Source organism: Macrococcus brunensis (assembly GCF_022343725.1).
In the GTDB taxonomy this organism is placed as follows: Bacteria; Bacillota; Bacilli; order Staphylococcales; family Staphylococcaceae; genus Macrococcus; species Macrococcus brunensis.
Window position 1 is genome coordinate 401,403 of record NZ_CP092179.1, and the last position, 57,264, is coordinate 458,666.

At 42.2% G+C, this 57,264-nt stretch carries 55 protein-coding genes, 7 tRNA genes, 3 rRNA genes and 1 riboswitch (1 of these 66 cut by a window edge); of the genes, 47 read left to right on the forward strand and 18 right to left on the reverse strand.

Annotated elements, in window-relative coordinates; genetic code table 11:
- Nucleotides 1-106: 106 nt before the first annotated feature.
- From chrA to MGG13_RS02180, 3 genes are all read left to right on the forward strand, one after another.
- Nucleotides 107-1,252 (forward strand): chromate efflux transporter, encoded by a 1,146-nt coding sequence (gene chrA / locus MGG13_RS02170; protein WP_239035213.1) that lies wholly within the window; start codon nt 107-109, stop codon nt 1,250-1,252.
- Nucleotides 1,253-1,338: 86 nt separating this feature from the next.
- Entirely contained in the window at nt 1,339-2,373 is a 1,035-nt protein-coding gene (locus MGG13_RS02175) for a S66 family peptidase (RefSeq protein WP_239035214.1), read from the forward strand.
- 22 nt (nt 2,374-2,395) lie between these two features.
- Nucleotides 2,396-3,145, forward strand: a complete 750-nt coding sequence (locus tag MGG13_RS02180) for a class I SAM-dependent methyltransferase (protein WP_133431727.1) — start codon at nt 2,396-2,398, stop codon at nt 3,143-3,145.
- 27 nt (nt 3,146-3,172) lie between these two features.
- Here the strand turns inward: MGG13_RS02180 and MGG13_RS02185 are convergent, their stop codons facing one another.
- Nucleotides 3,173-4,300 carry an MFS transporter gene (locus tag MGG13_RS02185; protein ID WP_239035215.1) on the reverse strand — a complete coding sequence of 376 codons (1,128 nt, stop codon included), beginning with the start codon at nt 4,298-4,300 and terminating at the stop codon, nt 3,173-3,175.
- Nucleotides 4,301-4,397: 97 nt separating this feature from the next.
- Between MGG13_RS02185 and MGG13_RS02190 the strand changes: the two genes are divergently transcribed.
- From MGG13_RS02190 to MGG13_RS02200, 3 genes are all read left to right on the forward strand, one after another.
- Nucleotides 4,398-5,009 carry a tetratricopeptide repeat protein gene (locus MGG13_RS02190; RefSeq protein WP_133431725.1) on the forward strand — a complete coding sequence of 204 codons (612 nt, stop codon included), beginning with the start codon at nt 4,398-4,400 and terminating at the stop codon, nt 5,007-5,009.
- 83 nt (nt 5,010-5,092) lie between these two features.
- Complete coding sequence (locus tag MGG13_RS02195; RefSeq protein WP_133431724.1) at nt 5,093-6,568, forward strand: BCCT family transporter; 1,476 nt, start codon at nt 5,093-5,095, stop codon at nt 6,566-6,568.
- A gap of 115 nt (nt 6,569-6,683) precedes the next feature.
- Nucleotides 6,684-8,030: a YjiH family protein gene (locus MGG13_RS02200; protein WP_133431723.1), complete on the forward strand. Its 1,347-nt coding sequence runs from the start codon at nt 6,684-6,686 to the stop codon at nt 8,028-8,030.
- A gap of 36 nt (nt 8,031-8,066) precedes the next feature.
- Here MGG13_RS02200 and MGG13_RS02205 read toward each other — a convergent pair whose 3' ends face one another.
- The 3 genes from MGG13_RS02205 to MGG13_RS02215 are packed head-to-tail and all read right to left on the reverse strand — an operon-like array spanning nt 8,067 to nt 9,417.
- Nucleotides 8,067-8,384 (reverse strand): heme oxygenase, encoded by a 318-nt coding sequence (locus tag MGG13_RS02205; RefSeq protein ID WP_133431722.1) that lies wholly within the window; start codon nt 8,382-8,384, stop codon nt 8,067-8,069.
- Between the two features lie 12 nt (nt 8,385-8,396).
- Nucleotides 8,397-9,104 (reverse strand): SDR family NAD(P)-dependent oxidoreductase, encoded by a 708-nt coding sequence (locus MGG13_RS02210; RefSeq protein WP_133431721.1) that lies wholly within the window; start codon nt 9,102-9,104, stop codon nt 8,397-8,399.
- 52 nt (nt 9,105-9,156) lie between these two features.
- Entirely contained in the window at nt 9,157-9,417 is a 261-nt protein-coding gene (locus MGG13_RS02215) for a SunI/YnzG family protein (RefSeq protein ID WP_133431720.1), read from the reverse strand.
- A 165-nt stretch (nt 9,418-9,582) separates the two neighbouring features.
- On the opposite strand from MGG13_RS02215, the gene MGG13_RS02220 reads away from it, so the two are divergent.
- The 9 genes from MGG13_RS02220 (at nt 9,583) to MGG13_RS02260 (ending at nt 16,969) form a co-directional block, all read left to right on the forward strand.
- Nucleotides 9,583-10,176, forward strand: a complete 594-nt coding sequence (locus MGG13_RS02220; protein ID WP_239035216.1) for a hypothetical protein — start codon at nt 9,583-9,585, stop codon at nt 10,174-10,176.
- Nucleotides 10,173-10,859, forward strand: coding sequence for a DNA alkylation repair protein (locus MGG13_RS02225; protein ID WP_239035217.1), 687 nt, complete (start codon nt 10,173-10,175; stop codon nt 10,857-10,859). Before MGG13_RS02220 ends, MGG13_RS02225 begins: the two co-directional genes overlap by 4 nt.
- The gene (locus MGG13_RS02230; protein WP_133431717.1) at nt 10,856-11,359 is read left to right on the forward strand and encodes a metal-dependent hydrolase; all 504 of its coding nucleotides are present in this window, start codon (nt 10,856-10,858) and stop codon (nt 11,357-11,359) included. The genes MGG13_RS02225 and MGG13_RS02230 overlap by 4 nt, the downstream gene beginning before the upstream one ends.
- Before the next feature lie 31 nt (nt 11,360-11,390).
- Nucleotides 11,391-12,578, forward strand: coding sequence for a UTP--glucose-1-phosphate uridylyltransferase (locus MGG13_RS02235; protein WP_239035218.1), 1,188 nt, complete (start codon nt 11,391-11,393; stop codon nt 12,576-12,578).
- An 8-nt stretch (nt 12,579-12,586) separates the two neighbouring features.
- Entirely contained in the window at nt 12,587-12,817 is a 231-nt protein-coding gene (locus MGG13_RS02240; protein WP_239035219.1) for a hypothetical protein, read from the forward strand.
- 41 nt (nt 12,818-12,858) lie between these two features.
- The gene (locus tag MGG13_RS02245; RefSeq protein WP_239035220.1) at nt 12,859-13,920 is read left to right on the forward strand and encodes an efflux RND transporter periplasmic adaptor subunit; all 1,062 of its coding nucleotides are present in this window, start codon (nt 12,859-12,861) and stop codon (nt 13,918-13,920) included.
- Between the two features lie 95 nt (nt 13,921-14,015).
- Nucleotides 14,016-14,891, forward strand: coding sequence for a KPN_02809 family neutral zinc metallopeptidase (gene ypfJ, locus MGG13_RS02250; protein WP_239035221.1), 876 nt, complete (start codon nt 14,016-14,018; stop codon nt 14,889-14,891).
- Between the two features lie 65 nt (nt 14,892-14,956).
- A complete protein-coding gene (locus MGG13_RS02255) occupies nt 14,957-16,486 on the forward strand; it encodes an amidohydrolase (RefSeq protein ID WP_239035222.1) in 1,530 nt (509 codons plus the stop codon).
- 12 nt (nt 16,487-16,498) lie between these two features.
- On the forward strand, nt 16,499-16,969 hold the full coding sequence (locus MGG13_RS02260) for a SepA family multidrug efflux transporter (protein WP_133431711.1): 471 nt from the start codon (nt 16,499-16,501) through the stop codon (nt 16,967-16,969).
- A 78-nt stretch (nt 16,970-17,047) separates the two neighbouring features.
- Here MGG13_RS02260 and MGG13_RS02265 read toward each other — a convergent pair whose 3' ends face one another.
- A complete protein-coding gene (locus tag MGG13_RS02265) occupies nt 17,048-18,508 on the reverse strand; it encodes an alpha-amylase (protein ID WP_239035223.1) in 1,461 nt (486 codons plus the stop codon).
- A 163-nt stretch (nt 18,509-18,671) separates the two neighbouring features.
- Between MGG13_RS02265 and MGG13_RS02270 the strand changes: the two genes are divergently transcribed.
- The 12 genes from MGG13_RS02270 to rocF all read left to right on the forward strand — a co-directional run bounded on the left by MGG13_RS02270 (nt 18,672) and on the right by rocF (nt 27,310).
- The gene (locus MGG13_RS02270) at nt 18,672-19,700 is read left to right on the forward strand and encodes a P-loop NTPase (protein WP_420827914.1); all 1,029 of its coding nucleotides are present in this window, start codon (nt 18,672-18,674) and stop codon (nt 19,698-19,700) included.
- Between the two features lie 12 nt (nt 19,701-19,712).
- Nucleotides 19,713-20,378, forward strand: a complete 666-nt coding sequence (locus tag MGG13_RS02275; protein ID WP_239035225.1) for a KinB-signaling pathway activation protein — start codon at nt 19,713-19,715, stop codon at nt 20,376-20,378.
- A 439-nt stretch (nt 20,379-20,817) separates the two neighbouring features.
- A 16S ribosomal RNA gene (locus MGG13_RS02280) occupies nt 20,818-22,370 on the forward strand.
- A 237-nt stretch (nt 22,371-22,607) separates the two neighbouring features.
- A 23S ribosomal RNA gene (locus MGG13_RS02285) occupies nt 22,608-25,530 on the forward strand.
- 84 nt (nt 25,531-25,614) lie between these two features.
- Nucleotides 25,615-25,729, forward strand: a 5S ribosomal RNA gene (gene rrf / locus MGG13_RS02290).
- Together the 16S, 23S and 5S rRNA genes with 6 tRNA genes alongside form the textbook arrangement of a ribosomal RNA operon.
- A gap of 14 nt (nt 25,730-25,743) precedes the next feature.
- Nucleotides 25,744-25,818 (forward strand) — tRNA-Asn (locus MGG13_RS02295).
- A tRNA-Glu gene (locus MGG13_RS02300) sits at nt 25,819-25,890 on the forward strand.
- A gap of 3 nt (nt 25,891-25,893) precedes the next feature.
- Nucleotides 25,894-25,969, forward strand: a tRNA-Val gene (locus MGG13_RS02305).
- A 30-nt stretch (nt 25,970-25,999) separates the two neighbouring features.
- Nucleotides 26,000-26,083, forward strand: a tRNA-Tyr gene (locus MGG13_RS02310).
- 4 nt (nt 26,084-26,087) lie between these two features.
- Nucleotides 26,088-26,162: transfer RNA gene (locus tag MGG13_RS02315), tRNA-Gln, on the forward strand.
- Between the two features lie 3 nt (nt 26,163-26,165).
- Nucleotides 26,166-26,238, forward strand: a tRNA-Lys gene (locus MGG13_RS02320).
- Between the two features lie 166 nt (nt 26,239-26,404).
- Nucleotides 26,405-27,310, forward strand: a complete 906-nt coding sequence (rocF, locus tag MGG13_RS02325) for an arginase (protein WP_239035226.1) — start codon at nt 26,405-26,407, stop codon at nt 27,308-27,310.
- Between the two features lie 132 nt (nt 27,311-27,442).
- On the opposite strand, the gene MGG13_RS02330 is transcribed toward rocF, so the two are convergent.
- On the reverse strand, nt 27,443-28,891 hold the full coding sequence (locus MGG13_RS02330) for an IS1182 family transposase (RefSeq protein ID WP_239035227.1): 1,449 nt from the start codon (nt 28,889-28,891) through the stop codon (nt 27,443-27,445).
- 171 nt (nt 28,892-29,062) lie between these two features.
- Complete coding sequence (locus tag MGG13_RS02335) at nt 29,063-29,524, reverse strand: ArsR/SmtB family transcription factor (RefSeq protein WP_133432723.1); 462 nt, start codon at nt 29,522-29,524, stop codon at nt 29,063-29,065.
- Between the two features lie 186 nt (nt 29,525-29,710).
- Between MGG13_RS02335 and MGG13_RS02340 the strand changes: the two genes are divergently transcribed.
- Genes MGG13_RS02340 through glmM form a run of 4 tightly spaced genes read left to right on the forward strand, consistent with a single transcriptional unit; the run spans nt 29,711 to nt 34,121 of the window.
- Nucleotides 29,711-30,979, forward strand: coding sequence for a helix-turn-helix domain-containing protein (locus MGG13_RS02340; RefSeq protein ID WP_239035228.1), 1,269 nt, complete (start codon nt 29,711-29,713; stop codon nt 30,977-30,979).
- A gap of 31 nt (nt 30,980-31,010) precedes the next feature.
- Complete coding sequence (gene cdaA, locus MGG13_RS02345; RefSeq protein WP_133432725.1) at nt 31,011-31,829, forward strand: diadenylate cyclase CdaA; 819 nt, start codon at nt 31,011-31,013, stop codon at nt 31,827-31,829.
- A complete protein-coding gene (locus MGG13_RS02350) occupies nt 31,816-32,760 on the forward strand; it encodes a CdaR family protein (protein WP_239035229.1) in 945 nt (314 codons plus the stop codon). Before cdaA ends, MGG13_RS02350 begins: the two co-directional genes overlap by 14 nt.
- 14 nt (nt 32,761-32,774) lie before the next feature.
- Entirely contained in the window at nt 32,775-34,121 is a 1,347-nt protein-coding gene (gene glmM, locus MGG13_RS02355; protein ID WP_239035230.1) for a phosphoglucosamine mutase, read from the forward strand.
- A gap of 44 nt (nt 34,122-34,165) precedes the next feature.
- On the opposite strand, the gene MGG13_RS02360 is transcribed toward glmM, so the two are convergent.
- From MGG13_RS02360 to MGG13_RS02380, 5 genes are all read right to left on the reverse strand, one after another.
- Complete coding sequence (locus MGG13_RS02360) at nt 34,166-35,089, reverse strand: ABC transporter substrate-binding protein (protein WP_239035231.1); 924 nt, start codon at nt 35,087-35,089, stop codon at nt 34,166-34,168.
- A 125-nt stretch (nt 35,090-35,214) separates the two neighbouring features.
- A complete protein-coding gene (locus MGG13_RS02365; RefSeq protein WP_239035232.1) occupies nt 35,215-36,324 on the reverse strand; it encodes a mannitol-1-phosphate 5-dehydrogenase in 1,110 nt (369 codons plus the stop codon).
- Nucleotides 36,324-36,758: a PTS mannitol transporter subunit IIA gene (locus MGG13_RS02370; RefSeq protein ID WP_133432729.1), complete on the reverse strand. Its 435-nt coding sequence runs from the start codon at nt 36,756-36,758 to the stop codon at nt 36,324-36,326. The genes MGG13_RS02365 and MGG13_RS02370 overlap by 1 nt, the downstream gene beginning before the upstream one ends.
- 16 nt (nt 36,759-36,774) lie before the next feature.
- Entirely contained in the window at nt 36,775-38,739 is a 1,965-nt protein-coding gene (locus MGG13_RS02375; protein WP_239035233.1) for a BglG family transcription antiterminator, read from the reverse strand.
- Nucleotides 38,740-38,815: 76 nt separating this feature from the next.
- On the reverse strand, nt 38,816-40,342 hold the full coding sequence (locus MGG13_RS02380) for a PTS mannitol transporter subunit IIBC (RefSeq protein ID WP_239035234.1): 1,527 nt from the start codon (nt 40,340-40,342) through the stop codon (nt 38,816-38,818).
- A 398-nt stretch (nt 40,343-40,740) separates the two neighbouring features.
- Here MGG13_RS02380 and glmS point away from each other — a divergent pair, with 398 nt between their 5' ends.
- The 7 genes from glmS to trhA all read left to right on the forward strand — a co-directional run bounded on the left by glmS (nt 40,741) and on the right by trhA (nt 46,162).
- Entirely contained in the window at nt 40,741-42,543 is a 1,803-nt protein-coding gene (glmS, locus tag MGG13_RS02385; protein WP_239035235.1) for a glutamine--fructose-6-phosphate transaminase (isomerizing), read from the forward strand.
- Between the two features lie 159 nt (nt 42,544-42,702).
- Nucleotides 42,703-43,206 (forward strand): immunodominant staphylococcal antigen IsaB family protein, encoded by a 504-nt coding sequence (gene isaB, locus MGG13_RS02390; protein WP_133432735.1) that lies wholly within the window; start codon nt 42,703-42,705, stop codon nt 43,204-43,206.
- 228 nt (nt 43,207-43,434) lie between these two features.
- Nucleotides 43,435-43,932, forward strand: coding sequence for an NUDIX hydrolase (locus tag MGG13_RS02395; RefSeq protein WP_133432736.1), 498 nt, complete (start codon nt 43,435-43,437; stop codon nt 43,930-43,932).
- A complete protein-coding gene (locus tag MGG13_RS02400) occupies nt 43,929-44,432 on the forward strand; it encodes a DNA topology modulation protein (protein WP_133432737.1) in 504 nt (167 codons plus the stop codon). Before MGG13_RS02395 ends, MGG13_RS02400 begins: the two co-directional genes overlap by 4 nt.
- A gap of 55 nt (nt 44,433-44,487) precedes the next feature.
- The gene (locus MGG13_RS11310; RefSeq protein ID WP_275416148.1) at nt 44,488-44,613 is read left to right on the forward strand and encodes a hypothetical protein; all 126 of its coding nucleotides are present in this window, start codon (nt 44,488-44,490) and stop codon (nt 44,611-44,613) included.
- Nucleotides 44,610-45,437, forward strand: coding sequence for an MBL fold metallo-hydrolase (locus MGG13_RS02405; RefSeq protein WP_239035236.1), 828 nt, complete (start codon nt 44,610-44,612; stop codon nt 45,435-45,437). The genes MGG13_RS11310 and MGG13_RS02405 overlap by 4 nt, the downstream gene beginning before the upstream one ends.
- A 59-nt stretch (nt 45,438-45,496) precedes the next feature.
- Nucleotides 45,497-46,162, forward strand: a complete 666-nt coding sequence (gene trhA, locus MGG13_RS02410; protein ID WP_239035237.1) for a PAQR family membrane homeostasis protein TrhA — start codon at nt 45,497-45,499, stop codon at nt 46,160-46,162.
- Nucleotides 46,163-46,269: 107 nt separating this feature from the next.
- Here the strand turns inward: trhA and MGG13_RS02415 are convergent, their stop codons facing one another.
- Nucleotides 46,270-46,656: a hypothetical protein gene (locus MGG13_RS02415; RefSeq protein ID WP_133432740.1), complete on the reverse strand. Its 387-nt coding sequence runs from the start codon at nt 46,654-46,656 to the stop codon at nt 46,270-46,272.
- 117 nt (nt 46,657-46,773) lie between these two features.
- Between MGG13_RS02415 and MGG13_RS02420 the strand changes: the two genes are divergently transcribed.
- Both MGG13_RS02420 and MGG13_RS02425 read left to right on the forward strand, forming a co-directional pair.
- Nucleotides 46,774-46,845, forward strand: a tRNA-Val gene (locus MGG13_RS02420).
- Nucleotides 46,846-46,972: 127 nt separating this feature from the next.
- Nucleotides 46,973-47,629: a DUF805 domain-containing protein gene (locus MGG13_RS02425; protein WP_239035238.1), complete on the forward strand. Its 657-nt coding sequence runs from the start codon at nt 46,973-46,975 to the stop codon at nt 47,627-47,629.
- A gap of 56 nt (nt 47,630-47,685) precedes the next feature.
- Here the strand turns inward: MGG13_RS02425 and MGG13_RS02430 are convergent, their stop codons facing one another.
- Complete coding sequence (locus MGG13_RS02430; RefSeq protein ID WP_239035239.1) at nt 47,686-48,231, reverse strand: hypothetical protein; 546 nt, start codon at nt 48,229-48,231, stop codon at nt 47,686-47,688.
- Between the two features lie 97 nt (nt 48,232-48,328).
- Nucleotides 48,329-49,222, reverse strand: coding sequence for a CPBP family intramembrane glutamic endopeptidase (locus MGG13_RS02435; RefSeq protein ID WP_239035240.1), 894 nt, complete (start codon nt 49,220-49,222; stop codon nt 48,329-48,331).
- 116 nt (nt 49,223-49,338) lie between these two features.
- Between MGG13_RS02435 and MGG13_RS02440 the strand changes: the two genes are divergently transcribed.
- Nucleotides 49,339-49,851 carry a DUF805 domain-containing protein gene (locus tag MGG13_RS02440; protein ID WP_239035241.1) on the forward strand — a complete coding sequence of 171 codons (513 nt, stop codon included), beginning with the start codon at nt 49,339-49,341 and terminating at the stop codon, nt 49,849-49,851.
- A 22-nt stretch (nt 49,852-49,873) separates the two neighbouring features.
- The gene (locus MGG13_RS02445; protein ID WP_133432745.1) at nt 49,874-50,302 is read left to right on the forward strand and encodes a hypothetical protein; all 429 of its coding nucleotides are present in this window, start codon (nt 49,874-49,876) and stop codon (nt 50,300-50,302) included.
- Here the strand turns inward: MGG13_RS02445 and MGG13_RS02450 are convergent.
- Complete coding sequence (locus MGG13_RS02450; RefSeq protein ID WP_165983151.1) at nt 50,292-50,459, reverse strand: hypothetical protein; 168 nt, start codon at nt 50,457-50,459, stop codon at nt 50,292-50,294. The genes MGG13_RS02445 and MGG13_RS02450 overlap by 11 nt on opposite strands.
- A gap of 112 nt (nt 50,460-50,571) precedes the next feature.
- On the reverse strand, nt 50,572-52,644 hold the full coding sequence (locus tag MGG13_RS02455) for a RecQ family ATP-dependent DNA helicase (protein ID WP_239035242.1): 2,073 nt from the start codon (nt 52,642-52,644) through the stop codon (nt 50,572-50,574).
- 146 nt (nt 52,645-52,790) lie between these two features.
- A riboswitch (SAM riboswitch) is annotated at nt 52,791-52,889 on the forward strand.
- Nucleotides 52,890-52,929: 40 nt separating this feature from the next.
- Between MGG13_RS02455 and MGG13_RS02460 the strand changes: the two genes are divergently transcribed.
- The 4 genes from MGG13_RS02460 to MGG13_RS02475 all read left to right on the forward strand — a co-directional run bounded on the left by MGG13_RS02460 (nt 52,930) and on the right by MGG13_RS02475 (nt 55,975).
- Nucleotides 52,930-54,285 (forward strand): amino acid permease, encoded by a 1,356-nt coding sequence (locus MGG13_RS02460; RefSeq protein ID WP_239035243.1) that lies wholly within the window; start codon nt 52,930-52,932, stop codon nt 54,283-54,285.
- Nucleotides 54,269-55,153, forward strand: a complete 885-nt coding sequence (mmuM, locus tag MGG13_RS02465) for a homocysteine S-methyltransferase (RefSeq protein ID WP_239035244.1) — start codon at nt 54,269-54,271, stop codon at nt 55,151-55,153. The genes MGG13_RS02460 and mmuM overlap by 17 nt, the downstream gene beginning before the upstream one ends.
- 114 nt (nt 55,154-55,267) lie before the next feature.
- The gene (locus tag MGG13_RS02470; protein WP_239035245.1) at nt 55,268-55,435 is read left to right on the forward strand and encodes a hypothetical protein; all 168 of its coding nucleotides are present in this window, start codon (nt 55,268-55,270) and stop codon (nt 55,433-55,435) included.
- Between the two features lie 129 nt (nt 55,436-55,564).
- Entirely contained in the window at nt 55,565-55,975 is a 411-nt protein-coding gene (locus tag MGG13_RS02475; RefSeq protein ID WP_239035246.1) for a hypothetical protein, read from the forward strand.
- 39 nt (nt 55,976-56,014) lie between these two features.
- Here MGG13_RS02475 and MGG13_RS02480 read toward each other — a convergent pair whose 3' ends face one another.
- Nucleotides 56,015-56,197: a hypothetical protein gene (locus tag MGG13_RS02480; RefSeq protein ID WP_239035247.1), complete on the reverse strand. Its 183-nt coding sequence runs from the start codon at nt 56,195-56,197 to the stop codon at nt 56,015-56,017.
- A 422-nt stretch (nt 56,198-56,619) separates the two neighbouring features.
- Between MGG13_RS02480 and MGG13_RS02485 the strand changes: the two genes are divergently transcribed.
- Nucleotides 56,620-57,264, forward strand: partial view of a DUF2075 domain-containing protein gene (locus tag MGG13_RS02485; protein WP_239035248.1) — the beginning only. It continues 1,020 nt past the right edge of the window; the window shows 645 of its 1,665 coding nt (coding positions 1-645); it begins with the start codon at nt 56,620-56,622; the stop codon falls past the right edge of the window.

Here is a 57,264-nt window from a genome sequence, read left to right on the forward strand (position 1 = left end):
GTATACGTTTTCACAAAATCTTAATAAACTCTATAATTTACAATCTTGTAATATTTCTCACAGCTATTTTCATAGTACGATAAAAGAAAATGATTTGGGGAGCCGTATGAATCGTATACTGGAGATTTTCATCGTTGCATTAAAATTAGGTATCACGTCTTTTGGAGGTCCGACTGCCCACCTCGGTTATTTCAGAGAAGAATATGTTGAGAAAAGAAAATGGTTATCTGATAAAGTCTATCAGGATCTAGTCGCACTCTGTCAGTTCCTGCCGGGCCCGGCCAGCAGTCAGGTGGGGATGGCTATCGGTATGATGAGAGGCGGCATGCTGGGCGGAATCGCTGCTTTTCTCGGCTTTACGCTGCCTTCTGTACTGATTCTGATTCTGGCGGTCAGACTGATGCCGGATTCCATCGAATGGATACAAGGACTGAAACTTGTGGCTGTCGCTGTTGTGCTTCATGCATTGATTGGCATGGCGAAGGGAAGTCTGAATTCATGGCAGACAGTCGGACTTGCACTGCTGGCGCTGCTCGCTTGTCTATATGTGCCATCTGCCATCACACAGATAGCCATTATTGTGATTTCGGGCATCATCGGAATACTGATTTTTAAGGCTAATCATCAACCAGGCGAAGTATTAAATCTACAGGTTTCCAGACGCACAGGTACCATTTGTCTTGTCTTACTCTTTATTTTACTCATCGGTTTACCCGTATTCGCCAATATTCTCCACAATGACTGGTTAACTATTTTTGATAAATTCTATCGTTCAGGATTATTAGTGTTTGGGGGCGGCCATGTAGTACTGCCACTTCTTGAACGTGAATTTGTACCGATGTTCTTACAGCCTGATGACTTTCTTGCAGGCTATGGTCTTGCACAAGCCGTGCCGGGTCCTTTGTTTACATTTGCTTCATATATTGGTGCAGTGATAGGCGGATTATGGGGCGGGTTATTTGCCATGATAGCGATTTTCCTGCCGGCTTTTTTACTCGTAGCGGGCTGTCTGCCGTTCTGGCAGCAAATTCGTGAGAAAAGTTTGATGCGAAAAGCTTTGATCGGTATCAATGCAGGAGTCATCGGGATTCTCGCTGCTGCATGGATTCATCCCATCATTAGTCATACGTTATTCGATATTAAAGATTATTTTTTATTTATCCTGCTATTCTGCTGTCTCCATTATTTCAAACTTGCCCCGTGGATCATCGTTTTGATGGGTCTTGTCATCGGTCTTGTCTTTTACAGATAAGTCATTTATATGCATATTAAGTGTTTTTCCTTATGGAAAAACACTTTTTTGCTTTATAATGGAGAAACACGACAAAAAAGAATGGGATGACGACTATGAAATATCCGGTATTACTAGATGACAGTACAATTGGAATCACACCTGTATCTAACGGCATTTTCTCTGAGGCAGAGGATATGTTTAATCAGGCTTTTAAGCGAATGGAAGAAAGAGGTTTCAAAATTGTTTTAAATGAAGATATCTGGGGACAGGAAAAAGCTCGTGCTGCTTCAGCAGAGAAGCGGGCAGCAGGATTAGCGGACATGATGGCTGACCCGAATATAGATGTTATCATGCCACCATGGGGCGGACATCTGGCTCTTGAAATACTGGAGCATCTTGATTTTGATACATTGCAAGTGAAGTGGCTAACGGGTTATTCTGATATTTCGACTATCCTGCTCGCTATTACCCTTAAGACGGGAATTGCTACAGCACATATGGCGAATATAGTAGATTTACGTGGCAGACATATGGATAAAGTTACGGCACGCTGGCTGGATGTACTGAGCTGTCAGCAGGGTGCCCAGATCATTCAGACGTCTTCTGAACGCTATCAGCTCGAGTGGGACCACGAGCATCCTACTGATATTGTTTTTAATCTGACAGAGAAAACGAAATGGAAGGCAGTGGATGAAAAAGGACAGGATTTATCAGAAGCTCGTTTTGAAGGACGTGTGCTCGGTGGATGCATCGATACGATGCGACACTTGATCGGCACCTCTTATGGAGATATTCCTGCTTTTAGAGAAAAGCATACAGAGGGTGAAGACGTTCTATGGTATATAGATGTCAGCGAACTGGATACAGTTGATTTGAAACGCTCATTGACTCAGATGAAATACGCAGGATGGTTTGAATCAACAGCTGGTCTTATTTTTGGCAGAGTGGGTAAACCTAGTGTCAAGGAAGACTATACTTATAAAAATGTGTATCAGGATATAGCGCGGGAGCTTGGGAAACCTGTGATTTATGATGTGGATTTTGGACATAAACCGCCACAGATGGCGATTATTAACGGAGCGTATGGTATGATAGAAATGATTGAAGATAAGGGACAGCTGATACAGCGGTTTAAGTAGTCTTTTAACGGGAGGATCACGTATGGACCATACGGATGTTTTTACGACTAAAGCATTTCTATATGAAAAAAGCAGACCATCTTATCCGGATGAAATGCTGACTTTTCTAAAACAGAAATTTAATATAAAAGAAGATACGCTGATAGCTGATATCGGTGCGGGTACCGGTAAATTCACCGAAAAACTTCTTGATTTAGGATGTAAGGTTATCGCTGTAGAGCCCAATCAGGCAATGGCAGATCGTCTGCGAGATAGTCTGATGTGTGAACAGCTGATTGTCAGCGAACGTCCTGCTGAACATACGGAGATAGACGCAGGGACGGTTGATCTGGTAGTTGCAGCACAGTCGTTTCACTGGTTCAACTGGCAGCTGTTTAAAGAAGAGTGCACCCGGATTCTTAAACCAAGAGGGACCGTCTGTCTGATCTGGAATGTCAGAGATGAAGCAGCGCTCATCAACCGCAGAACAGCGGATATCTTTAAGGCTTACTGTCCTGCCTACAAGGGAAGCAGCAACGGTCTCATGAATAATGATGATGCGATTCGCCAGTTCTTTGAAGGAGAGTTTGAACTATTTGAAACGCGTCAAGATCTGAGTTATAAAGAGCAGCAATTCATTGACCGCTGTCTGTCAGCAAGTTATGCGCTGGAGGAGACAGACGAAGATTTCGATGCCTTTGTAACTGCGCTTAAATCACTATTTCAGGCATTTGCAGAAGAAGGTAAAGTCATCGTTCCTAATATGACACGCTGCTATTACGGCATTATATAAGAGGCCAGGGGTAACCTGGCCTCTTTTTTACCGTTTGATTGAGAAAGCGATACCGATACAGATAACAATCAGACCGGCTGCCATATAAGGGCTGTACGTGAGCGAGAAGTTCTCGAGTAAAATGCCGCCAAGAAGCGCTCCGGCGCCAATTCCTGCATTAAGAGCTGACATATTCCATGCTATGATCTGACTCGTATCTCCTTCAACCTGCTTGATAATGCCCATCTGGATAGCAGGATTGGTGCTCCATTCAGAGAAGTTCCAGATCAGAATGACGAGTAACAGCACAATAAATGAAGACAGGACAAAGTTAAAAATCAGCAGCGTCAGCATGAAGAGCGTCAGACTGACAAGTAGCCATTTACGGCTGCCGAGGCGGTCTGTCATCGTTCCACCAAAACTAGTTCCTGTCATGCTGCCGATCCCTGCAATAAAGAGTGCGATAGATACATCTGTTAAGTTGTAGCCATGTTCGATCATAATCGGACTGATATAAGTGAAGACAGCTGAGTTGGCAGCAAGCAGAATGAAGGTGATGCTGATATATTTGGCTGCTTCTTTCGGATATAGCAGCTGATTACGGCTGGAATCAGAGTCCTCGCTCTGCACGTGTTTAGGCAGCTGGAAGAATAGCAGAATTGCTGCAATAAAGCTGAAGAGAACGATCATCCAGAATGTTGCACGCCAGCCGAGCAGTTCTCCGAGTTTCGTACCGATAGGGACCCCGAATACATTGGCGCCGCTAAAGCCTACGTAGACGAGTCCGAGCATTTTACCTCTTGTTTCCGGTTTACTCAGTACAACTGTCAGAGCGAGAATTTTAACGACGATGATAGAAGCGGCTGCTGAAGCGATGATACGACCGATAACGATCAATGTGAAGGTCTGACCGGATGCATTGAGTGCATTCCCTGCCATAAAAATCGCCAGGCTGACGAGCAGGACATTTCTCGGGTTGAACCGCTCGGTCAGCTTAACAAGAATAGGGCCGGAGATAGCAAAGGTCAGAGCGTAAATCGTTACAAGCTGACCCGCAAGACCCGGGGAGACATCTAAATCATCGCTGATAAGAGTCAGAACACCTGCAACGACGAGCTCGACCATACCGACCACAAAGATGCTGAGAATAAAAGTAAAAAGTTTAAAATAAGACATAGCAGTTCCTCTCAATAATTGGTAAGACGATTATAACATGTCTTCATTAGACATTGCTCTTTGCTCACATTACAATGAAGAAAAAGGAGGAATTCACATGATAGATGAAAAGATAGAAGCAGCTTTTGATGCATACGATCTGGGAGATGACAAAGAAACATATCGATTGTTCGATGAAATGAAGAACGAACTGACGCCAGGTACAGAGGATTATGTGACTTATCAGCACGCACTCGGTTATCTTTATATTGCTGAGCAGAAATTTGACGCGGCAAGAGAGCACTATCTCGAAATGCTGGATGCGGCAGGTTCTGACGATGAAGCAGCGATTCTGCATCAGCTTGGTACTGTCGAACAGCTGGATAGTGAATTCGAACAGGCAGAAGTTTACTTCCAGCAAGAAGAGAAACTGCTGGACACTAATGATGCGGAAAGTCTGGCAGCTAATTATTATGCGCAAGGTTATACGAAGATGCTGAGCGGGGATTATGATAGCGCATTAAGTATATTGAATAAAGCACAAGACCAGGCACAGGATGATATGAGCCGAGCACATGCAGAACGAGCACTCGGCGAACTCTATGCTGCGCAGAGCCAGATGGCAGAAGCGAAAGGCTATTTTACAAAGGCGAAGAAGCATTTCCGTGCAGCGGGTGATGAAGTAGGTGCAGCTGAGATTGAGATGCTGGAATCTATTATATTTGAGTAACGAGAGAAGCAGCAGCTTCTCTTTTTTTGGTTAAAGGAGAATTAATAGGGAATAAATAGGCGTAAATTAATGTGGAGGTTATTATGAAAAAATATACGCCTGTCTTTATTATCTCAGCGATTATCTGTATTCTATTCGCGGCATGGGGTGTTATAACACCTACAGGTATGCAGAATCTGACGCAGCAGATGACTGCTTTTATCACCAAGAATTTCGGCTGGTATTATCTGATTACCATTGCGATTATTCTTATTTTCTGTCTTTACATCTTCTTTTCACCGTTTGGTGGCATTAAACTGGGGGCACCTGACGAAGAAGCGGAATTCTCTCTGCCTTCTTGGTTTGCGATGCTCTTCAGTGCAGGTATGGGTATGGGTCTCGTCTTCTGGACGACTGCTGAGCCTATCAGCCATGCTTTCAAACAGACACCTAAAGCGAAGCCCGGTTCGAATGAAGCGATTGGCGATGCGTTCCAGTATGCTTTCTTTCACTGGGGAATTCATGCCTGGGCGGTATACGGAGTAGTCGCTCTTGTCCTGGCTTACTTCAGTTTCTATAAAGGATATCCTGGCCTGATCAGTGCGACACTTGTGCCACTTTTCGGCAAAGAAAAAATGGCAGGCCCTATCGGCAAGACGATAGATGTCCTTGCTATTATTGCGACTGTTATGGGTGTAGCAGCAACACTTGGTTTTGGTGCGGCGCAGATCAATGAAGGTCTGAATTATTTGTTTAAGATTCCAAGTAACTTCACTGTACAGGTGATTATTCTTGTCGTGTCTACTATCCTGTTCACCTGGTCTGCTTGGTCAGGTATTGATAAAGGTATCAAGACACTCAGTAACATCAACATGCTGCTAGGATTTGCCTTGATGGTCTTACTGTTTATCGTCGGACCGACTGTCTATATCCTGAATACTTTCACCGATACACTAGGTAACTACGTGGCCCATTTCGTTGAGATGACATTGCGTCTTGAACCACTTGCAGATGGCAGACGTAAGTGGATCGATAGCTGGACGATATTCTACTGGGCATGGTGGATTGCATGGGCGCCGTTTGTCGGTATCTTCATTGCTCGTGTTTCCAGAGGTCGCACAATCAAAGAATTTATCATGGGTGTACTGTTAGTCCCTGCTCTAGTCTGCTTTATTTTCTTTGCGGTCTTCGGTGCATCTGCTGTTCACCTGCAGCTCGGAGGAATCGATTTATCACAATTCCCGGTTGAAACAACGACATTCGCTATGCTGCAGCATTATCCACTAGGAAAAATAATGAGTTTCATTACACTATTCGTTATCGCGCTGTTCTTTATCACTTCAGCAGACTCAGCGACATATGTTCTCGGTATGCTCAGCAGTGATGGAGACATCAATCCGACATCACTTGTTAAAGTCACATGGGGTTTATTATTATCCATTATTGCCGGCATTGTGATGTATGCGGGGGGTACGCAAGGGTTACAGAACATCCTGATTATTGCAGCTTTGCCATTCTCTGTTGTTATCTTTTTCATGATGATTTCTTTAATCAAAGCATTACGAAAAGAACATCTTTAGATATTGAAAACGTTTTCTGAATTGTGTATACTTTTTCATATATCTGTATAGCATATAAATAATCAGGAAAGAGCGTAAAAATTCTTTTACGCTCTTTTTTCGGATGGAGGATATGATGGAGAAGTTAACACCGAAGCAACATAAAATAGGGATGTGGAAGTTTATTCTGACTTCAATCCTGGGATTGTTCTTATTTGTCACGCCGCTCACTGTAAACGGGGAAGCTACTTTACCGGTTGCACTTCTCGCAGGCTGGCTTAAAGAAACTGTGGGTAAAGGAATGCCTACTTTACTCATCGTCATCATTATCATCTCAATGCTGATGACGCTTTACTGTTCAATCTTCAAGAATGCGAAGACATCATTTATGAAGAATTTGTTTGAAGTCAATATCATCTGGCTGATTATTCGCCTGTTAGGGACATTCTTCGCAATTGTTGTTTATTTTAAATTGCCTGTGCCTTTTGTCAATACAGACGCGACTGGCGGTCTGATCTATAACGATCTGCTGCCGACACTTGTCACAGTCTTCCTGTTCGCAGGTCTCTTCCTGCCATTACTGATGGACTATGGATTATTCGAGTTTATCGGTCCGATGTTCTCGCGTGTTATGCGTCCGCTCTTCACATTACCTGGCCGTTCTGCCGTAGAGAACCTCGCTTCATTTGTCGGCGACGGTACAGTCGGTGTCATGATGGCCTCTAAACAATATGACGAAGGTTTCTATACAAGAAGAGAAGCGACCATCATTGCGACCAGCTTCTCGGTCGTATCGATTACGTTTGCGATTGTTATAGCGAAGCAAGTTGAAGTCATGAATCATTTCTTCTTCTTTTATTTTACGGTGATTATGTCCTGTCTGATTGCTGCGATGATTACACCGCGTATCTGGCCGCTATCATCAGTACCTGATACTTACTCAAATGGTTCAGCTGAGAAACTGAAAGAAGATATTCCAGCGGGTTACAACGCCATCAGCTATGGTTTTGAAAATGCGGTACATCGGGGCTATAGAGGACGTAATTTCAGCGACTTCCTTGGACTCGGCTTCCGTACAGTGATGGATATGTGGTTTGCAGTGCTGCCAGTTGTTATGGCAATCGGTACAATCGCGACGATGCTCGCAGAGTTCACGCCGCTCTTTAAGATTTTAGGGGCACCATTTGTTCCTATCCTGGACTTCCTGCAGGTCCCCCATGCTGCTGAAGCGTCTCAGACTATTCTGATCGGTTTCGCAGATATGTTCCTGCCAGCTATTCTGATTCAAGATGTACCGAGTGAAATGACGCGCTTTGTCATTGGTGCCTTAAGTATCTCGCAGTTAATCTACTTATCAGAAGTAGGGGGCGTTATACTGGGCTCGAAGATTCCAGTCAGTCTGCCTAAATTATTTGCTATTTTCCTGATCCGGACAGCCATCATCTTACCGATTATCATTGCAATGGCTCATCTCATTTATTAAAAAAATAACGCCAGTCATCTGACTGGCGTTATTTTTTTAGCGTTCAAGTTGTGATTTAAGCTCATAGATGACGAGTTCAGAGCCGAGTATAGGAGATTCATCCTGATTGCCGCCTGCTGGACGCTGGTGTGCTTTTTTGAAGGCATCTGACGTTTTCCATGCTTCAAAGTCTTCTAATGTCTCCCAGTAAGTGTTGACGTGCAGTTCATCATGTTCTTCGTTGCCTTGAACAGCGAGAACTTCAGTTTTTACGAAACCTTTCAATTCTTCAATGCCCCCGCCTTGCGTAAAGCGTGGTGCCATTTTTTCTGCAAAACCTGATTTCATTTTTATACGGTTTGATACGATAAACATAAAAAATCCTCCTTATTTTTGAACGGGATGAGTCGCCCAGATCTGATTCGTTTTAATAAAAGTACGACGATTAAGTTTAAGCTGACTGACGATGACGTCTGCAATGTCTTCAGGGTGTGTCATCGTTTCAGGATCGAGCGACGTTTCGCCGATTAAATCTGTCAGAACAGCTGAAGGGTTGATAGTGAAGGTACGAATGTTATGTTCGCGCATTTCACGCATTACCCCTTCAGTCATGCCTGCTACTGCAAACTTAGAAGCTGAATAGGCAGCCGATTTAGCTGTCGCGTTAATCGCTGACATAGAAGCGATATTCACAACGTCTCCCGACTTCTGTTCAATCATATGGGGCAGAACTTGCTGCATCATAGTGAAGGTACCCATGACATTTGTTTCAAGCATTTCACGCATCTCTTCAGCAGACGTCTTAAGGAAAAGATTCGTTTTCATAATACCAGCGTTGTTGACGAGAATATCAATCTGCCCGAAAGTATCCAGTGTATGTTCCACTGCCGCTTTAATATCTTCTTCCTTCTGCATATCACAGACAACAGCCGTAGCGTCTGTTTCCAGCATATCAAGTGTTTCCTGCAGTGCTTCAAAATGACGGCCGGTGATTGCTATTTTGACGCCTTCTTTTGCAAGCGCTATTGCAGTTGCGCGTCCGATACCTCGAGAACCGCCTGTCACAAGTGCCACTTTATTTGTTAAGTTTTCCATTGAAAGTCCTCCATTTGACAGAAAAAGCCGCACAGAAGTGCGACCCTTTATATTATTTATTTAATTCGTTAAGGATTTTTTTATCATTGTGTGTATAGATGATATAAGATTTATCTTTAGTTTCTAACAGAATACGGTTTGTTTTACCAAAAGTAGAGCCAATACGTACAACGTTCTCCTGGTTTTCATCAGTTGCAGCATAAATATTAGTATCTTCTTTAACGCTGACGATATCTTCGTTAGGGATTGTAATATCCGCTACACGCCATTTAATGTTAACTTCTTTATCGTTTTTAGTGATTGTCATTGCCATTGATAAACACATCCTTTTTATATTTTGTTACTTATAATATACCCCTTTTTTCGTACGCTTACAAATAATGCGGATAGAGACTGACAGCGTTTCATAGTATTAATAGATTCCTTTTTCATGAATAACCAGTATAATAGTTAAATACTAATGGTAAGGAGAGAGAACATGAAACAGCAAATGGTTCTAGTTCTTGGCTTATTGGTGATGTTGTCAGGCTGTCAGCAGACATCAGATGAAAAAGACTCGCGAATAGAGAAAGAAAACATAAAAGCGACGAAAGATACACATAAAGCCACACAAAAAGACACAAAACAATCCACTGAAAATAATGAAGATAAGAAACCTTCTGTAAAAGTTAGAGTGAAATCACCGGAGAATACGTCAACAGAAATGCCGGCCGAAAAGCAGTATGATACAGCTGTCTACAATGAAGCGAGAAACTGTCTCTTAGCAGGCACTTGTACTAAATATACAGATACGCCTGAATATTCGCGCGCCTGGAATAATCTTGCGACTGAAGGCTATCTCTGCCAGGATCATCATTGCAGAAAGACGGAACATCCAACGGCCGAGGTCAAGATAGTCCCGCCTGCGACAGAAAGTGTGACGACAGAGCAAGTGACATCTGAGACTCCGACAACTGAAGCGCCAATGACAGAACAGCCGTCGACTGAACAGATGACAACTGAAGAGGCAACTGTGGAAGCAGTAGAGATAGAAAAAAATTTAACAACTGAAGCGACGGAAGAACCATCATGATATTAACGCTTGATATCATTAAAAAAACGTATGCACCTTATAGTGATGCAGAGAACAGTATTGCAATGAGCCGGTATATGAAGAATCAGTTCCCGTTTTTAGGAATCAAAAAGAAAGAAAGTGCACCGATTAATCGCGAATTGTTTAAATCGTACGCATTGCCTGAAGGGGAAGAACTGAAAAAACTAGTGCAAGCACTTTTTATAGAACCGGAACGAGAATATCATTACTTCGCGATGCGTCTGCTGGAAAAAAAGAAGAATGGACTTACCTCTGCCGATTTACCTTTTGTGGAGTCCTTGCTGCTGCAGAATAGCTGGTGGGATTCCATAGATGATTTAAGTCCGAATATCGTCGGTCATATCATCAGACAGGGTCATCCGGCAGACTTAGACCGCATGATGGCCTGGGTACAGTCAGATCATTTCTGGCTGCAACGTGCAGGACTTCTGCATCAACTGAAATTTAAGAGTACAATGAATGAGGACTTACTGATTAAAATGATTGAACATCTAAAATATGAAAAAGAATTTTTTATCAGAAAAGCAATTGGCTGGATTCTGAGAGAATATTCAAAGACAGCGCCTGACTTTGTTGTCAGCTATGTCAGTACAGCTGAATTATCAAAGCTAAGTGAACGAGAAGCTTTGAAATGGCTGAGAGCGAAGGGGGAGCATGTATGACAGGGAAAACCCATCTCGCTTTCGGTATTCTGCTCGGAACAGGTTATGCGCTTAAAACGACTACTGATTTAGGACAGTCTGTCGCAATCATTGCGACAACAGCAGCATTCAGTCTGGTTCCTGATATTTGTCATGCAGGCAGTAAGATCGGACGCAAGTTAAAATTACTAAGCCTACTCATTGGCTTTTTCTTCGGCCACCGAACTATGACGCATTCCTTATTTTTTATGGGTCTGACAGCTGTCATCCTGACGCTTCTCAATATAGATTTCATTTATATCATCTCTAGTTTACTTGGCATCGCGAGCCATATTATACTAGATATGTTAACACCGAGAGGCGTTGCCCTCTTTTTCCCTCTTGACTATAAAGTTGTTCTTCCGATTAACTTTAAGACAGGAGGCGTTGTTGATCTGTCTCTGGCAACTACATTTACATTATTGACCGTCTATCTGGTTTATGTTGAAATGTTTCATCGTACAATCAACTGGTTAAATTGATACTAAAACTCAGGTTATTAAAGGAGAAATTATGGCTACTTTGCAGGATTTACCGAATTATAATCACCATGCACTGTCTGAAATGCTGACGATGATGTCTGAAGAAGAAAAGAATAAACTGACGCAGGATTTAAGTTCACTGAATTTGGATGAAGTGGCAGCACTCTATGAAAATGTCTATGTTAACCGCCACGTTGAAGCGCCGGCCGGTCAGCTGACGGACGTAGAGACGGAAGTAAAATCTGAAATAACAGAAGAACGTCTTAGTGAACTTGAAACGCTAGGTCGTCAAGCTATTCGAGAAGGACGATTTGCAGCGCTGCTTATGGCAGGCGGACAAGGCACGCGTCTTGCTCACCCGGGACCGAAAGGCACATTCAGCTTCGATGAAATCAGTCTCTTTGAACTACAGGCGAAGCAGCTCCTTAAGATTTCTGCTGAATGTAATACAACGATTCCATGGTTCATTATGACAAGTGATATCAACCATGAAGAGACACTTGAATTCTTCAAGGAACATCATTTCTTTAATTACCACGAGGAAAATATTACGTTCTTCAAACAGCCTAATATCGTGGCTTTATCACCTGATGGTCAGCTGTTATTAAATACGAAAGGCGAACTCCTGACATCGCCTAACGGAAATGGCGGTATTTTTGAGGCGCTTGCTGCAACGGGTCTCTATCAGACGATGAATAAACGAGGTATCGATTATATCTATCTCAATAATATCGATAATGTCCTCGTAAAAGTTCTGGACCCTGTTTTCTGCGGACTTGCTGTTGAATCAGGCGCCGATGTCACTACTAAAACCATTCGACCTCTGAATGGTGAAAGTGTTGGACGTGTTATTATGGCGGATGATAAGAAACAGGTTATGGAATATACAGAACTGCCGGAAGGACTCGAGAATCAGTTTACAAATGGTAATATCGGCATTCATATTTTCAGACGTGATTTTCTTGAAGAAGCTTCTACTCAGGCTCTTCCTTATCATTTAGCCGTGAAAAACCTTGAACAGCTGGACGAAGATTTTGCTGTCGTGAAGAAAGAAACATTAAAATTCGAAAAGTTCTATTTCGATATTTTCCGTTATGCAGAGACTTTCAAGACATTGCAAGTAGACCGGGAGTCTGAATTCAGTCCACTTAAGAATAAAGAGGGGAAAGATAGTATAGAGACAGCGAGACAAGCGCTGGTCGATAATCATATTATCTAGGAGGTCGTATGTTACCTTATATCGGTTTTGGTGCGATTGCACTGATTAATCTTTATTTTGCCTATTATTTTATTCTGGCAGATGGACGAGGTCAGTTAACTTGGATGGGCTTTGTCTCTCTATTTGTAGCGATTGTATTTATTTATCTGTTTATCCGCTACTATCAGGCGATGAAGCGCCAGAATATGAAGAACTTCAATGCACATATCAAATCAGATGATGACCGTCTGCTGAAATAATTCAAATCGTGTTCTGAACGACATAATGAATGAGGGAAAAAATGAAAAGAAATTGGCTATGGCCACTGTTACTTACTTTGCTTATCTTTGCTTTGATTGTGGGCAGTGCCATCTATATGGCTTACAAGTCCAATCAGGCTAAAAACACCATCTATGTTGATGATTTCATCAAAAATCAGACGATTATCATAGAGGGTAAAGTTGCTCAGCATCAGGCTACTTATTATCTGAAACCGGCTAAGAATGATCCGGTAAAGGTTCATGTTAAAGAGGGCGAGACAGTGGCAGCAGGCAATCCACTTTATACATATAGAGCAGCGGGGCAGGAAGGGAATACAGAACTGAGCCTGCAGATAGATAATAAACGCGTGGAAAAGGAACAGATTGAAGGTCAGATATCTGCTTATGAGGAACGGCTATCTGAAGCGACTTCTGAACAGAGCGCCTCTATTGAAGCGCAGATTAACTGGCTCGAGTCTGAGTTGACGAAAGCTGAAAATAACATCAGTATTCTTGAAGAAAAACAGAAGAAGCAGGAAGATAAATTAGGAGCGCTGACGATTAAGGCGAGTCAGGCAGGCACTATTCTTGATATCGATGACGATCAGCTGCAATCTTTTACAGCTGTTCGTCAAGATAAACCAGTCCTGACGATGAGTACAGGGAAACCATATTTTGAAGGTTATGCTCGTCGTGGTGAAGTTGAACTACTCTCTCCTGTTATGCCATTTGAAACTACTGGTGATCAACCTGTTAAAGGTTCACTGACTAAAGTGGCTCTTATACCACGTGATGAATTGCGCGGTAAGTCACAGGGCGTTAAGGGATTTCTTATTGAAGGCAGCTTGAACAAAGCAGATGGATTGTATATAGGTGACCGGTTATCAATAGCGGTTCATCCGTCGAAAAAAGATCATGTCTGGTTGCCTGAAAAGTATGTTAAAAAAGTGATGAAGAACAATAAACCAGAGTATTATGTCAAAAAAGTTTATGGCAGTGATAAGAGTGAGACTAAAGTAACAGTAGAGCGAGAAGCAAAACAGTATGTCCTCGTTACAAAAGGATTATCGGCTATCGATAAACTGCAAGCCTATAAAAAGTAAGCTGAGAGATCAGCTTATTTTTTTTTGTATGATAATTTCTTAGAAATAGGGGTATAACTAAAATAAATTACTAAGTAGATGGCGGAGGTAACCTTATGCAGTGGCAAGGTAGACAAGGAAGTTCAAACGTAGAAGATGTACGTGGCGGTGGAGGCGGTGGCTTCCCTGGTGGCGGTATGGCAGCAGGCGGCGGTGGTATCGGCTGTCTGGGTATTATTATTGCAATTATCTATATGATGATGGGCGGTAACCCTGATATTTTAGGCGGGGATTCTGGTCAGCAGCAGACACAGCAGCAACAGACCACACAGACAGACGGTTCAGCAGATGAACGTAAACAGTTTGCCTCTGTTGTTCTGAAAGATACAGAAGATGTTTGGAATAATATTTTCCAGGAACATAATCGTACTTATCATGAACCCAAAATGGTTCTATTCTCTAATGGCGTGAATACAGCCTGTGGTAGCGCGAGTTCTTCTATGGGGCCTTTCTACTGCCCGGGTGACCAGAAGCTTTATATCGATTTAACATTTATGGATCAGTTAGAGCAGCAGTTAAATGCACCTGGTGACTTTGCGATGGCTTATGTAATTGCGCATGAAGTGGGCCACCATGTTCAATATGAACTCGGTATTTCTGATAAAGTTAATCGTTTAAGACAACAGTTAAGTGAAGCAGAATTCAATAAATATTCAGTTGCGCTTGAACTTCAGGCCGACTACTTTGCAGGTGTCTATGCACACTATGAGAAAGAAGCAGGCATCACTGATGAAGGTGATGTAGAAGAAGCAATTAAAGCGGCACATGCAGTCGGTGACGACACGCTTCAGAGAAATGCGACTGGACGAGTCAACCCGGAAAGCTTCACACACGGTACAAGTGAACAACGTATGAAGTGGTTTAAAAAAGGTTTTGACACGGGTAACGTCAATGGTGGCGATACATTCAGTGCGATGGGCCTTGACTTATAATTGATTATAGAAGCGAAGAGAAGATATACTTAAAGAAGTATATCTTCTTTTTTTGGGGGTAAAAGATGAAACTATTTTATGGCGGCACGATTTACACGATGCAGCAAGAAGATCATAAGGTAAAAGCAGTTCTCGTAGAGGGTAACCGGATCAAAGCGTTATATGATGAAGTTCCGGAGATTGAAGCGGAATATATTGATCTTCAAGGTGCAGTCATGTTTCCAGGCTTTGTGGATACGCATATCCATCTGGTGGGAACAGGAATGGCGCTTGGCAGCGTTAATTTCAAAGATGACACTTCCATAGAAGAAGTGAAAGAAAAACTGCGGAATGTTGCACGTCAACTACCGAGCGAAAGCTGGCTAGTCTGTGAAGGGTATAATGATAACCAGCTGAATTACAGGCTGACAAGAAATGAAATCGATGAGCTTGCGGATTGCCGTGTCATCATTAAACGAGTGTGTCGCCACGCTGCTATTGTCAATAGTGCAGCACTTAAGGCGATGAATATCCAGGATGATGTAGAAGATATGGACGCAGGACATTTTGAAAAAATAGAGGGTCGACTAAATGGCTGGGTACATGATCATGCGATGGATCTATTCGTGAACGCCAGCCTGAATGAGACGGTTAACTCACTTAAACGTCACATGGAACGAGCAGCCTATGAAATGCACGCAGTCGGACTGACGGGTATTCATACAGAAGACTTAGGGTACTATAATAGTCCTGACAATGTTTTTACTGCCTATACTCAAGTATTCGGCAAGAATAAAATACAGCTGAGACTCAATCTGCTGCGTCATTATTCTGTTTTTGAAGACTTGGCAGACTATCCTTTCACTGACTGGCTGAAAAAAGACGCGATGAAGTTTTATGCAGATGGTGCATTGGGTGGCCGGACTGCTTTGTTCCGTGAGCCATACAGTGATCAGTCGGATACGAATGGTCTTGCAATCTTTAGTCAAGAGGAACTGGAAGAGCAGGTACAGCGTGCACGACGTCACAACGCCACAGTCGCAGTTCATATCATCGGTGACAGAGCCTGCGAAATGGTGCTGGATGCGATTGAGAAATATCCGCCGATATCAGGTCATGACAGACTGATTCATGTCAGTTTTCTGTCACCGGATTTAATCGGACGTATGAAGAATATGCCTGTGATCTGTGACGTGCAGCCTCTTTTTGCGACATCTGACTTCCCGTGGGCAATAGACCGTGTCGGTGAAAAGCGAAGTCGTTATGCATACGCCTGGAAATCATTGGTGGAAGCGGGTATTATGATAGGCGGTGGTTCTGATTCACCAATAGAATCATTTAATCCGCTGAAGAGTATAGATGCAGCTGTCAACAGACGTCCGTTCGGTAGTCAGACACAGTATTTTACTGAAGAATGTCTATCTGTTTACGAAGCGTTAAAGCTCTTTACTGTAAATGCTGCTGTAGTCGGACATCGCCCGGACAATGGAATGATTAAAGCAGGCTATTTAGCAGACTTTACAGTACTTGAAAGAGATCCGCTTACTACCGGGAATATTGCGGACATTCGCAACAAGATGACCATCGTAGACGGAGATATTGTATATCGCCAATAAAGGAGGCACAGGATGAAATTCAAAATAGATGTCAGCAAGATGATGACACTTGCTTTTATGACGACTATCTTTCTGGTATCCGGTTTGATATTTCTCATATTTGTGTCGTTCGGTCTGTTCGGTCTCAGCCGCATTCTGATTGCGTGGCACCTGGCCGAATTTACTTACAATCAAAGTTTTGCGGACAACCTTTTTTACTACGGTTCATATATAGCGGGTGGATTTTTTCTACTGCGCATAGTGGAATTTGTTTTTGATAATCTGAAACGCATTTATCCAGATAATATTTATTTTAAGGCACCTCTTGTACACGGAGTCATCACTATCTCAGCAACGTTGATCTTCTATTTCTTTGTACATGTCAATTACCAGTATATTCGCATCAACTTTTTAGTGATTTTCATCATTATTTCTGTTCTTTACGCGCTGACTGAGATTTTCTATCCGAATAGTGAAGATTTAAATCAGTCAGATGATGAATAATATTAAGGCAATAGATATAAAAAGCCTGTATGTCCAATAGACATACAGGCTTTTTTCCTCGTAACTAGTGAATACCTTTTACAGGTCTTTCTGACAGTAGACTGAGACGCTGCCCGGATTGACTTTGAACAAGCCGTTACCATCGTCATCTATAATCACTTCATCTTCGCGGATGTTATTATAATCGAGCCAGACTTGACCGCGGCGTTCTTTACCGACAAACATCTGTTTCTGTGCTTCTTCTGTACTGCTGTTCATGATGACAGCACAGCCCGAATTTTCAACTTCTTTCGCACCGCGGCGTACCCAGCCGATGACATGTTCATGGTCGAAATAATCATCCTGCAGGCCATAAGCTTTATTTTTACGGATGAAAAGCAAGGTATCGATCATCGCCTGTTTACCGTCTATCGGCATCTCACCGCCGATGCCGTAGTAGTCACCATAGAAGATGACCGGGAAACCATCATATCTGAGTAGAATTGACGCATAGGCAAGGGGTTTGAACCAATCTTTGACGAATGACTCCAGCGCTTCGCCCGGCTGGGAATCATGATTATCCACGAAAGTGACTGCATTAAGCGGATTTTCCTGGACCAGCGTTTTATCGAACAGTTGACGGAGGTCATAACCTTGTCCTCTTTCAGACGCTTCTTTGAAATTGTAATGAAGCTTAACATCGAAGAGGTCAAGCGCATAATCAGCATCTGTCAGGAAATTCTCATTTGTCTCAAGGTCCGGCAGCCAGAATTCACCGACGAAGTAGAAGGGCTTCTCAGAATGTTCATTCATTGCATGAACAAAATCACGGATAAAGTATGATTCGATATGCTTGATTGCATCTAATCGCATACCATCAATATCTAGTTCATCAATCAGCCATTTACCCCATTCAATCATCTCTTTTCTGACGTCAGGGTGTTTGTAATCAATATTACAGAACATCAAGTAGTCGAAGTTCCCTTTTTCGTCGTCTACATTTTCATTCCAGTCTTTATTTTCACCGAGAATTTTATAGATGCCTGTTTTTCCTGTCTTATGGTCATAATCAGTGCCGTTGAAGTGGTTATAGTTCCATTTGAATTTACTGTATTTATTTTTACGACCTGGGAAAGTGAATTTGGTATAAGCTTCAATATCAAATGGTTCTGAGATGACCTTCATGCGGTTTTCAGCATCGACTTCAACTACTTTGAATACTTCTGTTTCATCAGCACCTGCTTTATGATTCATGACAATATCGACATAAACTTTGATGTCATTGTCATGACAGGCCTTAATAGCCGCCTTCAGTTCTTTTTTGGTGCCATATTTAGTTCGGACTTCGCCTTTTTGGTCGAACTCCCCGAGATCATAGACATCATAGACGCTGTAACCTGGGTTTGCGACATTATCTGCTTTTGTTACTGGAGGAATCCAAACTGCATCAATACCTCTTTCTTTCAGATTAGGTGCATCTTCTTTTAAACGGTTCCAGTGATTGCCGTCACCGTTCGTATGCCATTCGAAGTACTGCATGATTGTATGATTCTGTATCATCTTGTTTCATTCCTCTACATTTTAGTTTGTGAATATATACAGTATACCACCGTAGCTGAAAAGTAAGACAATTCGGACGAATAATAATGTGATTTATTAATTTTTTGTTATACTAGTTCTAATAGAAGAAGAAGGAGCGTTTAAATTGTTAAGTAGAGAACTGATGATTGAATTAATCGGCCAATTGAAAGACCCTGTTATTGACCAGCCTTTAAAAGAAACAGGCGGGATCAAAGAACTGACTATTAAAGAAGAAAAAGAACATGTCAGTGTTAAACTGGCGATTGCTAAACTAGGGGGTCAGCCACAGCTTGACCTGCAGCAGCAAGTTGTTGAAGCACTTAAAACGAATGGTGCGAATACAGTGGGGATCCGTTTTGAGGAACTGGATGCTGCAACGCTTGAACAGTACCGCGGAGAAGCAGCATCACCTGTTGAACGTAAACTTGAAAATGTTGAGTTTATCTCAATTGCTTCAGGTAAAGGTGGCGTGGGTAAATCAACAGTCTCTGTTAACCTCGCAGTTGCGCTTGCAAGATTAGGTAAACGCGTCGGACTGGTAGATGCTGATATCTATGGGTTCAGCGTGCCTGATATGATGGGTATCACTGAACGACCAGGCATCAATGGCCAGATGATTGTGCCTGTTGAACGTTTCGGTGTGAAAGTCATCTCAATGGCATTCTTTGTAGAAGAGAACGCGCCGGTTATCTGGCGTGGCCCGATGCTCGGTAAGATGATCACCAACTTCTTTGAGGAAGTAGAGTGGGGCGAGCTGGATTATATCCTTCTTGATTTACCACCAGGTACAGGAGATGTTGCACTTGATGTGCATACTATTTTACCGAAGAGCAAAGAGATTATTGTCACAACACCGCATCCGACTGCAGCATTTGTTGCGGCACGTGCAGGTGCAATGGCACTGCAGACAGATCATGAAATCTTAGGTGTCGTTGAAAATATGTCTTATTTTGAAAGCAAAGAAACAGGCAACCGTGAATATGTCTTCGGTCAAGGTGGCGGTGCCAAACTAGCTGAAGAACTTCATACAGATCTGTTAGGACAATTACCGCTTGCACAGCCTGAATGGGACGAAGCGGACTTTGCGCCATCGATATATGATGAAAACCATCAGCTGGGCTATATCTATCAAGCTATGGCAGAAAAAATTATTAGTAAGACTAATAGATAGAGAGGCAATAGAGTGACACTTAGAAATTTACTGAAGTTTTATGGTACGACTTTACTGATTGGACTTGTAACGACTATTCTGGTCAGTCTGATTTTTGCATATGATAAGCTCACTGCGTTTCTGATGGATGGGCAGGTAGGTGAGTTTCTGGCAGCACTGGTCTGGTTTATGGGTTATGGCTTGCTCATTGCTACTATCAGTCAGCTTGCTTACTTCAGTTATCTCTTTATTCATCAGCTGGGGCTCGGGATATTCAGAACTGCCTGGAAACCGATTCAGGTCGTTATCACATTGTTTGCATTCTTTGATCTTGTCTATTTCCGTTTTCTTAGATTTGGCGAACAGCACGGCGATGTCGCAAAATTTATATGGATACCGATACTTGTCCTGATCAGTGCGCTTATTGTCAGCTGGTATAAGTCTAAGCTGACAGCGACAAATGTCTGGATACCTGCAATGTTCTTTATGATCGTGATGACCATCGTTGAACTCATTCCTTTCTTAAAAGTAGAAGACACAACGTGGTTATATACAACGATATTTCCATTACTTCTATGCAATGCTTTTCAGCTTTTAATGATGCCGAAGTACAATGAAGCTTCAAAAGTAGAAAGAGCAAAGCGTAGAGAAAAGCGAATGGCATCTACACAACCTGCAGCAAAGAAGAAGCGTTCATAGACCCCCTGAAAGAACTCCTTATAAAGGGGTTCTTTTATTTTTTGAAAAAAGTTAGCTAAAGTTGTTGACAGTTTTATATCCTCTTGTTATGATATTAAAGTCGCTGAAAACGACAGATGCTTTAAAACAAGATTGCAAGTGAAAAGTCTTGAAAGTGTAAAAGTGATACTTGAAACGAGTGATTGGTTCGAGTAAAATTTTTAATGCAAGCTTGAAAGAGACAGTCACTTAAACTTGACTGACTAATACGAAGTGTAAAACTTCTTAAATAAAAGTCTTGCCAAGCGAAAGGTAAGCTGATATAATTTAATCTTGTGAGACAAAAAATGAACATTGAAAACTGAATGACAATATGTCAACGTTAATTCCAATAATTTGAGTACTAACAGTACTTTCAAGAGTGATTGGCTCAACCAATCAAAGAGCTTTATCAAACACTTTTATGGAGAGTTTGATCCTGGCTCAGGATGAACGCTGGCGGCGTGCCTAATACATGCAAGTCGAGCGGACAGACGAGGTGCTTGCACCTCTGAAGTCAGCGGCGGACGGGTGAGTAACACGTGGGTAACCTACCTGTAAGACTGGGATAACTTCGGGAAACCGGAGCTAATACCGGATAATATTTTCCACCTCATGGTGGAATAGTGAAAGACGGTTTCGGCTGTCACTTACAGATGGACCCGCGGCGCATTAGCTAGTTGGTGAGGTAACGGCTCACCAAGGCGACGATGCGTAGCCGACCTGAGAGGGTGATCGGCCACACTGGGACTGAGACACGGCCCAGACTCCTACGGGAGGCAGCAGTAGGGAATCTTCCGCAATGGACGAAAGTCTGACGGAGCAACGCCGCGTGAGTGAAGAAGGTTTTCGGATCGTAAAACTCTGTTGTAAGGGAAGAACAAGTACGTTAGTAACTGAACGTACCTTGACGGTACCTTACCAGAAAGCCACGGCTAACTACGTGCCAGCAGCCGCGGTAATACGTAGGTGGCAAGCGTTATCCGGAATTATTGGGCGTAAAGCGCGCGTAGGCGGTTTCTTAAGTCTGATGTGAAAGCCCCCGGCTCAACCGGGGAGGGTCATTGGAAACTGGGAGACTTGAGTGCAGAAGAGGAGAGTGGAATTCCATGTGTAGCGGTGAAATGCGCAGAGATATGGAGGAACACCAGTGGCGAAGGCGGCTCTCTGGTCTGTAACTGACGCTGAGGTGCGAAAGCGTGGGGATCAAACAGGATTAGATACCCTGGTAGTCCACGCCGTAAACGATGAGTGCTAAGTGTTGGGGGGTTTCCGCCCCTCAGTGCTGCAGCTAACGCATTAAGCACTCCGCCTGGGGAGTACGGTCGCAAGACTGAAACTCAAAGGAATTGACGGGGACCCGCACAAGCGGTGGAGCATGTGGTTTAATTCGAAGCAACGCGAAGAACCTTACCAAATCTTGACATCCTCTGACAACTCTGGAGACAGAGCGTTCCCCTTCGGGGGACAGAGTGACAGGTGGTGCATGGTTGTCGTCAGCTCGTGTCGTGAGATGTTGGGTTAAGTCCCGCAACGAGCGCAACCCTTATCTTTAGTTGCCATCATTCAGTTGGGCACTCTAGAGAGACTGCCGGTGACAAACCGGAGGAAGGTGGGGATGACGTCAAATCATCATGCCCCTTATGATTTGGGCTACACACGTGCTACAATGGATGGTACAAAGGGCAGCGAAACCGCGAGGTCAAGCAAATCCCATAAAACCATTCTCAGTTCGGATTGTAGTCTGCAACTCGACTACATGAAGCTGGAATCGCTAGTAATCGTAGATCAGCATGCTACGGTGAATACGTTCCCGGGTCTTGTACACACCGCCCGTCACACCACGAGAGTTTGTAACACCCGAAGCCGGTGGAGTAACCTTTTAGGAGCTAGCCGTCGAAGGTGGGACAGATGATTGGGGTGAAGTCGTAACAAGGTAGCCGTATCGGAAGGTGCGGCTGGATCACCTCCTTTCTAAGGATAATACGGAAAAGAGATACTCGATATCTCTTAGGAATTGACATTGACATATTGTATTCAGTTTTGAGTGTTCATAGAACCTTACGGTTCAGTTCATTCAGATTGTACTTTGAAAACTAGATAAAGTAAGAAGAAAAAAGATTTTACCAAGCAAAACCGAGTGAGTTCATTTATTGAATTCTCAAAAAATCGCGCGTCTGTATTCATACAGACATCACATTATTAATAACAGATTAAGTTATTAAGGGCGCACGGTGGATGCCTTGGCACTAGAAGCCGAAGAAGGACGTTACTAACGACGATATGCTCTGGGGAGCTGTAAGTAAGCACTGATCCAGAGATTTCCGAATGGGGAAACCCAGCATGAGTTATGTCATGTTATCCATATGTGAATACATAGCATATGAGAAGGCACACCCGGAGAACTGAAACATCTAAGTACCCGGAGGAAGAGAAAGAAAACTCGATTCCCTGAGTAGCGGCGAGCGAAACGGGAAGAGCCCAAACCAGGATGCTTGCATCCTGGGGTTGTAGGACACTCAGCACGGAGTTACAAAGGAACGATTTAGACGAATGACTTTGGAAAAGTCAACCATAGAAGGTAAAGGTCCTGTAGTCGAAAAGTCGTCCCCTCCTGAGTGGATCCTGAGTACGGCGGAACACGTGGAATTCCGTCGGAATCCGGGAGGACCATCTCCCAAGGCTAAATACTCTCTAGTGACCGATAGTGAACCAGTACCGTGAGGGAAAGGTGAAAAGCACCCCGGAAGGGGAGTGAAATAGAACCTGAAACCGTGTGCTTACAAGTAGTCAGAGCCCGTTAATGGGTGATGGCGTGCCTTTTGTAGAATGATCCGGCGAGTTACGTTTTGATGCAAGGTTAAGCAGTGGATGCGGAGCCGCAGCGAAAGCGAGTCTGAACAGGGCGAATGAGTATCAGGACGTAGACCCGAAACCAGGTGATCTACCCATGTCCAGGTTGAAGTTCAGGTAACACTGAATGGAGGACCGAACCGACTTACGTTGAAAAGTGAGCGGATGAGGTGTGGGTAGCGGAGAAATTCCAATCGAACCTGGAGATAGCTGGTTCTCTCCGAAATAGCTTTAGGGCTAGCCTCGCATGATGATTACTGGAGGTAGAGCACTGTTTGGACTAGGGGCCCCCCTCGGGTTACCGAATTCAGACAAACTCCGAATGCCAGATAATTTAATGCGGGAGTCAGACTGCGGGTGATAAGGTCCGTAGTCGAGAGGGAAACAGCCCAGACCACCAGCTAAGGTCCCAAAATATATGTTAAGTGGAAAAGGATGTGGCGTTGCCCAGACAACTAGGATGTTGGCTTAGAAGCAGCCATCATTTAAAGAGTGCGTAATAGCTCACTAGTCGAGTGACGCTGCGCCGAAAATGTACCGGGGCTAAACATATTACCGAAGCTGTGGATTGTCCGTAGGACAATGGTAGGAGAGCGTTCCAAGGGCGTCGAAGCATGACCGTAAGGACATGTGGAGCGCTTGGAAGTGAGAATGCCGGAGTGAGTAGCGAAAGACGGGTGAGAATCCCGTCCACCGATTGACTAAGGTTTCCAGAGGAAGGCTCGTCCGCTCTGGGTTAGTCGGGACCTAAGCCGAGGCCGACAGGCGTAGGCGATGGATAACAGGTAGATATTCCTGTACCACCTGAGATTGTTTGAACGATGGGGGGACGCAGAAGGATAGGCGATCGTACTGTTGGTTATGTACGTCCAAGCATTGAGACTGAGTGTCAGGCAAATCCGGCACTCGTAAGGTCAGGATGTGATGGGGAGCGAAATTAAGTAGCGAAGTCGTTGATTTCACACTGCCAAGAAAAGCCTCTAGTTAGATATCAGGTGCCCGTACCGCAAACCGACACAGGTAGTCAAGATGAGAATTCTAAGGTGAGCGAGCGAACTCTCGTTAAGGAACTCGGCAAAATGACCCCGTAACTTCGGGAGAAGGGGTGCTTTTTAGGGTGCAAGCCCTGAAGAGCCGCAGTGAATAGGCCCAAGCGACTGTTTATCAAAAACACAGGTCTCTGCAAAACCGTAAGGTGACGTATAGGGGCTGACGCCTGCCCGGTGCTGGAAGGTTAAAAGGAGTGGTTAGCATCTCGCGAAGCTACGAATTGAAGCCCCAGTAAACGGCGGCCGTAACTATAACGGTCCTAAGGTAGCGAAATTCCTTGTCGGGTAAGTTCCGACCCGCACGAAAGGCGTAACGATTTGGGCACTGTCTCAACGAGAGACTCGGTGAAATCATAGTACCTGTGAAGATGCAGGTTACCCGCGACAGGACGGAAAGACCCCGTGGAGCTTTACTGCAGCCTGATATTGAAATTCGGCACAGCTTGTACAGGATAGGTAGGAGCCTTTGAAGCGTGAGCGTCAGCTTACGTGGAGGCGCTGGTGGGATACTACCCTGGCTGTGTTGACTTTCTAACCCGCGCCACTTATCGTGGCGGGAGACAGTGTCAGGCGGGCAGTTTGACTGGGGCGGTCGCCTCCTAAAGAGTAACGGAGGCGCTCAAAGGTTCCCTCAGAATGGTTGGAAATCATTCGCAGAGTGTAAAGGCACAAGGGAGCTTGACTGCGAGACCTACAAGTCGAGCAGGGTCGAAAGACGGACTTAGTGATCCGGTGGTTCCGCATGGAAGGGCCATCGCTCAACGGATAAAAGCTACCCCGGGGATAACAGGCTTATCTCCCCCAAGAGTTCACATCGACGGGGAGGTTTGGCACCTCGATGTCGGCTCATCGCATCCTGGGGCTGTAGTCGGTCCCAAGGGTTGGGCTGTTCGCCCATTAAAGCGGTACGCGAGCTGGGTTCAGAACGTCGTGAGACAGTTCGGTCCCTATCCGTCGTGGGCGTAGGAAATTTGAGAGGAGCTGTCCTTAGTACGAGAGGACCGGGATGGACATACCTCTGGTGTACCAGTTGTCGCGCCAGCGGCATAGCTGGGTAGCTATGTATGGACGGGATAAGTGCTGAAAGCATCTAAGCATGAAGCCCCCCTCAAGATGAGATTTCCCAACTTCGGTTATAAGATCCCTCAAAGATGATGAGGTCAATAGGTTCGAGGTGGAAGCACAGTAATGTGTGGAGCTGACGAATACTAATCGATCGAAGACTTAATCAAATATCAGATTTTTTAAGCTCGGTGAGCTTGTGAATCAATTTCTTCTTACTTATCTAGTTTTGAGAGTATAATATTCTCACCCTGTCTGGTGATGATGGCAGAGAGGTCACACCTGTTCCCATACCGAACACAGAAGTTAAGCTCTCTAGCGCCGATGGTAGTTGGACTTACGTTCCGCAAGAGTAGGACGTTGCCGGGCAGTTTTTTTATTTATCCACAGTAGCTCAGTGGTAGAGCTATCGGCTGTTAACCGATCGGTCGTAGGTTCGAGTCCTACCTGTGGAGCCAGGCCCCTTGGTCAAGCGGTTAAGACACCGCCCTTTCACGGCGGTAACACGGGTTCGAATCCCGTAGGGGTCATTTGGAGGATTAGCTCAGCTGGGAGAGCATCTGCCTTACAAGCAGAGGGTCGGCGGTTCGATCCCGTCATCCTCCACCATTTTAAATTTTACTCTTACATATATAAGCTGGAGGGGTAGCGAAGTGGCTAAACGCGGCGGACTGTAAATCCGCTCCTTCGGGTTCGGCAGTTCGAATCTGCCCCCCTCCACCATTCTTGGGGTATAGCCAAGCGGTAAGGCAACGGACTTTGACTCCGTCACTCGTTGGTTCGAATCCAGCTACCCCAGCCATTAGAGCCATTAGCTCAGTTGGTAGAGCATTTGACTTTTAATCAAAGGGTCAGAGGTTCGAATCCTCTATGGCTCATCTTAAACCATATCCTTCTGGATATGGTTTTTTTGTATGACTAAATATATATAGTGTAGTGTATGGAAATATCTTCAATTTTATACATAGTTGCATATCACAAGTGTCTCGTTTAAAATAAAGTTATGAGAACGTTTTCTTAAACTTGTTTAAAGGGGATTCTATAATGAATAAAACAATTGAAATTATTGGTGCACCGAGTGCATTTGGTCAGCGTAAATTAGGGGTAAATCTTGGGCCGGATGCCATACGGTATGCTGATTTAGTAGCTAGACTTGAAAACTTAGGACTTGAAGTAAATGATAAAGGAAATGTTAAGAGTCCAGCAATCGATATGCAGAAATATCGTAGTGAGCAGGACGGAGGGCTTCGCAATCTTCCTGAAGTCGTGGAATTCTGCGAGACTCTTTGCAATGAAGTCGATCAGACAATAACAGCAGGAAAGTACCCACTCGTTATCGGAGGAGATCACTCGATAGCGATGGGAACGATATCCGGCGTGAAAAAACATTACGATAATCTGGGTGTTATCTGGTACGATGCGCACGGAGATTTAAATATTGCTGATTCATCGCCTTCTGGCAATATTCACGGCATGCCTTTAAGAGCGCTGATTGGTGACGGTCATCCAGACTTAGTCAACATCGGTGGCTACAAGAATAAAGTGAAAACAGAGAATATTGTTCTGATCGGTATGCGTGACTTAGATGAAGGCGAAAAAGCGTATATCAAAGAAGTCGGTATTAAAACATACACGATGTCTGATATCGATAGAATCGGTATGGGTCAAGTCATTGAAGAGACGCTTGAATACTTGAAGGAAACGGATGGCATTCATTTATCGCTCGATGTAGATGCACTGGATCCTGTAGAGACACCAGGGACAGGCACAACAGTCCCAGGAGGTATATCTTACCGTGAAAGTCATTTAGCACTTGAGATGCTGCATGATTCTGAACGTGTGACGTCAATGGAAATTGTTGAAGTCAATCCGCTGATTGATATTAACAACAAGACGGCAAACCAGGCAGTAGAATTACTGGTCACGTTCTTCGGAGATAAATTACTATAGAAAAAGAGCAGCCCTGGCTGGAGGCCACTGAAAATCTCACGATTTTCTATAAGCTCACTAATTCCAACAACTCAATAGTATAAAAGAACCCGTCAATTTCCTCAACATTAGGAAATAACGGGTTCTTTTATCCTATTTTTCATCTATAAGTTTTATGATTCTTTTGACATTCACTACGAATATTGTCGCAGCCGTCTGCATTTCCATATTTAATAGACCCGCGTATTTTGATCTTTTCATACCGTGTCTATTTTTTAATTCAGAGTTCTTTGCCTCAATCATATATCGTTTTCTTGAGATTAACTTGAATCTTTCAGAATCCATGAACTTCATCTGATGTTTATGGGTTTCTGATTTTATTGTCACGCTGTCTGTTTTAGATTTAGCGCCATCTCTATAACATCCTATTTTGAGAGGGCAGATCTGGCATTTATCAATGTCAAAATAATAAGTATCCGTCTGGTTTTGACCCTGCTTTTTTCCCTGACGCGCTTTTCTAACGGCTAACTGTCCTGCCGGACATACAAACATACCTGCATCCTTATTATATTCAAAGGCCTGATTCTCTTTACGGACACCATGAATAATATGGGGATGGAGTTTTGAAACCAGTTCGATATTATCATTAAAGCAGTAATCCAGATTGTCTCTTGATGAGTAGGCTGTGTCACCTATAACGGTGTCCACTTCTACACCATTTTCACGTGATTTCTCAATCAACTGCGACAGGTAACATCCATCGGATTTCTCTCCGGTAGTTACAACAGCCGCTGTGATGATACGGTCGGTGTTCATTGCGAGATGGTTCTTATAGCCAAAGAACGACTTATCTTCTGATTTGTGCCCAACACGTGCATCTTCATCCACCGATACTGTATAGGTTGACTCACAATCCTCAATTGTTTCTTTGAAATAGTTTATTTTTTCTTTCACGGATGGAATGGACAGATACTTTTCTTCTTTTAACAGATCATCCAGAAAAGATTTCGACAGATCCAGTGCTTCTTTTGTAGAACAATCATTAAGCTTTAGAGGTTTTATCTTCGTGTCATCTATTTTGCCTGCGGCATATACAATCTGATTTGAACGTTTCTGAAGAATCTCCTTCGGAAGGTAAGCATTGTACCTCGACTGACTATGGGTGGCATCAACGATTAAGGTGGATCCATTTAGAACGCCCTGATTTTGTGCTGTTTCAACGGAAGTTTTAATCAGCAGATCCAGCAGGTTCATGTCCTTGAGACGAAGCTTTCTAAACTTTGTGAGAGAACTGGAGTGAATCACTTCTTCTTCAGGCGCCATATCCAGAAAAAACTTAAAAGACATATCATAACGTGAGCGTTCCACCACATCAACGTCTGATAAATCAAAAATAACTTTCAGAAGCAGATATTTGAACATTCTGACAGGACTTACGGCACTTCTTCCTTTCGTTATCGAATAATTTTCTATTACTTCATCGTAGATGAATGAAAAATCGATAATGTCTTTCACTCTTCTCAGTTTATTATTTTTAGGTACAACTATGTCATAAAGGTCTGAATAATTACTGTTCATCTTCTGTGAATCCGGTCTGATCATCGAACGACTCCCCCCTGTTTCCTTAAGTTTAAATGATGAGAACAAAATAAAGAACATGAATTTCAAAATTCATGTTCTCTAAAAGATTTTTATTCAATTGCGATTCTTCTTTAATTATCAGAATAATCGTAGATTATTAAAGGAGATTTTCAGTGGCCTCCCTGGCTGCTCTTATTTTTTTACAGTTTCGATATGTACTTCATAGTGCGTATCACCAGACTTGGAGGAAGCTTTTTTAAGAAATTTCTTTAAGTCTTTTTTGAGTTGGGGCAGTTCTTTTTCGTCTATCTGGACCTTCAGCTCCTTGCCAGATTTTTCTGTGTCCTGCTTAGCAGAAGCTTCATCAGTATGGAACTGCAGCAGGTGTTCAGCTGGTATAAATGCTTTGGCCGTAGGTGCATAGAACTTCTGAATGATACTGATTTTCTGTTCGGTTTTGACGATTTCAATGAAACCGTACTTCTCCATCTCTCTTAAATGGTAATGAATCTTGGCACGTGGAATCTCCAGTTCATCAGCAAGCTGCTGGCCGGTCTTAGAAGTGTCATAGAGACATTCCAGTAACTTGATGCGGAATGGATCACTGATACATTTAAGCTGTGCTAGGTTGTCAATCAGTAAAAAATCCTGCATGAGATACTCCTTTATATACATTGATATTTTAATTATTAACTTGAATTAGCGTGATGTCAACTTTCTACACGAATAGATATATTTATCCCTAGAATCGTTAACTCAAAATTAGCAAAAATAATATTAATAAGTATATATTTTTTTTTGTTAATTATTGTATAATAAATCTTAAAAGGAGGTTTCATCATGGTTGGACAACGTGTAAAAGAATTAAGAAATGCAGCTAATATGACCCAGCAGGAACTGGCAGAAGGAATTATTTCAAGAACTTATTTAAGTTTGATTGAAAAGAACACGGTCCATCCCTCCACCAATGTGCTGAAGAAATTAAGTGTTAAACTAAACTGTACGCTGGATGACTTCACCACAACAGCTTCAGAAAGAAACTTAAGTCTTCTGGATATTAAGAAAGAAATAAAGTGGGCTGAGAATAATGTTAAGACAGAAGACTATTCACGTTTAGATGAGTTTATTGCTAAAGACTATCATACTCTGGAAAGTATCACTGAATACGAGCGTGGTGCCACTTACTGGATCAGAGCGAGTTATTTCTTCAGTAAAGAAGAATTTGTATCCGCAAGAGAAGAAGTGAATAAAGCGGTCAAGATTGTAGAAGGCATGAAAGAGGTCAATCTCTATTTACGTTGTCTGATACTACTCGCTCGTATCGAGTTTGAGGAATATCATACGGATGAAGCGATTAAGCAGCTGACTAAAGCAAACAACGTCACTATTTATGAGAATATCACTAATACGACTCGTGTCACTATACTGTCGCTGCTAGGCGAATACTATCGTCTGATGGGAGAAAACCTCGTCTCAATTAACTTTAACAAAGATGCTCTCGCTCTGAATAAGAAACTGAATACACATCATAAAGGCTGCAGTATCGAGAATTCGTTGTTCAAAGCGAAATATGGTATCAGAAATTATGATTTAGCAGAAGAACATATTCGACGTGCAATCAAATATGCTGAACTTGATAATGATGCCATGCAAATAGCCGGTGTAACCACAAATCTTGCGATATTGATGATTAAAACTAAAAAATATAAAGAAGCTTATGATGAACTTAAGAAGGTACTTAAAATTATTGAAGATCATAACATTGACCATCCTTTTGTACTGACCATTAATCTGCGCTATGCACAGGCTATGTCTCATCTGGGTCAGCTGGAAGAAGCGAAAAAACTTGTACAAGGTGCCATTGCTGAAGATTCAGCTGGATTTGCCTTTGAAATCATGGGTGATATTTGTGTGATGGAGGGCTATATGGATGCGGCAATCGATTACCTGCTTAAGTCTGTAGACGCTAAGGAAGAACCCTTATTCAAAACAAGACTCTATCCTAAACTTGCTGACTTATATCGCAAAGTCGGAAAAATCGATAAATCATTAGAATATTACGAGAAAAGCGTGCACTTCTATGATGAACTCGTTACTGACATGATATAATAATGAAGAGTCACAGCATGGAGGAGATGCAATGTACTTTTTGGATGCATTAGGCAATTTAAGTGCCGCTAAAGTCATCATCAGCATCCTCGATCTGTTAATTGTCTGGTATGTTCTATACTTAATCATCAATGCGATTAAAGGCACGAAAGCAATACAGTTACTAAAAGGAATACTCTTCATTCTAATCGGTAAATATGTCAGTCAGTTACTTGGTTTAACGACAACCACTCGATTATTTGATTTCGTACTTGAATGGGGTTTTCTCGCTGTTATTGTCATATTCCAGCCGGAACTGAGAAGAGCACTGGAACAATTAGGACGAGGAAGTCTGTTTAAAAGAAGTTCAACCCAGAATATCAATCAAAAAAAATTAACAGAAGATATGGTGAAATCAGTTCAATATATGGCTAAAAGACGGATCGGTGCTTTAATTGTCATCGAGAAGACAACGGGTCTGCAGGACTATATTGAAACAGGGATACCGATATATGCCAATATTTCATCAGAGCTTCTTATCAATATTTTCATACCGAATACCCCTTTACACGATGGTGCAATGATTATTCAAGGTGATAAGATAGCTGTAGCAGCAAGTTACCTGCCGCTATCTGATTCCGCTAAAATTCAGAAGAGTCTTGGGACGAGGCACCGTGCAGCGGTAGGGATATCTGAAGTATCGGATGCATTTACTATCGTTGTATCAGAAGAAACAGGTGCTATTTCCGTCACCTATAATGGCAGGTTACGTAAAGAGGTCTCTCTTGAAGTATTTGAGGCGCTGTTGACTGAACACTGGTTCAGCGCACAGATGGATAAGAAGGACGGTGAAGATAATGTTAGAGACTAAATGGGGACTCAGAATCATCTCATTTATACTTGCGTTAGTCCTTTACTTATCAGTCAATGATATTTTCAATGTCTTTGTCACGCAGGAGCAGTTAAGTGGCGATGACACAGTCGTAATTAACGATGTACCGGTCGAGACAATCTATGATAAGAAGAATCTTTATCTATCAGGGGCACCGCAGAGTGTCAATGTTAAGGTGACGGGTCCACAGGCCATCGTCAGAAAAACTGAAAGTATGATGGATTTCAGTGTTAAACTGGACTTATCTAAAGATCTCGTAGGTGATCATAAGAAAAAGTTTCAGGTAGAAGGTCTGTCTGATAAACTGACTTATGAAGTACAACCGAAGACAACCAATATCACTTTAGCTGAAAAAGTCAGCACTACACATGCAGTAGAAGCAGAGATTAATCCGAGTCGCATGGCAACAGGCTATGAACTGGTTGAAAAACAAGTAGATCCTACTCAGGTTTCTATTACAGGCAGCAGTGATGAAATCGCTAAAATAGCCTATGTCAAGGCGACACTCAGCAATAAAACCAAAGTCTCGGAAACAACAACTGAAGAAGCTGAAGTGGGTGTCTTCGATAGTAATCTCAATAAACTGGATGTTACAGTGAAACCCACCAAAGTCAAAGTGACGATGAAAGTACAGCCGATTTCAAAAGTGGTTAAGATTGTGCCGGTTACAAAAGGGTCACTGCCTGATGGGCTGACCCTGAAAGGCATTACACTTTCAGAAGATGAAGTAGAACTGCAGGGCAAACGCTCGACGCTGGATGGTATCGGTGATATAGAGGTGGAAGTCAACCTTGATACGATTAATGCTGACACTTCTTTCAACGAGAAAATCCCGCTGCCAAGCGATGTCTCAAAAGTAACACCAAAGCAAGTGACTGTTAAAGTAGACGTTACAAAAAACGGATCATAAAGGAGTATTAATTCATGGGTAAATATTTTGGAACAGACGGCGTAAGAGGAGTCGCAAACAGCGAACTGACACCTGAATTTGCATTTAAATTAGGACGATTCGGAGGCTATGTACTTGCACATGGTGGTCATGACAATCCAACTGTATTAGTGGGCCGTGATACACGTGTATCAGGAGAGATGCTTGAATCAGCTCTTGTCGCAGGATTATTATCTACTGGTGCTGAAGTCATGCGTCTCGGTGTCATCTCTACACCTGGCGTATCATATTTAACGCGTGAACTGGAAGCTCAGGCAGGCGTCATGATCTCAGCAAGCCATAACCCTGTACAGGACAACGGGATTAAATTCTTTGGTGCGGATGGTTTTAAACTTTCTGATGACCAGGAAGCAGAGATTGAAGCACTGATTGATGCAGAAGTAGATACAGTACCACGTCCGACAGGGGTTAATTTGGGTCATACATCAGATTACTTTGAAGGTGGACAACGTTACTTAAGCTTCCTGAAATCAACGATTGAAGATGACTTAGAAGGCTTAAAAATCGCGCTTGACGGTGCACATGGCTCAACGTATTCACTTGCACCATTCTTATTCGGTGACTTAGAAGCGGATACAGTGACAATGGGTTGTAATCCAGACGGTAATAACATCAATGATGGTGTAGGTTCTACACATCCAGAAGCTCTGGCAGAACTTGTTGTTGAGAGTGGCAGCGACTTCGGTCTTGCTTTCGATGGTGACGGCGACCGCTTAATCGCAGTAGACGAAAAAGGCCAGATTGTTGATGGGGATCAGATTATGTTTATTTTAGCCCAGTCAATGAGCAAACGTGGTGAGTTGAATGATAACATGGTTGTTTCTACAGTCATGAGTAATCTTGGTTTCTACAAAGCGCTGGAAGATTACAACATTCAAAGTGATAAAACAAAAGTCGGCGACCGCTATGTAGTGGAAGAAATGCGTCGAGGCAATTATAATCTGGGTGGTGAGCAGTCAGGTCATATCGTCATGATGGATTACAATACGACAGGCGATGGCTTACTGACAGGCGTCCATTTAGCTTCTATCATCAAGCAGTCGGGACAGACATTAAGTGAACTGGCTGGCCAGATGACAAAATATCCGCAGCGTCTAGTCAATATCCGTGTGACTGATAAACATGCTGTAGAAGATAATGCAGATGTTGCAGCAGCGATCAAAGCAGTAGAAGATGAGATGAACGGTGAAGGCCGTGTCCTTGTTCGTCCATCAGGTACAGAGCCGCTTGTGCGTGTTATGGTCGAAGCAAAAACAGATGAAGATGCAGAACGCTTTGTTCATAGCATCGCAGACGTTGTAAAAGAAAAAATGGGATTATAAAATAAAAAATCGCCTTGCGGATGCAGGGCGATTTTTTTGCTGGATTAATGTGTCTTAAGAATTTCAGCTTTTAGCTTTGTTCTTAGCGCTTCAAGTGTAAGAGGATCAGTAAACCAGAAATCTTCAGCTTTGTAAGAAATGACACGTTTATTTTTTACTGCATCAAGGTTTGACCATAGATTTGATTTCTCTATATCCATCTTTGAATAAGAAGGCTTGCTTAAGAAGATAAAGTCTCCTGCATATTTGCCTATTTCCTCGACTGAAATCGCATCATAGCCTTTCTTTTCTTTGTCGAGCGCCTGTTGATACGTCTTAGTCATCGGCATACCAAAGACATCATGGACGATATCTAAGCCGCGGCCCCAGTTTTTCTCGTAAATATAGATCTGTTTTGTATCAAGTTCAAAGACAGAAGCAGTTGCTGTTCCGACTTTCTTCTTGATTTCCTGCTGGTCATTTTTTGTTTTCGCGTTCCATTCTTCAATCCAGTCAGCTGCTTTTTCTTTTTCTCCTACTAAGTTTCCGAGTTCTGTTAAGATACTTTTGTAATCATAGTTTGTATAAGTGAAAGGGACGGTAGGCGCTATTTTTTCATACTTTTTAATATTCTTATCTGTTGCATCTGCAATGATTAAGTCCGGCTTGGCTTCAACGACTTGTTCAATATTATTATCGCCCACGAGTTTTACATCTTTAAGGTGTGGACCAATGATAGATGAGTCTTTTGTCCACGCAGGTACGGCCACGGGCTTAATACCGAGTTCAAGAAAATCGCCCACATAAAAGGCTGTCATGACAGCGACGCGTTTCGGATGTTCGGGCACTTTAATCGTTTTACCGCTCTCAGTTTTATAATCTTTCATGGCTGTTTTGCTTTCTTTTGACTCTTTTGTTTCTTTGGTGTCGTTGCCACAAGCAGCGAGTACTAAAAGTAAAGCGCATAAAAATACTAAAAATTTCTTCATAGAGGTCTCCTTTTGTTAATGATAATCATTATCATTTAGTTATATTTAATATAGCTTAATTTCTATTATGTGACAATGATTATTTTAAAATAAAAAACCCGCTCTAATTGAGCGGCTTTGAGTCATTATAATGATTGATATTTTGCTTCGATTTCTTGAGCTAGACTTTCATCAATCTTAGCATATTCTTTTAAGAACTGTGCAGGACCGTGTTCTTTGATGTAGTTATCTTTGTCGACAGCTTCAGGGTCATGTTCATCTGTATAGCGCATTAAGTATGCAGCCATATTGATTAAACCTTCGTGTGGTTTGTCTTCAGCCACTAAGTATGACAGAGGTTTAATGATACGGTCTTCAGGACTGATTTTGCGCAGTGGTGAACGACCGACACGATTTAAGTCATCTGACAAGTATGGGTTCTGGAAGCGGCCGATGATTTTTTCAACGTATGCAGCCTGTTCTTCTTCAGTAAAATCATATTTGCTTGTTAAGTAGTCGCTTGTTTCGCCTAGTACTTGGCGTAACTGTTCAACAACTTCTGGATCTTTCATTGCTTCGTCTACTGTTGCATAGCCTTTATATTTACCGAAGTATGCGATAAAGGCATGACCTGTGTTAACAGTAAGAAGTTTACGTTCGATGAATGGGTGAAGGTCTTGAACATATTTAACACCTTCAAGTTGCTTGCCATACCATTTATCTTCTTCAATGACCCATTCAAAGAACGGTTCAACCATTACATCAAGTGGGTTCTGTTGTTTTTGGATTGGAACGATACGGTCAACTGCTGAGTTAGGGAAATGGATATGCTCACCAAGTTCACCGACTTCATCAACAATCGCTTTTTTCAGCTGGTCTGTCGCCATAATAGCATTCTCACATGCTACGACATTGACTGGACGAGACACATCACGTTTAGCAAGCGCTGACGCAATTGATTTACCGATGATCGGCAGAATGTTGACACCGACAGCTGTTGTAATTAAATCAGCTTCCATTAATGCCTGCTCTAATTTATCTAATTCTTCTACGCTATGAATGCCTTTAACGTCTTCTACGTGCTGACGAGTCTTACTTTCTTCAGCGATGATGACATCATAAGCCTGTTCTTTGTTAATCAGGTAGATGATCTGTGAGCTCACATCAGCGAACGTGATTTCGTAGTTATTATCGTATAGGACTTTACCGATGAAGCCACGGCCGATATTTCCGGCACCGAAATGGACAGCTTTCATTATAGTTCGACCTCCCCGAAGATAGCATTGATTTCGTCAGCTGACTGCGCATTGATAACACGGTCAACATTTTCTTCTTCAGAGAAGACAATGGCAATCTGAGATAATAAATCTAAATGTTCGCCGTCTTTACCTGCGATACCGACAACCACTTTCACGATGTTGCCGTCCCAGTCGATGCCTTCTGGAGCTTGCAGTAAAGTGATACCTGATTTGATGACTTCAGCTTTTGCTTCATCTGTACCATGAGGAATCGCTAGGAAGTTACCCATATAAGTAGAAACGATTGCTTCACGTTCTTTCATGGCCTGAATATAACCAGGATTAACAGCACCTGCATCTACTAATTTTTGTCCTGCTGCTTCGATTGCTTCTTCTTTAGTTGCGAAATGCTGATTAACGAGAATGTTTTCTGTTGGAATTAAGTTTGACATGTTTGATTCACTCCATTTAATAGATTTTTTGGCTGATTTGTTTAATCAGTGTATCTTGCATATGTTGAACGACAAGTTCTGAATTGCTAAAAAACTCGTCAGGTGATTCCAGATGCGCCATGAGAAGTATGCTTAACTCACTGACAAAAAGTCTGGCTGCTGTTTCTTCCGGCAGAAGCATGACGAGCAAGTACCTGACCTGTTGCATGACACCGTCCATATTCTTCATCTGAACCGGAGAAGTTAATGTCACGAGTTCGATGAGGGGCTTAGATACGTCTGAATGTGCGATGTGGGGAAGAGCGACAGGATAACCTGTAATAGCGAATCCCTGTATATCTTCTCTTTTACTGAGTTCGTCCGCTGCCGGTAGCTGATTTTTATAATCTGCCCAGCTGGAAATTGATATCGTCTTGAACACAATCCCTTTTAAAATAGCATCTGACTCCACAACGAATGGTATGACATCATAATACATGCTCTGTTTAGTTGATTGCACACGAGACGATGCTCGCGTCGTGAAAACCTGCTGGAGAAGCGCTTTGTCACTATCCGGCAGCAGGGGATTGACGACTGTATAAGGCTGGCTGATATCCAGTCCGACTGTTGAAACGATATAGTTATAGCTGTCTAATTGCAGAGATTTCAAATCGCTGACAGAAGCAAGCTTTGTTACTTGAACGGCAGGGAAATGCTCTTCTATCTGATTGGCGAGAATTCTACTTGTACCAAGACCACTTGTACAGACGACAAGGACACTGGCCCTTATATTCTTCATGGCGCCTCCGAAATGAAGCACGATAAATGCAACTTCATTATCCGGAAAATGCACATCAGGAAATACAGTTGTCAGCGCAATGCTGATTGATTTGAACAAGTTCTGATAATCCTGCTTAATCATGGCTGTTAAAGGATTATATGTCTCTATTCCCCCGGTGATACGATTTAATGCAGGAACAAGGTGAAGAAGAAGGCCTTCTCTTAAAGTCTCATTACCGGAAAAGTCATGATGCATCAGTCGAGAGACTTCCTTGATCAGCTCATCCGTTTCTGGGCTGATATCACTTTCAGCTGCACTCTCTGCTGCACGGCGCTTAGCACCGCGTAAGTGCATCGTAATAAAAATGACTTCTTCAAAGTCAAAATCAATGTCATAGGCGGTTGATAATGAGCGGGCAAGATTTTTGGCTACCTGAAACTCAGGTGTTACTTCAAGCGATTTAATAATATCTCCGGAAATCGAGACCTTTTCATTGTTGCGGATTCGTTCAATGGCCAGCACGATATGAATGGTGAGTGTCAGATAAGCCGTTTCAAGAAGAACATAAGGCAGTTCGGCTAATTCATCCATTAACAGACGCTCGACGCTGAAAATCTGATCCATATCGACTAAATCCTTGAGACTTGTATCATTTAAAGTCTGGTAAACAAAGTGGTCCTCAATAACTGAGTAGACACTAGTAGAGTTCAGTTTATCGAGCATGATATCAGCAAGCAGCTGCCTTTTATTGACTTCCTCGCCGAACAGTTGCAGTCCTTCGCCGCGCTTCTTCTGCAAAGTCAGATGATAGCGGGTGAGGTCAGGACTGAGCCCGTCAAGCTCTTTAGACAGTTTATTGATCGAAACACCAATCTCGCTGGCGAGACTGTAAAGTTTGACTGGGTCTTTTGCACGAATAAGCGTATAGAGAATAATGACCTTTCGTTCCTCAACCGATAGGTCTAATACAGTTGAAGCGTCCAGCTGTTCACTAAGTAGAGCGAAATCCGTATCATCGCCCGCAATACGAAGCCCTTTGCCGGTCTGCCGGTCAAGACTTAGGTTCATACGGCTGAGTGTTTCTTCAACAAACTTCAGTTCACGGTGGACTGTACGGCTCGAGACCCCTAAGTTCTGTGCAATCTGATGAATAGACAGAAAGGAGCGCGGACTTTTCAGCAACGACTCGATGATTTTTTTCTCTCGATGACTGATTTGCATATCCACACTCCTTTCAAATTAGAAAGTTATTCAATTACTTATACTTAGTTTAAATCGTTGACTGGTAAATGTCTATTTACTGGTCCTGTTTCAAGTTAGCAATCAGCTCTTCGTAACGAGGAGAGTTCAGGAAGTTATCTACTGAAATATGGATAGCACCTGGAACTTGTTTGATTGCACGGTCTGTCAGGACTTTTTGCGTGATAACAAGCTGAGCATCTTTAGGTAACTGGTTGATAGCTGAATTTGTGACTTCAGCATCGATGCCTGCTTTTTTGAATTTATTACGTAACATACCTGCACCCATCGCGCTTGAACCCATACCTGCATCACAGGCAAAGATGACTTTGCTGACGTTAGAGTAGTCATGCGCAGATACATTTTCAGTATCATATTGAGCGAGTAAATCAGGTTCAGTTGTTTCATCTTTATCCACTTCAACGACTTTCACACGGTCAGAAGAAGCAGTTGCAGTTGTTGCAGATGCAACTGTTAAAGTGCCTGCTACTGAAGATTTTTTACCTTTTGTTTCTTCCATTTTTGCTGTTGCTGCTGCTAAATCATCTTCACCTTTGTCTTTAGAGAACTTGAGAATTAAAGAACCGACGATGAATGAAACGAGAGCGGCACCGAGGACACCTAAGAGCATTGTTAAAAAGTCACCTTTAGGCGTAACAGCTGCATAAGCAATAATTGAACCTGGAGCAGCAGGTGATTTTAAACCGAAATCAAGTGCCGAGAAGATAGCAACGCCTGTCATTCCACCGGCAATAGCTGCAAGAATCATAGCAGGTTTCATTAATACATATGGGAAGTAGATTTCATGAATACCACCCACAAAGTGAATCAATGCAGCCCCTGGAGCTGTTGCACGCGCAGAACCTTTACCAAATACCATATATGCAAGTAAGATACCAAGCCCAGGACCAGGGTTAGATTCAAGTGTGTAGAGAATAGATTTACCCATTTCTGCAGCTTGCTCTGTTGCAAGTGGTGTTAATACACCATGATTGATTGCATTGTTTAAGAATAAAACTTTAGCTGGCTCGATTAAAATAGATGTTAAAGGTAAAATGTGCAGGTTAACTAAGAATTGAACACCTGCGCCTAAAATCTTCATAATCCAACCAACAATTGGTGCTAATAAATAATAGGATACAGCCATCATACCTAAGGCAAGGAAACCTGCAGAGAAGTTATTGACTAACATTTCAAATCCTGTTCGGATTCTAGGTTGAACTACTTTATCAAATTTTTTCATGAGCCATGCTGCTAAGGGACCTATAATCATTGCACCCAATAACATATGTGTTTTAGGGAATGCCGCAATAATACCCATTGTTGCAGCTGCACCGACTACGCCACCTCGCACATCATGCACGAGTTTACCACCCATAAATGCGATTAAAATAGGAATAAGATAATGTATAGTGGGATCAACGATTGTGGCCAAATCCTTATTTGGCCACCAGCCATCTGGAATAAATAGGGCAGTTAAGAAGCCCCATGCAATAAAAACAGCGATATTCGGCATGACCATACTACTTAAAAAAGAACCGAAAGCTTGAACGCGGCGCTGAATGCCGCTTTTTTGTTCTGCCATAATATTTTCTCCTTTATTTTTTATTTGTTAATTCTATTCTAATAGGAAGTAAATACGAATACTACGGATAGTAAATTTAACTTTGTCATTACGCTTAATGACAAAGCAGAATAAGTAAAGTCCGAACTTGTATCTACAAATCTTTAATTGTATAATGAATTAGGTTTAACTTTTTGGGAGGATAGGGAATTATTAGGGCTACAGCGCCAGTACAGTTTCGACTGTTGACGAGGAGAATGGTTATCGAAAATTCGGCGGATGCCATTCCGGACCTGCTGTTCGACAGCTGTTTGTTAAAACATCCAGGTGACTGGTTGAACAAAGACACTCAGCACAAGCAAATATTAAACCGAGATCAAATATATTAATTACAAATTGACTATCGGAGGAATTTTATTATGTGTGGAATCGTTGGATATATTGGAACACAGGATGCAAAGGAAATCTTATTAAAAGGTCTTGAAAAATTAGAATATCGTGGTTACGATTCAGCAGGTATTGCTGTCCGTAATGGCGAAGATGTTCGTGTTTATAAAGAAAAAGGACGTATTGCTGAATTACGTAAAGTAGTGGATAGTTCTTTTGAAACATCTACTGGTATTGGTCATACACGCTGGGCAACTCACGGTGTGCCTAACCATGATAACTCTCACCCGCATCAATCTGAATCAAAGCGTTTCACTTTAGTGCATAACGGTGTAATCGAGAACTACGAGCAGCTTAAAAAAGAATACTTAACAGGCGTGACTTTCACATCTGATACAGATACTGAGATCATCGTACAGTTAGTTGAATACTTCTCTAAACAAGGTTTAGACACTGAAAAAGCATTTGTTGAAGTTCTTAAATTACTGCACGGTTCTTATGCGCTTGGTTTACTTGATACAGAAAATCCAGATGTGATCTATGTCGCGAAAAACAAATCGCCGTTACTTGTTGGTCTTGGCGAAGGCTTCAATGTTATCGCTTCTGACGCGATGGCAATGCTGCAAGTAACAGATACTTACGTTGAGCTTGTTGACGGTGAAATTGTTCTTGTTGAAAAAGAGAAAGTCACAATCAAAAACTTAGACGGTAAAGAAATCAAACGTAAGCCATACAAAGCTGAAATCGATGCTTCAGATATCGAAAAAGGCACTTATGCACATTACATGTTAAAAGAAATTCACGAGCAGCCAGGCGTTATGCGTAAAATCATCCAGGAATATCAGGATGAAAAAGGCGAACTGAAAATCGATAAAGACATCGTCAAAGCTGTACGTAAAGCAGATCGTATCTACATCGTTGCTTGTGGAACTTCGTACAATGCAGGTCTTGTCGGTAAAGAATACCTGGAGAAATGGGCAGGCGTACCGACTGAAGTACATGTTGCGTCAGAATTCGTCTACAATATGCCGTTACTTTCTAAGAAACCTTTATTTATCTTCATCTCTCAGTCAGGTGAAACAGCAGACAGCCGTGCCGTACTTGTCGCTATTAAAGAACTCGGTCACACTGCTCTGACAATCACAAATGTACCAGGTTCAACCTTATCACGTGAAGCAGATCATACATTAATCCTGCACGCGGGTCCAGAGATCGCTGTTGCTTCTACTAAAGCCTACACAGCACAGATTGCTGTCCTTGCGATTTTAGCGCAGGTAGTTGCTAAAGATGCCGGCATCAAAGTAGACGTCGATCTGTTACCAGAACTTGCAAAAGTGACAGCAGCGATTACAGCAGTGATTGATGACGCCCATACAATCGAAGGTTTCGCGACTGAATTCCTTGAAACGACACGTAATGCGTTCTTTATCGGTCGTACAATGGACTATTATGTTGGAGTGGAAGGCTCTCTTAAACTCAAAGAAATCTCTTACATCCAGGCAGAAGGATTTGCTGGCGGGGAACTTAAGCACGGTACTATCGCATTGATTGAGGACGGTACACCTGTTATCGCACTTGCGACACAGGAATCAGTCAACTTATCAATCCGCGGTAACGTCAAAGAAGTCGTGGCACGTGGTGCGAAACCATTAATCGTGGCGATGGAAGGCTTAGAGCAGGACGGGGATACTTACGTGATTCCTCAGGTCCATGAAATGCTTGCGCCGCTTGTATCGGTTGTTGTCACGCAGCTCTTAGCTTACTACGCAGCTCTTCATAGAGGCTGTGACGTCGATAAACCTCGTAACTTAGCGAAATCAGTAACAGTAGAATAATAAGTAATGAAACCATCCTGGAATACATTCCAGGGTGGTTTTTCATTAAAATATTTTTGAGTATTACGTCATTTAATATCTTGGAAATGGCAACTTTTTGTAAAATGATATAAAAAGTATTATAATAGTATGGCAACAAAAAATTTAGGAGTGATAGCAATGAATAAATGGAGCAGATTAGTTGGAGCAGGTATGATTGCTTCAACAATAGTAGCGGGTACAGTAGTGGCCGAACAGCCAGCCCAAGCGAAAACAGACACTGTCCAGAAGCCATATTATAACTACAAAGGGTATACGAAGTACGATGGTCAATTCGTACTCGATAAGTATTTTGTTTCAGCACTTAAAAACGAGAACTTCACGCTTAATGGTTATAAAGTCGCACCGGATGCTAAATTAGGTGGCGAAGGTCAGAAGTCTGAAGTATTTGACACTACTGTTGTTAAAGACAACAAAGGTAAAGTCAGTACAATCGAGTTTAAAGTGAAAGAAGGAACAATCTCTAAAGCAGATTTCCAGAAAGCACACAAAAACAATAAACTAGTGAGAACGACGACGAGCAAAGCAGGCGAAACGTTCCTGAAATATGAAACTAAAAATGGTGGTTATTTTGCAGCATTCGATGCAAAAGGTTATCTGACAGGTCTGTCAATTTACAGTTAATGACTGAATAAAGAACCAGAGTGAAAACTCTGGTTCTTTATTTTGAACAGTTTTATATGGGTGATTGCCATAACTTTCGAGAAGTGGCGGGCAAACGGGAATACGCGCCATAACTTTCGAGAAGTGGCGGGCAAACAGAAATACGCGCCATTTCCGAAAGATATCTCTACAAGCTATTCATCAGCTTTTTATATATAATAGAAAAATGACACATTAAGGGGAGATATGATGGAAATCTGGGATGCATATGATAAGAATCTAAATTGTCTGGGTACCACACTGACGCGAGGAGAACCTATTCCGCAGCATCAATATCACATTGTGGTTGAAGTGACTTTAAGACATCGTGACGGATCGTTTCTTGCCATGCAGCGCGACTGGAGCAAACGTGGCGGCCCTGGTCTATTTGAAATAACAGCTGGAGGCAGTCTTCTGCAAGGGGAAGCAATCGAAGCGGGCGCTATTCGAGAACTGCAGGAAGAGACAGGTATCACTGTCCGTGAACTTGAACCACTTTATAAGCTGACAGTAGATGCCAATCAGACGCATTATTTCGGTTATATCGCAGAGACAGACGCACCGAAAGACAGCATTGTTCTTCAGGAGAGCGAAACAATCGACTACAGATGGATAACACCAGATAAACTGGCTGATTTTATCACTTCTGATAAAGTGGTGAACGCCACAAAAGAACGGGTCTGGCCTCAAATAAAAGGTCTGCTATGAAAAAAATCATGATTATCGGTTCAGGTGGTTCAGGAAAATCGACACTCGCCCGTAGACTTGGTCAGCAACTGGGTTTGCCCGTCTTTCATCTTGACGCCTATATGTGGAAACCCGGCTGGATATTATCAACACGAGAAGAACAGAGCGACATTCAGTCACAATTGATGACACACACAGAATGGATTATTGATGGCAACTATTCCGGCACGATGGACGTCCGAATCAAAGAAGCAGACACAATTATCTTTCTCGATATCAGCAGAAGGATCTGTCTTTATCAGGTCATTAAACGCTATCTGACCAATCGTAACACTGTGCGACCTGATATGGCAGAAGGCTGCGAAGAAAAGATAGATAAAGAATTCCTGTCATGGGTCTGGAATTTTCCGAGAAATAAAAGACCAGCACTTATACAAAGACTGAATGAACTAAAAGACTCAAAGCAGGTTATCATTCTTCATTCACCGCAGCAGATAGAAAAATGGCTCCGTCATCTGTAAATTCATATAAAACGGGTATAGCTTATAGAAGACACTTCTAGGGAGGCTTACCATGATGGATGGACGGGCACGCAATATCCGGACGACAAGATTACAAAGCTTGAAGATAGTAGCATTTATTGACGAAGAGCAGCATGTAGTGACAAACAGAGAAAATGATATGGAGGAGATGAACTCATGAACTATGGTAGCGACTATAAATCAATTCCGATGACTTCTATTGCAAGCGGTCATACAACTGAAGTAAAACCAGGTGTCATCCAGCATACATTACAGATGGTTAATATTTTCCTTGTCGAAAACATAGACGGTTCGTTTGTATTGATTGATGCCGGCATGCCGAATAAAGCTCAGGCGATTATCGAACTGGTTGAAGAACAGTACGGGAAAGGTGCTAAACCTCAGGCTATTCTGCTGACACATGGTCATTTTGATCACGTTGGTTCTATTATTGAGCTCATTGAAGAATGGCACGTGCCTGTCTACGCGCACACACTTGAACTGCCCTATTTAACAGGTGTATCCAGCTACCCGGATGCAGACCCGATGGTAGAAGGGAGTTCCGCCGGCCGTCTATCGTTTATGTTCCCTAAAGAACCGATTGATCTGACGACCCATGTCCGCACACTGCCGCAGGACGGTACAGTACCTTATCTGGACGACTATAAATGGCTTCATACACCAGGCCATTCACCAGGCCATGTCTCATATTATAATGACAATGCAGGACTGCTGATTGCAGGCGACGCCATCACAACAACTGATCAGGATTCGCTTTATAAAGCGATGAGCCAGAAACATGAACTGAACGGCCCGCCAAGATATTTCACACCTGACTGGCAGGCAGCAAAAGAATCTGTGCGGAAGTTGAATGCACTGCAGCCGAAAATTACTGTGACAGGTCACGGCATGCCCATGGCGGGAGAGGTGCTTGCAGCTGACTTACAGGAACTTGCAGACCAATTCGATACACTCGCTAAGCCGAAGCACGGCAAATATGTATGAGTTCGCATCACCTCATATTAGTGTTAAAATGAAGGCAACAATCATATCGAGGTGAAAGTATGTCATCAACAAAAGAATCCTATAATTTCAGGGATATCCGTCCCCTTAAACTAGGTGAAGAAGTAGGGAATTCTGTCTCGCATGGTGTACCGGCGCTTTTGATTCTTTTAACTCTGCCGTACTTCGCCGTTAAGACTTACTTGATGGGAGGCATGATTCTCTCTCTCGGGATTTCAGTTTTTCTTATCAGTATTTTTCTGATGTTCCTGTCCTCCTGTATCTATCATCTGATGCCGACCAAGTCTGTCCATAAATATGTGATGCGTATTGTTGATCATAGCATGATTTATGTCGCGATTGCAGGGACGTATACACCGGTCGCTCTAAGTATTGTCGGGGGCAGGCTGGGGTGGACAATTATGATCATCCAGTGGATCGTCACCATCGGCGGCATTCTCTATAAGGCGACCGCGAAGAATGTTAATCCGAAAATAAGTCTGACCTTGTATCTGGCGATGGGCTGGCTCGGCATCATCCTCTTTCCGAGCCTTATCAGTAAAGTCAGTATGGGCTTTGTAATCTTGATCGTGGCCGGTGGACTTGCTTATTCCATTGGTACCTGGTTCTATGCGCAGAAGTCACGTCATTACTTTCATATGATCTGGCATTTCTTTATTCTGTTTGGTGCGGGACTTCATTTCCTGGCACTTCTATATTTCATATAAAAAATAACCGCTTAAGTCGTACTTGAGCGGTTGTCTCTTTATATGGCTGATAGATTGTTATCACGGTATTATCAGCTGATAAGTACTTTCCTGAAATCGTACGACTATTACTTTATCCCGTACTGATTCTTCAGTGTTGCTGCCTGCTTGTAGGCATTATAGCTTGAGTAGAGCAGCAGTCCGCTGAAGATAGCAGAGAACAGAATACCGTACATCAGATTGAGGGCAAGTGTAATCGCGTAGAGCATCATCAGCCCGAGTGACAGATAGAATGAGAAGCGGATAACCTGCGGCAGTGTAAAGCGGCGCATGAAATCTGAACGCAGATTTGATAGCATGAGCTGATTGATGATAAGCCCGATGATACCGACATACATGATAGGCGAGATGAGACCGGCAACGCTGCCCGCCTGAAGCGCCTGATAAGCGGCATAGATTTGATAGAGTGTGAAAGCAGCAACGAGAAAAATAGTGATATAGATTCTTTTATCCATAGCTCCTCCTGAAAAAATATGTAACCCTAGATTATCATGATTAACATCTGATTGAAAGAAATGTATTGGCTATAGAAGATTCATTTGCTATAATAGTGAGACATTCTCTTAATATCTGCACCCTTAGTTCAGCGGGAGAATACTTGCTCGACAAGCAAGGGGTCGGCGGTTCGAATCCGTCAGGGTGCACTACTGACCACTTATCATCAGATAAGTGTTTTTTTATTGATTATATTAATGTAAATTTTATGTAATAATAGGTTATTTATTATATTTTACGATAAAATAGAAATAAGAAAGCTATGGAGGGATGACAATGCATGAAAAGCAAATGGGTGCATGGGAAGCTTACAAACGTTACTGGAAAAATGGCGTGACATTTGAAGGGAGAGCACGCAGAAAAGAATACTGGATGCCGCAGCTCTTTCATCTTCTGTTCAGTCTGATTGCTGCTGCTTTAATGGCTATCGTTGCTGCCGTCGTATTCAGTATGAGTTCCAGTCCTGATGAAGTAGGGCCGGGCATCGTGCTGCTGCCACTTATTTATTTTGGGATTATCTTATTTTCACTGGCGACCTATATTCCGACACTCGCTGTCTCTGTCCGTCGCATGCATGATATCGGTAAATCCGGCTGGTGGGTGCTGCTGCCGATAGTCGGACCCTTTGTAATCGGTTCTGCGATGATGATTCTTAATGTTATACTATTAAGTTCCAGCAGCTATCAGGAAATCGCGCCGTCGCCTGTCGTTATGATTTTACCGGCTATCATGGTGCTTATCATGCTTGGCATCAGTATCTGGTTTCTGGTTCTGACTGTGCAGGATTCACAGCCCGGCACTAACAAATGGGGCATGAATCCGAAAGACCCAAAAAGTCCGGACAGACCGATGAATATGCTGACGATGGAGCAAGAACGCCGGATGCATGAGTTTTACAGACAACAGGAGAGAGAAGAAAGATCGCTCTATTAAAAGCATCTTCACTTAACAAAAACGACTAATGGGATACTTCCCGTTAGTCGTTTATCTTAGAAGCTATATTTATAATAGGAAACTTCGTCTGCATACCATTTAGAACCGATTTTAGTAAATGAAATATCAACTTTATCCTTGTAGTTGATAGAACGGTAGTTGCCATCTGTATAAATAGATTGAGGTGAACCGAAAATAGACTTGATTTTGCTGTATTCGTATTTGTGATAGTCATCAGCGATAGAGATAGATTCCACTATCAGTTTGTCTGTAGAGATTCTAGTATTAGGATAAGAAGCATCGACAGTGACCTGCCAGTCATTACCATAAAAATATAAACCGTCAGTAGAACCATAGCCTCTCGAAACACTTGAACTCGCAGCAGATCCCCACATATTGTACATATAACGTTTGGAATTTCCCAGTTTCACGCCATAATATTTAAACGTTCCGCTTTTCAGCTGAGATGCGACTGTCGTGCTGTAAAGGTTCGGCATTTTTAATGTCTTATTCTTCAGCGTATAAGTGCTGGCCTCTGAAACTGGCGCAAATAAAGTGATGAGTAGAGCAAGAGTCAAGAAAGCTGTCATGAACTTTTTCAATTGTGTATCCCCTTTGTATGTGATACCTCTATTATATCAGAAAAAAATTCCGGTAGATTAAGAGATTGTAAAAAATGCTCAAATTAAAAAGCTAAATTTATTTGATAATCCTTTTTGATTTTCTCTGAATCATCATGATCAGCACACCGCTCATGACTAGTGTCATCAATGTCGTAAATATACCGCCTTCCAGCCCGAAATGGCCGCCGTTCAGGAAATGATCTCTTGAATTAGAAGTCGTGATCAATAATGACGATGGCAGATGCATACCGCTGACTTCACTGCCGAGAACAACCCCGAGCATAATATTCCACACACTATGTGTCGCCCCAGTTAACCAGATATTGTCGCTCCAGTAGAAGAGGAGTGAAAACAGCACACCGGCGAGAAAGATGTTATAAGTTGAAATCGCAGTGACATCTGGATTGAGTAGATGCAGGCCTGCGAAGAACAGGGAATTGATGATGATTCCGGCTGGCAGTCCTAACTGCTTAGCGACTTTATTCATGATGAAACCACGTGCCAGCACTTCCTCAGTCAGCCCTTGAACCATAAAGCAGAGTATCATTGCGACAAAAATCAGGAGACTGAAATTGGGATTAGGGCGGACAGCTACAGCGCCTGTGGCATAATTCAGCAAGAAAACAAGGAGAATCAGCCCGATACCTAGGCAAACGCCCATCAAATATTTTTTCAAAGCCTGTTCTTTGAAGAAGCCCATTGCACGTTCAGGATGCTGATAGACGAAGCGGTTGAAGATCAGCAGTAATAGTAACGCGATCGGGAAACTCAACATATTGACGAAGAAGAGCTGCAGACTCCCTGGGTTCATCTCATCCGCATTCGCAATAGATATGATATAAAGCAGAACGGGTGTTGCCACAACTATGGTAAGAATAGAAGAAATGATATAGATTGCTAACGCAGACAGGATCACCGACCACCATTTATACGGTGACTTCATCGACTTTATACTTTCATTTATCTTCATCATAATGCCTCCTTTCCTTTATTCTAGCATTAACAAGTTACTCAACACGTAATCTTCAGTAAATTTAAGGAAATTTTAAGGTAATAGACTATAATGAACCACAAGGGGGAGATAGCATGGAAAAGAATGAGCACTCGTTCAGTGCAATATATCATCAGTTCTGGAAGCGGGCATTTGATTTCAGAGGGCGGTCAAGTCAGGCAGAGTTCTGGCTGCCGTTCGTTGTTCATAGGGGAATAGAAGTTCTGATATATATGCTGATGCTTATAGTCTATATGATGAGATTCGATGAAGATAACGTCTTTGCCCCGTATATCATTCCGACACTTTATTATAGTCTGATTATTTTCTCGTTGATTTTATTGATTCCGGAAATCGCCGTTATAGTCAGAAGACTGCACGACGTGGGTCGGCATGGCTGGTGGGTAGTCGTGATGCTGCTTAACCCGTTACTGATTTATAGTATCAACGGCATCAACTATCTCTTCAGACATCAGTCCGCTTCTAATTTCGCAACATTTTTTAGTTTTCTCATTCTGTTCTGGGTCATCAGTTCCACTATCTGGTTTATCATCCAGCTGAGCAAAGCATCATCAGAATGGACAAACAGATGGGGAGAAACGCAATAATCTTCAAGAAAGAAGGGTTTAAATGACATTAACAAGAAATTTAAGGAGAGCGAATCTCGAACGGTGGTATATGTATCCAGGTTCCGTTTACGACGGGGAGGAATACCAGTATACAATGCTTGAAGTATTCATCTGGGAAGAGAAGGATGAAATATATATCCTGATTATTACGGATTTAAAAGAGGAAGTTCTGTATAAGAATGAAGAGCTGATATCAGATATAGAAGGACTGGCGCATCACTTAGTGATTGAAAAGGGTTCTACACAGCTTTTTGAATTTGTGGAGATAAATAAAGAAGAGTTCCAAGCGGATCCCTTATCTCAAGAAACACTAGCTTGCCAGATTATAGAATACAGAGATAGATGCTGGGCAGAATATGTACAGCGCAACATCTATCCAAAATATCCTTTAATTAGCTATGATGCACATCAGAAAACATTTACTTACTAGCAGCCTGCTGCTCTTCAATGGCGAATGTCGCCCATATGGTCATGATAAAAAAGATACTGAATCCTAGTCCAGATACCCAGATACGCCATGTATCAGGATGATTAAAGACGATATTCGAATAAGAATAGTAACTGAATAAAATTATCCAATAACTCATAAAGAGTGGCGCATATGGAGAGACATTTTTCAAAGTTATCATTCCTTTCGTAATCCAGTATAACACCCATATAAAGGGAAAACCAGGAGGCTGATAATTCGTCTCCTGGTTTTTAGTCATTACCTATATTCACCAGCGCGAATGGATAGACATGAGCTGCGCCTTGGTCCAGTAACAGACTCGCGGCAACAGTCATCGTCCAGCGTGAATCAACCAGGTCATCCATCAGCAGCACGTTCTTCCCTTGAACTGCTTCTGTCTGACTCACTTTAAGTGTCTCCCGCACGTTATTCTCCTGCATCATCGAGTTATGCATCTCTTTCTGCGGCATACCTTGAGCTGTCTTCTCCAGTGCTTCGCTATAAGTTATCCCCAGATTATCTGCAACCTTTCTGCCAAGTTCAGGGATAAGAGTGGGTCTTCTTAAACTCGGCACGCCAGTTATCACTTCGATATCATTTGCAGCAATATGCTCTTTCAGAAAGTGAGTCACAGTCGTCACGGTCTTGTCTGAGAAATGACCTTGCTCTCGCTCCAGCATAAACCGCCTGCCGATAGGAGAGTAGGCATCAACAGTATAAGTCCAGCCGAGTTCGTATACGAGTGCGTCGTCAACCTTCTTATTGTTCGACCAGCGTTTACGCGGTGTGATGACACCGTGCAGCTTGTTCTTAAATTCCTTCGCCTGCTCAAGATAAGGATTGTCGTCCTCCAGTGTAATGAACTGCCTGTTACGACAATGCGCACAGATGCCGCAGCGTTCCTTTGTATCAGGCGCGTCCAGTTCGTCCGCAATAAACTTCATATAGCAGCCGTCATAATTGATGAATGCTTTCAGGTTATCCAGTTCAGCAAGACGAGTCTCATTCAGCTGCTTTTGAATCCGCGCGTTGCCCGCCGCATCAAAATGGTGCTTCGGATGGACGTAGTACTTACTTTTCTCCATATAGATATAGTTATGGACATAGAGATACTTCAGTACAGAAGCGAGTTTTGTGACGTTCAGATTGAAATGCTGCAGAATCTCATTCCGTTTCAGTCCATCTGCGCTGTCACCGATCACCTGCAGAATCTGCTGCAGCAGCTCCGGATCCTTGTTCGCGCCTTCAATAAATGACTTGATGATCTCTTCGTCCTCCTCCCCGTGCAGCAGAATCGCTAAGGCAGGAGAACCATCACGCCCGGCACGGCCGATCTGCTGATAGTAGGCGATCAGGTTCTGCGGCAGCTGGAAATGAATGACGAAACCGATATCGGATTTGTCATAACCCATGCCGAGCTTGACAGTAGAGACAATAACGCGTGTCATGCCAGTATGGAATCCTTCGAGTATGTCTTCAGTCATATCTTCACCAGACGCATCCTGCAAACCCGAATAATAAGCAGTAACAGAGATACCTTGTAGCGACAGGAAATAGGCAACAGAGTCACATTCCTTCTTCGTCAGGCAGTAGATGATGCCCTGTTTCTTGCTCAGGAATGGATGTCGCGTCAAAGCATCCGTGATAAAAGCCAGCCGTTCAACCTTACTCTGTGCCGCGTTGACCTGAATGGAAATATTGTCACGAATCAAGTCGCCACGGAAGACCTGTAAGTCATCACCTAACTGATCCTTGATATCCTGAATCACCCGGTCATTCGCAGTCGCTGTCGTCCCGAGAATCGCGATGTGATCAGGGAACGACTGCAGCAGATAGACGATACGCTGATAGTCAGGTCTGAAATCATGACCCCAGTCAGAAATCGAATGTGCTTCATCCACCACGACCATCTCAATGTTATTCACTTCACTGAGATGCTCTACAAACTCTGGATTTGACAGCTTCTCAGGCGAGACAATAATCGCATCTACTTCGTTTAGCGACGCATAGATCATCTCCCAGTCATCGCGGTTGTTGCTGTTGATGGTCACGACATTGAGACCGAGCTTTTTCGCTGCCTCAATCTGATTGTGCATCAAGGCAAGAAGCGGACTGATAATAATCGTCGGACCCGCACCACGTTCCCGCAGTATCTTCGTCGCAATGAAGTAGACAATAGACTTACCCCAGCCCGTCTTCTGAATGACCAGCGTCTTCTGCTTATTCACGACAGCTGTAATGGCCTCAAGCTGACCGTTGCGAAACTCACTGTCAGGACCATATGTCTCTTTTAAAATCTGGATAGCGCGTTCTGAAACGTTCATGGAAAAACCTCCTTAGTTAATCTCATTTATTGTAACAAGAGCAGAACTAAAAGTATAAGAGTCTGAAGTTGAGTGAAAAAACTGAAAATAATAAAAATATGATTGACCGACTATAAGTCTGATGATATGCTATGTATCAATTAAATAACTTATAAAGAGAGATGGAGGGAATTGGCCCTTTGAAGTCTCAGCAACCGGCATTTGCACGGTGCTAAATCCAACAGGTTCTGCCTGAAATATGAGTGTATACTTTTATACCCCTCTTTTTCAGAGGGGTATTTTTTTATGGGGGGAAGAAAAATGAGTAATGAGTTCAAAAGAGGGTTAGAGAAGCGTCATGTCATGATGTTAAGTTTCGGTGGTGTAATTGGAACGGGTTTATTTCTAAGTACAGGATATACTTTGCAGCAAGCAGGACCGATAGGAACAGTTATTAGCTATATAATAGGTGCCCTGCTCGTCTATATTGTGATGAAATGTATGGGTGCATTAGCTGTAGAACATCCAGATGTAGGGGGATTCCATACATATGCAAACATCTATATTCATCCATCAATCGGGCATGTGGTCGCATGGAGCTACTGGTTATGCTGGACTATCGCACTCGGATCTGAAGTCACTGCGGGAGGGATTCTTTTTCAGAAGTGGTTTCCTCAATTTCCAGTCTGGTTATTTAGTTTGATTTTTATAGTAGTTATTGTAGGTATTAATTTTACGACTAGTAGAACTTATGGAGAAACAGAATTTTGGTTATCTTTAGTAAAAGTGCTTGCGATTGTCGTTTTCATTATTGTTGGATTGCTTATTATCTTTAACTTAATACCATCAAAACTGGAGCCAGTCATAGACGGCGAAAAGTTACTCAAGATTCCTCATGGTCTATTCGGGATCTTTACGACTATGCTAGCAGTCAATTATGCTTTTAGTGGTACAGAACTGATTGCCATTGCTGCAGGAGAGACTAAGAATCCTCAAAAAGTCATCCCGAAAACAATAAGTGCAACGGTATGGCGTTTAGCAGTTTTATTTATTGGAACTATTATCATCATGGTTCTGTTGCTGCCGATTGACAAAGTGAGCTTACTTGAAAGTCCTTTTGTATCCATATTGGATAGCATAGGTATACCTTTTGCAGGAGATATCATGAACTTTGTTATATTGACGGCTTTATTGTCAGCGGCAAACTCAGGCCTTTATGCTTCAAGTCGTATGCTTTGGAGTTTATCCGAGCGTGACAATATTATTCCTATAGCACGAAAACTGAATAAAAAGGGTATGCCGATCAATGCGACAATTATCAGTTTAGCAGGTGCCCTCTTAAGTTTATTATCCAGTGTGATTGCGCCTTCTACGGTTTATTTAGCCCTTGTATCCATTGCAGGGTTTGCAGTCGTTGTTGTATGGATGAGCATATGTGCTGCAAGGTACAATCAACTGCGTAAAAAGCAGGAAACTCACAAAAAAGCCTATATATTGCCGATTGCCGGGTTTCTATTATGTTTGATTTCAACTATTGGTGTCCTGTTTGATCCAAATCAGAGATTAGCCACATTAATAGGATTGCCATTCTGCATTCTTGTAGGATTACTTCATTATTTCATTAAGAAAAAAGGAGGAGAAATTCATGCAGTTACAAGATAAATTAGGACAGGAAATCATTTTATTAGATGGAGGATTCGGCACAACCGTTGAGCAGTTCGGTTATGATGTTAATCATCCTTTGTGGTCTTCAAATTTAATAGAATCAAATCCGGAAGCTGTCTACCAAGTGCATCAGGCATTTGTTGATGCAGGTGCAGAAATCATTTTAACTAACACTTATCAGGCGGCTATACAGTCATTTATTAATATGGGATTAAACTATCAAGATGCAAGAAACTATTTAAAGAAAGCAGTAGAGATTGCCAGACGAGCAGCTAAAGAGAATACGATTATTGCAGGCTCGTTAGGACCATATGGAGCAATGCTGGGTAACGGCGCTGAATATACTGGCGACTATATTATCTCCGAGCAAGATTACATCGACTATCATAAAGAGCGCTTAGATATACTGATTGAAGCCGGAATCAGCGTATTTGCATTTGAAACCATTCCTAATCTTGAAGAAATCAAAGCAGTAAAGAAATTGCTTGAGGAATATGAAGAAATAGAAGCATGGCTATCAGTAACGCTGAATGACAGTACACACCTGTCAGATGGTACACAGCTTGATGAGGTTATTGAAACTGTGAATGCTATTCCAAATGTACTTGCATTCGGAATCAATTGCACAAGCATTAAAGTGATAGATGAAGCAGTAGATAAATTAATCAAGCAAAGTTCTAAAGATATTATTCTTTATCCGAATGGTGGCAGAAAGTATGATGCCAGCAACAAAGTATGGATTGGGGATGAAGAACAGTCACTACTTGAAGCGGCTGTCAGATGGAAAGATAAAGGCGTCAAGTTTATAGGAGGATGTTGTCAGGTAGGACCGGACGATATCAAAGAGTTAAAAGCATCTTTATAACAAGTTAGAAACACACTTCTATTTATTAGAAGTGTGTTTCTATTTCATAGAAATAATATGATATAATGAGCTTGATTCTAAATGTTATAAAATGACATAAAAGGAGATAATGACATGTTGAAACTAATCAGCAAACTTTTTTCTAGAAAGAAAGAAGAGAAACAAACACAATGGCCACCGAAGCATGCGCAGAAGTTAACTGCAGAAGAAATACAGGAGAAAATCGACGAAAATAAAAGTGATGAAAACCAAATAGTGCTAGGCGGTACTCATTCAGTTTAAAAGAGAATGGAAACAAGAATCAAACGAAGACAATATCGTTTGATTTTTTTATGCAATGAACTTGAATTAAAAGTAGTTAATAAGGGAACAATACTAGAGAATATCAATTCTATGAAAAGGGGCGAGCTTATGGAATTCAATATACCGAGTAAAGACTATGAAATAGCTGTCGCATCTGCACAGGAGAAAAGTGCGCTGAATGCAAAGATATCAGAAACAGCCATGCACACTATCATGCAGCAGGGTTTACCTGAAGAAGAGGATAGATACGCGATTGGACTTTATCACGAGAAAGATCCGGACAACTATCATTTCGTGTCAGAGATTTTCTACGGAGAAAACGGTAGAGTGATCGGGATGAATACGGTACCTGAAGATGAATATGATCTTAATCTTAATATGACGATAGATGAATGTATCGATCTCGCGGTTATTCTTATTCTGGAATTTGATGACCCATTAGTGGACCGCATTAAAATTCTCTATAAAAACGGAGTATCAGATATCCCTGTCGTTAAATATATAGTGCGAGAGTGGTAACAATAGAACCGGAACAGAGCAGAGGCTTTGTTCCGGTTCTTATTTGTTTCTGGTCAGCCAGGAAGCATATAAGGCATAGGTCGCAAAAATAGTGAAAGATAATCCATAAGCAAATATACCAGTGCTGTCGGCATTGTCGTTAACAGCATTGAAGTAAAAAACGTAATCGCCGACTGCAAGGATAAAAGCGAGCAGCACACTTAAAAGAGTAGAACGTTTCATCGGGCACCTCTCTTTTTCTGTTGAAAGACAGCCCACGTCGCATATAGAGACATAGGAGCGAGTACAAGAAAGCCGATAACGGCAAGGCTCGTAGGTAATAGAAAACCATTATGAGTAACGACATTGAACAGAACGTAATAAGCCCATATCGACATAAACCATGAAGGCATGATCGCCGCTAGTTTAGTATTTTGCTGCATCCTTTATTTGTAAGTCTCTCTCTAGTGTATAGAAGTGGAAATAGAAAATAAAGGATTTTATTGGAAAGGGAATGGGAGGATGAACATATTAAAGCTACATGTTCATTTAAAATAACTTAACTGTTCTTTTAACAAAATATTGTCAATTTAAGGAGCAGCATGTGTATAATTAAAGTGTGAATATTCAATAAGAATGTAAATGTCATAATCAGGAGAAACATGATGAACGAATTAAAAATTATGAGTCTTGATTTTAATGAAGCATCTGTGAGAACAATAGGTGAACAATACATAGATAGTTATCCTATCGTTTATATTTTAAATAATGATTCTGCTAAACCAAGTGCATATATAGGTCAGACAGTTCAAGTACGAAATCGAATGAAGAATCATTTAAAAGATAATAAGAGAAAAGTACTTAACAAAATGGTGCTTATTGGACACGAAAAGTTTAACCAATCAGCAACTTATAATATTGAAACTAATTTAATTAACTATTTTATAGCTGACAACCAGTATAAACTGCAAAATAGCAGTCAAATCAGACAGGAAACCACCCATAATTATTTTGAAAAGGATTATTATCATTCGGTATTATTTGAAGAACTTTGGACTGAACTGCAGAAAGAGAAACTTGTAAAAAATTCACTCGAAATACTCAGAAACAGAGATGTATTTAAACTTTCTCCTTATAAAGAACTCTCACCTTCTCAATTAGAACTTAAAAATATGATCATTGAATTCTGTAAGGAAAATATCAAGAATAACAAAAAAGCAGTCTTTTTGATAAAAGGTGATGCTGGTACTGGAAAGAGCGTAGTTTTAAGTTCAACTTTCAATACTATACAGGATATAGCTAATGAGAAA

Coding starts and splice junctions, on each gene's coding strand:
- chrA (WP_239035213.1), top strand. CDS start 107: ATGAATCGTATACTGGAGATTTTCATCGTTGCATTAAAATTAGGTATC.
- MGG13_RS02175 (WP_239035214.1), top strand. CDS start 1,339: ATGACGACTATGAAATATCCGGTATTACTAGATGACAGTACAATTGGA.
- MGG13_RS02180 (WP_133431727.1), top strand. CDS start 2,396: ATGGACCATACGGATGTTTTTACGACTAAAGCATTTCTATATGAAAAA.
- MGG13_RS02185 (WP_239035215.1), bottom strand. CDS start 4,300: ATGTCTTATTTTAAACTTTTTACTTTTATTCTCAGCATCTTTGTGGTC.
- MGG13_RS02190 (WP_133431725.1), top strand. CDS start 4,398: ATGATAGATGAAAAGATAGAAGCAGCTTTTGATGCATACGATCTGGGA.
- MGG13_RS02195 (WP_133431724.1), top strand. CDS start 5,093: ATGAAAAAATATACGCCTGTCTTTATTATCTCAGCGATTATCTGTATT.
- MGG13_RS02200 (WP_133431723.1), top strand. CDS start 6,684: ATGGAGAAGTTAACACCGAAGCAACATAAAATAGGGATGTGGAAGTTT.
- MGG13_RS02205 (WP_133431722.1), bottom strand. CDS start 8,384: ATGTTTATCGTATCAAACCGTATAAAAATGAAATCAGGTTTTGCAGAA.
- MGG13_RS02210 (WP_133431721.1), bottom strand. CDS start 9,104: ATGGAAAACTTAACAAATAAAGTGGCACTTGTGACAGGCGGTTCTCGA.
- MGG13_RS02215 (WP_133431720.1), bottom strand. CDS start 9,417: ATGGCAATGACAATCACTAAAAACGATAAAGAAGTTAACATTAAATGG.
- MGG13_RS02220 (WP_239035216.1), top strand. CDS start 9,583: ATGAAACAGCAAATGGTTCTAGTTCTTGGCTTATTGGTGATGTTGTCA.
- MGG13_RS02225 (WP_239035217.1), top strand. CDS start 10,173: ATGATATTAACGCTTGATATCATTAAAAAAACGTATGCACCTTATAGT.
- MGG13_RS02230 (WP_133431717.1), top strand. CDS start 10,856: ATGACAGGGAAAACCCATCTCGCTTTCGGTATTCTGCTCGGAACAGGT.
- MGG13_RS02235 (WP_239035218.1), top strand. CDS start 11,391: ATGGCTACTTTGCAGGATTTACCGAATTATAATCACCATGCACTGTCT.
- MGG13_RS02240 (WP_239035219.1), top strand. CDS start 12,587: ATGTTACCTTATATCGGTTTTGGTGCGATTGCACTGATTAATCTTTAT.
- MGG13_RS02245 (WP_239035220.1), top strand. CDS start 12,859: ATGAAAAGAAATTGGCTATGGCCACTGTTACTTACTTTGCTTATCTTT.
- ypfJ (WP_239035221.1), top strand. CDS start 14,016: ATGCAGTGGCAAGGTAGACAAGGAAGTTCAAACGTAGAAGATGTACGT.
- MGG13_RS02255 (WP_239035222.1), top strand. CDS start 14,957: ATGAAACTATTTTATGGCGGCACGATTTACACGATGCAGCAAGAAGAT.
- MGG13_RS02260 (WP_133431711.1), top strand. CDS start 16,499: ATGAAATTCAAAATAGATGTCAGCAAGATGATGACACTTGCTTTTATG.
- MGG13_RS02265 (WP_239035223.1), bottom strand. CDS start 18,508: ATGATACAGAATCATACAATCATGCAGTACTTCGAATGGCATACGAAC.
- MGG13_RS02270 (WP_420827914.1), top strand. CDS start 18,672: ATGATTGAATTAATCGGCCAATTGAAAGACCCTGTTATTGACCAGCCT.
- rocF (WP_239035226.1), top strand. CDS start 26,405: ATGAATAAAACAATTGAAATTATTGGTGCACCGAGTGCATTTGGTCAG.
- MGG13_RS02330 (WP_239035227.1), bottom strand. CDS start 28,891: ATGATCAGACCGGATTCACAGAAGATGAACAGTAATTATTCAGACCTT.
- MGG13_RS02335 (WP_133432723.1), bottom strand. CDS start 29,524: ATGCAGGATTTTTTACTGATTGACAACCTAGCACAGCTTAAATGTATC.
- MGG13_RS02340 (WP_239035228.1), top strand. CDS start 29,711: ATGGTTGGACAACGTGTAAAAGAATTAAGAAATGCAGCTAATATGACC.
- cdaA (WP_133432725.1), top strand. CDS start 31,011: ATGTACTTTTTGGATGCATTAGGCAATTTAAGTGCCGCTAAAGTCATC.
- MGG13_RS02350 (WP_239035229.1), top strand. CDS start 31,816: ATGTTAGAGACTAAATGGGGACTCAGAATCATCTCATTTATACTTGCG.
- glmM (WP_239035230.1), top strand. CDS start 32,775: ATGGGTAAATATTTTGGAACAGACGGCGTAAGAGGAGTCGCAAACAGC.
- MGG13_RS02360 (WP_239035231.1), bottom strand. CDS start 35,089: ATGAAGAAATTTTTAGTATTTTTATGCGCTTTACTTTTAGTACTCGCT.
- MGG13_RS02365 (WP_239035232.1), bottom strand. CDS start 36,324: ATGAAAGCTGTCCATTTCGGTGCCGGAAATATCGGCCGTGGCTTCATC.
- MGG13_RS02370 (WP_133432729.1), bottom strand. CDS start 36,758: ATGTCAAACTTAATTCCAACAGAAAACATTCTCGTTAATCAGCATTTC.
- MGG13_RS02375 (WP_239035233.1), bottom strand. CDS start 38,739: ATGCAAATCAGTCATCGAGAGAAAAAAATCATCGAGTCGTTGCTGAAA.
- MGG13_RS02380 (WP_239035234.1), bottom strand. CDS start 40,342: ATGGCAGAACAAAAAAGCGGCATTCAGCGCCGCGTTCAAGCTTTCGGT.
- glmS (WP_239035235.1), top strand. CDS start 40,741: ATGTGTGGAATCGTTGGATATATTGGAACACAGGATGCAAAGGAAATC.
- isaB (WP_133432735.1), top strand. CDS start 42,703: ATGAATAAATGGAGCAGATTAGTTGGAGCAGGTATGATTGCTTCAACA.
- MGG13_RS02395 (WP_133432736.1), top strand. CDS start 43,435: ATGGAAATCTGGGATGCATATGATAAGAATCTAAATTGTCTGGGTACC.
- MGG13_RS02400 (WP_133432737.1), top strand. CDS start 43,929: ATGAAAAAAATCATGATTATCGGTTCAGGTGGTTCAGGAAAATCGACA.
- MGG13_RS11310 (WP_275416148.1), top strand. CDS start 44,488: ATGGATGGACGGGCACGCAATATCCGGACGACAAGATTACAAAGCTTG.
- MGG13_RS02405 (WP_239035236.1), top strand. CDS start 44,610: ATGAACTATGGTAGCGACTATAAATCAATTCCGATGACTTCTATTGCA.
- trhA (WP_239035237.1), top strand. CDS start 45,497: ATGTCATCAACAAAAGAATCCTATAATTTCAGGGATATCCGTCCCCTT.
- MGG13_RS02415 (WP_133432740.1), bottom strand. CDS start 46,656: ATGGATAAAAGAATCTATATCACTATTTTTCTCGTTGCTGCTTTCACA.
- MGG13_RS02425 (WP_239035238.1), top strand. CDS start 46,973: ATGCATGAAAAGCAAATGGGTGCATGGGAAGCTTACAAACGTTACTGG.
- MGG13_RS02435 (WP_239035240.1), bottom strand. CDS start 49,222: ATGAAGATAAATGAAAGTATAAAGTCGATGAAGTCACCGTATAAATGG.
- MGG13_RS02440 (WP_239035241.1), top strand. CDS start 49,339: ATGGAAAAGAATGAGCACTCGTTCAGTGCAATATATCATCAGTTCTGG.
- MGG13_RS02445 (WP_133432745.1), top strand. CDS start 49,874: ATGACATTAACAAGAAATTTAAGGAGAGCGAATCTCGAACGGTGGTAT.
- MGG13_RS02450 (WP_165983151.1), bottom strand. CDS start 50,459: ATGAGTTATTGGATAATTTTATTCAGTTACTATTCTTATTCGAATATC.
- MGG13_RS02455 (WP_239035242.1), bottom strand. CDS start 52,644: ATGAACGTTTCAGAACGCGCTATCCAGATTTTAAAAGAGACATATGGT.
- MGG13_RS02460 (WP_239035243.1), top strand. CDS start 52,930: ATGGGGGGAAGAAAAATGAGTAATGAGTTCAAAAGAGGGTTAGAGAAG.
- mmuM (WP_239035244.1), top strand. CDS start 54,269: ATGCAGTTACAAGATAAATTAGGACAGGAAATCATTTTATTAGATGGA.
- MGG13_RS02470 (WP_239035245.1), top strand. CDS start 55,268: ATGTTGAAACTAATCAGCAAACTTTTTTCTAGAAAGAAAGAAGAGAAA.
- MGG13_RS02475 (WP_239035246.1), top strand. CDS start 55,565: ATGGAATTCAATATACCGAGTAAAGACTATGAAATAGCTGTCGCATCT.
- MGG13_RS02480 (WP_239035247.1), bottom strand. CDS start 56,197: ATGAAACGTTCTACTCTTTTAAGTGTGCTGCTCGCTTTTATCCTTGCA.